A 52,665-nucleotide genomic window follows, 5' to 3' on the forward strand; every position below is an offset into this window, starting at 1 on the left:
CCCCGCACACGGCCTCCGGCCGTCCGTCGTGCGGGCGCAGGGGCGGGGCATGGCGCTGACGGCAAGGTAAGAATCTGACTAACGCTTTGCCGACGCCATGCAAGAGCCTGAAGGTGCAAACTGGTCTTATACCAGACAAGTCGGCCGGGTTTTTGCACAGAAGGGCAGGTTCACTCTCATGTGTGACACCTGGCACAGCATTCAGGTAAAGACCTCATCAAATAGTTTGTGATACGGTTCACGAGAACCCGGGACAGAGTCGAAGGACCGCAATGCGACGGTCCATTGGCGTGAGATGTCCGCTCGCCCCCGGGGTCTACGCTCGTCCATGACGACACCCTGCCCCCTTAGCAAGCGGAGTTGCCGCCATGCCCTCCAATGACGTCCGGACCCTCCTTCAGGCCGCCGTACCCACGGCAGCCGCCGGCGCGATCGCCGCTGTCATCAGCGGAGTGGTCGTCGGAGGTGAGGGGGCTCTCGGTGCCGTCGTGGCGGCGGTGATCACGATCCTCTTCATGGGAATCGGGCTCTACGTTCTGCAGCGCACCGCCAAATCGCTTCCTCATCTGTTCCAGATGATGGGCCTGATGCTCTACGCGGCACAGATTCTGCTGTTGTTCATCTTCCTGTCCGCGTTCAAGAACACCACGCTGTTCCACCCCAGGGCTTTCGCGTTCACGCTCGTCGCCACCACGCTCGTGTGGATCGCGGCACAGACGCGCGCGCATATGAAGGCCAAGATCCTCTATGTCGAACCCGATGCGTCCACGGGCAACAAGCCCGAAAAATCGGGGCACTCGTCGTGAGGAGTAGGGCCGGGATAAGGGCGTGTACGAACTCCTGCTATCGTCCGGTGCCAACTGCGGCATCGCGGGCGCGGGCATCTGAGCTGACGCCTGCTCAATCGCGAGGCTTGATGCCCCCCAGCCGCCCCCACATCCGTAACACCAGTCCAGTGCCGACCCGCGGCTGCGTGCCGCGCCGACACAACGAGGTTGCCGTACCCATGCGTCACGCCGAAGGAGCCCGTGGTGAGTGCTGACCAGACCCAGCTCGCCTTTGACTGGAGCTGTCGGATCATGTCCGACAACGGCTGTGGCTTCCCGGCTCCGGGCCTGCACTCGTTCCTCTTCAAGCCGATCGCCACGGTCGGCGGGTTCGAGTTCAACAAGGTGATGCTGCTCGCCCTCGTCACCACCCTCCTGGTGATCACCTTCTTCACCCTCGCCTTCGGCAAGGCGAAGGTGGTGCCGGGCAAGCTGCAGATGATCGGTGAGGCGGGCTACGACTTCGTACGCCGCGGCATCGTCTACGAGACGCTGGGCCGGAAGGAGGGCGAGAAGTACGTCCCGCTGATGGTCTCGCTGTTCTTCTTCATCTGGCTCATGAACATCTGGTCCGTGATTCCGCTGGCCCAGTTCCCGGTGTCGTCGATCATCGCCTACCCGATGGTCCTCGCCCTGATCGTCTACGTGGTCTGGGTCTCGCTGACCTTCAAGAAGCACGGCTTCGTCGGCTTCTTCAAGAACGTCACCGGCTACGACAAGTCGCTCGGCCCGGTCCTGCCCCTCGTGGTGGTCATCGAGTTCTTCTCGAACCTGCTGGTCCGACCGTTCACGCACGCGGTGCGACTGTTCGCCAACATGTTCGCCGGCCACCTGATGCTGGTCATGTTCACCGTCGCCTCCTGGTACCTGCTGAACAGCTGGATGATCCCGGCGGCCGGTGTCTCCTTCATCATGACCATCGTCATGATCCTCTTCGAACTCTTCGTGCAGGCAGTCCAGGCGTACGTCTTCGTGCTCCTCGCCTGCTCGTACATCCAGGGCGCGCTCGCCGAGCACCACTGAGCACCGCCGCCTTACAAGCCCCCAGAACGTCCGGTGGCCAACCCCCGCCGGTCCATGAAAGAGAAGGAAGAATCAGCATGGCTGCCATGGAGACCCTTGCCGCCCTCGAAGGCAACATCGGTGCTGTCGGCTACGGCCTCGCCGCCATCGGCCCCGGCGTCGGCGTCGGCATCATCTTCGGCAACGGCACCCAGGCCCTGGCCCGTCAGCCCGAGGCCGCCGGCCTGATCCGTGCCAACCAGATCCTCGGCTTCGCCTTCTGTGAGGCGCTCGCCCTCATCGGCATCGTCATGCCGTTCGTCTACGGATGATCGAGCCCTGACGAGCGAACCTTTCAACGAGAGGCACTGATGTGATCGCCAACCTGGTACAGCTGGCGGCCGGGGAAGAGCAGAACCCGCTCATCCCGCCCGGCCCCGAGCTGCTCGTGGGCGCCATCGCCTTCGCCATCGTGTTCTTCTTCTTCTGGAAGAAGGCGCTCCCGAACATCAACAAGGTTCTGGACGAGCGCCGCGACGCGATCGAGGGCGGTATCGAAGAGGCCGAGGCCATGAAGGTCGAAGCCCAGAGCGTGCTCGAGCAGTACAAGGCTCAGCTCGCCGAAGCCCGGCACGAGGCCGCGCGGCTGCGCCAGGAGGCGCAGGAGCAGGGCGCCACGCTCATCGCCGAGATGCGGGCCGAGGGCCAGCGTCAGCGCGAGGAGATCATCGCCGCCGGTCACTCGCAGCTGGAGGCCGACCGCAAGGCCGCCTCTTCGGCGCTGCGTCAGGACGTGGGCAAGCTCGCCACCGACCTGGCCGGCAAGCTCGTCGGCGAGTCCCTGGAGGACCACGCCCGGCAGAGCCGCGTCATCGACCGTTTCCTCGATGATCTCGAGGAGAAGGCCGAGGCCGCGCGATGAACGGAGCGAGCCGCGAGGCCCTGGCCGCCGCACGGACGCGTCTCGACGCGCTGACGGACTCCACGTCCGTCGACGCGGCGCGGCTCGCCGACGAGCTGGCCGCCGTCACCGCGCTGCTCGACCGTGAGGTCTCGCTGCGCCGGGTCCTCACCGACCCGGCGCAGGCGGGCGAGGCCAAGGCCGAGCTGGCCGGCCGCATCCTCGGCGGCCAGGTCGGCACGACCACGGCCGACCTGGTGTCCGGTCTGGTGCGTTCCCGCTGGTCGCAGCCCCGCGACCTGGTGGACGCGCTGGAGCAGCTGGCCTCCGTCGCCGACCTCACCGCCGCGCAGCAGTCCGGCTCGCTCGACGACGTCGAGGACGAGCTGTTCCGCTTCGGCCGGATCGTCGCCTCGAACACCGAGCTGCGGGCCGCGCTGACCGACCGGGCCGCCGGTGCCTCCGCCAAGGGCGAGCTGCTGCGCAGCCTGCTCGGCGGCCGCGCCAAGGCCACCACCGAGCGTCTGGTGACGCGACTCGTGGCAGCGCCGCGTGGACGTAGCCTGGAAGCGGGACTCGACTCCCTGTCCAAGCTCGCCGCCGGGCGCCGTGACCGCGTGGTCGCCGTCGTCACCTCGGCGGTCCCGCTGAGCGACACGCAGAAGCGACGCCTCGGCGCCGCCCTGGCGAAGCTCTACGGCCGTGCCATGCACCTCAACCTGGACGTGGACCCCGAGGTCCTCGGCGGGATCAGGGTCCTGGTCGGCGACGAGCTGATCAACGGCTCGATCGCGGACCGACTCGAGGACGCCGGCCGCCGCCTGGCGAGCTAGCACCAAACTTCATAGCAGTACGTACGTATGTCTGCGGCCCGGTTGGGCCGTGCAGAGGATTCACCTCTTTCAGGGGGGAGTCCCCATCCCCCCAAAGTGAAACTTCGGGCCCAACAAGGAGAGCAGGGAACCCAGATGGCGGAGCTCACGATCCGGCCGGAGGAGATCCGGGACGCGCTGGAGAACTTCGTCCAGTCGTACCAGCCGGACGCGGCCTCGCGCGAAGAGGTCGGTACGGTCACGCTTGCCGGCGACGGCATCGCGAAGGTCGAGGGTCTTCCCTCGGCCATGGCCAACGAACTGCTGAAGTTCGAGGACGGCACCCTCGGCCTCGCGCTCAACCTGGAAGAGCGCGAGATCGGCGCCATCGTCCTCGGTGAGTTCAGCGGCATCGAGGAGGGCCAGCCGGTCAGCCGTACCGGTGAGGTCCTGTCGGTCGCCGTGGGCGAGGGCTACCTCGGCCGCGTCGTCGACCCGCTCGGCAACCCGATCGACGGCCTCGGCGAGATCGAGACGTCCGGTCGCCGTGCCCTGGAGCTGCAGGCTCCCGGCGTCATGGCCCGTAAGTCGGTGCACGAGCCGATGGAGACCGGCTACAAGGCCGTCGACGCCATGACCCCGGTCGGCCGCGGCCAGCGTCAGCTGATCATCGGCGACCGCCAGACGGGCAAGACCGCCCTGGCCGTCGACACGATCATCAACCAGCGCGACAACTGGCGCTCCGGTGACGTGAACAAGCAGGTCCGCTGCGTCTACGTCGCCATCGGCCAGAAGGGCTCGACCATCGCCTCCGTGCGTGGCGCCCTGGAAGAGGCCGGCGCACTGGAGTACACGACCATCGTCGCCGCCCCGGCGTCCGACCCGGCCGGCTTCAAGTACCTGGCGCCGTACACCGGTTCGGCCATCGGTCAGCAGTGGATGTACGAGGGCAAGCACGTCCTCATCATCTTCGACGACCTCTCGAAGCAGGCCGACGCCTACCGCGCCGTGTCGCTGCTGCTGCGCCGCCCGCCGGGCCGCGAGGCCTACCCGGGTGACGTCTTCTACCTGCACTCCCGTCTGCTGGAGCGCTGCGCGAAGCTCTCCGACGACCTGGGCGCCGGCTCGATGACCGGTCTGCCGATCGTCGAGACGAAGGCCAACGACGTCTCGGCGTTCATCCCGACCAACGTCATCTCCATCACCGACGGCCAGTGCTTCCTGGAGTCGGACCTCTTCAACGCCGGTCAGCGCCCCGCGCTGAACGTCGGTATCTCCGTCTCCCGAGTCGGTGGTTCCGCGCAGCACAAGGCGATGAAGCAGGTCTCCGGCCGTCTGCGCCTCGACCTCGCCCAGTACCGCGAGCTGGAGGCGTTCGCCGCCTTCGGTTCCGACCTGGACGCCGCGTCGAAGTCGCAGCTGGAGCGCGGTCAGCGTCTGGTCGAGCTGCTGAAGCAGCCGCAGTACCAGCCGATGCCGACCGAGGACCAGGTCGTCTCCGTCTGGGCCGGTACCACCGGCAAGATGGACGACGTCCCCGTCTCCGACGTCCGCCGCTTCGAGAAGGAGCTGCTGGAGTACCTGCACCGCAAGGAGCAGGGCCTCATGACCTCCATCAAGGAGGGCGGCAAGATGTCGGACGACACCCTCACCGCTGTCGCCGACGCGATCGCCGAGTTCAAGAAGCAGTTCGAGACCTCGGACGGCAAGCTGCTCGGCGAGGACGCCCCGGCCGTCAACGTCTCCAAGTGACGTAAGGAAGGGACCTGACTCATGGGAGCCCAGCTCCGGGTCTACAAGCGTCGCATCCGATCCGTCACCGCGACCAAGAAGATCACCAAGGCGATGGAGATGATCGCCGCCTCGCGTGTCGTCAAGGCGCAGCGCAAGGTGGCGGCCTCCGCGCCGTACGCGGCCGAGCTCACCCGCGCGGTCACGGCGGTCGGTACCGGTTCGAACACCAAGCACCCGCTGACCACGGAGGCGGAGACGGCGACCCGTTCCGCGGTGCTGCTCCTCACGAGCGACCGCGGACTGGCCGGCGCCTTCAACTCCAACGCCATCAAGGTCGCCGAGCAGCTGACGGCGCGCCTCCAGGCGGAGGGCAAGGAGGTCGACACGTACATCGTCGGCCGCCGCGGTCTGGCCCACTACAACTTCCGCGAGCGCAAGGTCGTGGAGTCGTGGTCGGGCTTCACCGACGAGCCCACCTACGCGGACGCGAAGAAGGTCGCGGGTCCGCTCATCGAGGCCATCGAGAAGGACACGGCCGACGGCGGCGTGGACGAGCTCCACATCGTCTTCACCGAGTTCGTCTCGATGATGACGCAGTCGGCGCTCGACGCCCGGCTGCTGCCGCTCAGCCTCGACGAGGTGGCCGAGGAGTCGACGACGAAGGGCGAGATCCTTCCGCTGTACGACTTCGAGCCGTCGGCGGAGGACGTCCTCGACGCCCTGCTGCCGCGCTACGTCGAGAGCCGTATCTACAACGCGATGCTCCAGTCGGCCGCTTCCAAGCACGCCGCCACCCGCCGCGCGATGAAGTCGGCCACCGACAACGCGGGCGAGCTGATCAACACGCTCTCCCGCCTTGCCAACGCGGCCCGCCAGGCCGAAATCACCCAGGAAATCAGCGAGATCGTCGGTGGCTCCGCAGCCCTCGCCGACGCGAACGCGGGGAGTGACAGGTAATGACGACGACAGTTGAGACGGCCGCTGCCACGGGCCGCGTCGCCCGGGTCATCGGCCCGGTCGTCGACGTGGAATTCCCCGTCGACGCCATGCCGGAGATCTACAACGCCCTTCACGTCGAGGTGGCCGACCCGGCCCAGGACGGCGCGAAGAAGACGCTGACCCTGGAGGTCGCCCAGCACCTGGGTGACGGCCTGGTCCGCACCATCTCCATGCAGCCCACCGACGGTCTGGTCCGCCAGGCCCCGGTCACCGACACCGGCGCCTCCATCACGGTGCCGGTCGGCGACTTCACCAAGGGCAAGGTGTTCAACACCCTCGGTGAGGTGCTGAACGTCGACGAGCAGTACACGGGCGAGCGCTGGGGCATCCACCGCAAGGCCCCGAACTTCGACGAGCTCGAGTCGAAGACCGAGATGTTCGAGACCGGCGTCAAGGTCATCGACCTCCTCACCCCGTACGTCAAGGGTGGAAAGATCGGCCTGTTCGGCGGTGCCGGCGTCGGCAAGACGGTGCTCATCCAGGAGATGATCTACCGCGTCGCCAACAACCACGACGGTGTCTCCGTGTTCGCCGGTGTCGGTGAGCGCACCCGTGAGGGCAACGACCTCATCGAGGAGATGGCGGAGTCGGGCGTCATCGACAAGACCGCCCTGGTCTTCGGTCAGATGGACGAGCCCCCGGGCACCCGTCTGCGCGTGGCGCTGGCCGGTCTGACCATGGCGGAGTACTTCCGCGATGTGCAGAAGCAGGACGTGCTGTTCTTCATCGACAACATCTTCCGCTTCACCCAGGCCGGTTCCGAGGTGTCGACCCTGCTCGGCCGTATGCCCTCCGCGGTGGGCTACCAGCCGAACCTGGCCGACGAGATGGGCCTCCTCCAGGAGCGCATCACCTCGACCCGTGGTCACTCGATCACCTCGATGCAGGCGATCTACGTCCCCGCGGACGACCTGACCGACCCGGCCCCGGCCACCACCTTCGCCCACCTCGACGCGACGACGGTTCTCTCCCGTCCGATCTCCGAGAAGGGCATCTACCCGGCCGTGGACCCGCTGGACTCCACGTCCCGCATCCTGGACCCCCGCTACATCGCGGCGGACCACTACAACACCGCGATGCGCGTCAAGACGGTCCTGCAGAAGTACAAGGACCTCCAGGACATCATCGCGATCCTCGGTATCGACGAGCTCGGCGAGGAGGACAAGCTCACCGTCCACCGTGCCCGTCGTGTGGAGCGCTTCCTCTCCCAGAACACCCACGTCGCCAAGCAGTTCACCGGCGTCGACGGGTCGGACGTGCCGCTGGACGAGTCGATCACCGCGTTCAACGCGATCATCGACGGTGAGTACGACCACTTCCCGGAGCAGGCGTTCTTCCTCTGCGGTGGTATCGAGGACCTCAAGAAGAACGCGAAGGAGCTCGGCGTCAGCTGACGTCAGGCACTCGTGGCAGAGGGGGCGAGACCGTACCTCTTGGGGTGCTGTCCCGCCCTTCTCTGTACTCCCACTAGAATCGACCCAACACCCGGCGGAACTGCCGGGTGGTGACCCGAGGAGCCATCTTGGCTGCTGAGCTGCACGTCGCGCTGGTCGCGGCCGACCGAGAGGTCTGGTCGGGCCAGGCCACCCTGGTCGTCGCCCGTACCACGTCCGGCGACATCGGCGTCATGCCCGGTCACCAGCCGCTGCTCGGTGTGCTGGAATCGGGCCCGGTGACCATCCGTACGAGTGAGGGCGGCACCGTCGTCGCCGCCGTGCACGGCGGTTTCATCTCGTTCGCGGACAACAAGCTGTCCCTGCTGGCCGAGGTCGCCGAGCTGGCCGACGAGATCGACGTCCAGGGCGCGGAGCGGGAGCTGGAGCGGGCGAAGGCGGCCGGCGACGCCGCCGCCGAGCGCCGCGCGGATGTACGACTGCGCACGGCGGCGGCGCACTGAGCCCGCACGTCGTGTGATGCTGTACCTCAGCCGCGGCTGGGTCTGGATGACTTCATCCTGATCCGGCCGCGGCTGAGGCGAATGTGGGTGTTTTTTACGTTCCATTACCTAGCAGTGGCATTACCTAGAGACGAGGAGGTCGGTGTCGATGGTCCTCGCTCTGGCTGTGTGCGGGTCGGTGATCGCTCTCGTGGTGGTGGGGCTGTTCGTCTTCGGACTGCGCCGGCGCCTCATCCAGCGCTCCGGCGGCACCTTCGACTGCAGCCTGCGCTGGAACGCGCCCGAGAAACCCGGGGAAGGCGAGAACGGCAAGGGCTGGGGCTACGGGGTCGCCCGCTACAACGGCGACCGTATCGAGTGGTACCGCGTCTTCTCGTACTCCATCCGCCCCCGCCGCGTCCTGGAGCGTGCCGCGATCGAGGTGGCCGGGCGCCGCACCCCCGAGGGCGAGGAGGAGATGGCGCTCCTCTCCGACGCCGTGATCCTCGCGTGTCTGCACCGCGGGGCCCGGCTCGAACTGGCGATGAGCGAGGACGCGCTGACCGGGTTCCTCGCGTGGCTGGAGGCAGCTCCGCCCGGTCAGCGCGTCAATGTGGCCTAGCCGTTCCTAGTGGCTACTTGAGCCCGTTGCTGATCGCGCTCACCAGCTCTCCGTTGCCCGTGTCGCCGCTGAACTCCCAGAAGAACGCGCCGCCCAGGCCCTGGTTCTTGGCCCAGGTCATCTTGGATCCGATCGTGGCCGGGGTGTCGTAGGACCACCACTGGTTGCCGCAGTGCGCGTACGCCGTGCCGGCGATCGTCCCGTTGGCGGGGCAGGAGTTCTTCAGGACCTTGTAGTCCTCGATGCCGGCCTCGTACGTGCCGGGTGCCGCGCCGGTCGCCGTACCGCCGGGGGCGGACTGGGTGACACCGGTCCAGCCGCGTCCGTAGAAGCCGATGCCGAGCAGCAGCTTCGAGCCGGGGACGCCCTTCGACTTCAGCTTGGCGATCGCGTCGGCGGAGTTGAAGCCCGCCGCCGGGATGCCGGCGTAGGAGGTCAGCGGCGAGTGCGGGGCGGTCGGGCCGTCCGCGTCGAAGGCGCCGAAGTAGTCGTACGTCATCACGTTGTACCAGTTCAGATGGGTCGCGGCGCCGCCGTAGTCGGCCGCGTCGATCTTGCCGCCGGAGGAGCCGTCGGCGGTGATCGCGGCGGTGACCAGGTAGTTCGAGCCGAACTCGGTGCGCAGGGCCGACATCAGGTTCTTGAAGGCCGCCGGTCCGCTGGTGTCACACGTCAGACCGCAGGCGTTCGGGTACTCCCAGTCGATGTCGATGCCGTCGAAGACGTCGGCCCACCGCGGGTCCTCCACGACGGCCTTGCAGGACTTGGCGAAGGCGGCCGCATTCTGCGCGGCCTGGCCGAAGCCGCCGGAGTAGGTCCAGCCGCCGAAGGAGTACAGCACCTTGATGTGCGGGTACTTCGCCTTCAGCTGGCGGAGCTGGTTGAAGTTGCCGCGCAGCGGCTGGTCCCAGGTGTCGGCCGTGCCGCTGACGGACTGGTCGGCGGTGTAGGCCTTGTCGTAGGCGGCGTAGGTGTCGTCGACCGTGCACTGGCCGTTCTTGACGTTGCCGAAGGCGTAGTTGATGTGGGTGATCTTGGAGGCCGAGCCCGAGGTCACCAGGTTCTTCACGTGGTAGTTGCGGCCGTAGACGCCCCACTCGGTGAAGTAGCCGAGGTTGATCTTCGCGCCGGGGTTCGGGTTCGTGCCGCCCGTGGTCCGTACGGCCGCCGCGCCGCTGAGGGGACCGGTCTGGTCGGCGGTGTCGCGGGCCTGGACGGTGTAGGAGTAGTCGGTGCCCGCGGTCAGGCCGGTGTCGGTGTAGGTGGTGCCGGTGACGGTGGCGACCTTGGTGCCGCCCCGCAGGACGTCGTAGTTCTTGACGCCCTTGTCGTCGGTGGCTGCGCGCCAGCTGAGCTTCACCGAGGTGTTGGTGACGTCCGAGGCGGTCGGGGTGCCGGGGGCGGAGGGGGCCGCGTCACCGGGAATGGACGGGCCGCCGTCACAACTTCCGCCGTTCAGCTTGCAGTTCGAAGGGGAGCCTGAGCCGCTCCCGTTGAAACCGAAGGAGACGGAGGCGCCCGGGGCGAGGCTGCCGTTCCAGGACTTGTTCTTGGCGGTCCAGTGGGTGCCGGAGGAGGTGACGTCCGCGTCCCAGGCGGAGGTCACGGACGTACCGGAGGGGAAGTCCCACTCGACGGTCCAGGAACTGATCGTGGTCGTCCCGGTGTTCTTGACGGTCCACTTGCCTTCGAAGCCGGAGCCCCAGTCCTGGGGCTTGGCGTAGGTGGCGGTCGCTTCCGTGGCCGCCTGCGCGGGGGTGGCGAGGCCGACCAGTCCGGCGAGGGGGAGGAGAAGGGTGGCGAGACCCGCTATGGCTCGCTGCCTGAAGCGCATGTGCGCCTCCTTGTGGGGTGTCTTGAGCATGAGCTCATGAGCATGAGCATGACGTGGCGCAGTGGGGCGAGAATAGAAAGGTCTGGACCATAGGTCAATGGGTCTGGACCAGTGCCCTCCTGCGCGACACCCGGTGAGGTCAGATCCCCAACTCCTGCGCCAGCACCGCGGCCTGCACCCGGCTGCGCAGATCGAGTTTCCCCAGCAGACGGCTGACGTGCGTCTTCACCGTCGCCTCGGCCATGTCCAGCCGCCCGGCGATCTCCGCGTTCGACAGCCCCCCGCCCAGACAGGCCAGCACCTCCCGCTCGCGCCGGGTCAGCGCGTCCAGGACGGCCGGATCGACCGTGGGCTCCCGTACGGGCCTGGCGGCGAACTCGGCGATCAGCCGCCGGGTGACGGCCGGGGCGATCAGACCCTCGCCGCGCCCCACCGCGCGCACCGCCTCGATGAGGTCCCTCGCCTCGGTGTTCTTCAGCAGGAACCCGGCGGCACCGGCGCGCAGCGCCCCGAAGACGTACTCGTCGAGGTCGAACGTGGTGAGCACCAGCACGTCGGCCAGGCCCTCGGCGACGACCTGGCGGGTCGCCGACACCCCGTCCAGGCGGGGCATCTGCACGTCCATCAGCACCAGGTCCGGCCGCAGTTCCCGCGCGAGCGCCACCGCCCGCTCACCGTCCGCCGCCTCACCGACCACCTCGATGTCCGGGGCGCTGCGCAGGATGAGGACCAGCCCGGCCCGTACGGCGGACTGGTCCTCGGCAACGAGCACGCGGATCATGCGGGTTCTCCTTCGGTGACGGGGAGGGTGGCGCGGACGCTCCAGATCTTGCCGTGCGCCGCACTCTCGGGGCCCGCGTCGAACGTGCCGCCGAGCAGGGCGACCCGCTCCCGCATCCCCACCAGACCGGCGCCGGAGCCGGGGGCGCTCGGATGGACACGTGCGCCGTACGGGCTGGTCACGGCGATGCCGAGGGAGCCGTCCGCCCGGCGCAGCGCGACGGTGACCCGGCCGGGCGAGGCGTGCTTGAGGGCGTTGGTCAGCGCTTCCTGGACGATGCGGTACGCGGCCAGTTCGACGGGGGCGGGGAGGGTGCCGCCGTGGTCGGCGTCGAGGGTGACGTCGAGTCCGTTGGTGCGGGCGCCGTCGACGAGGGAGCCGAGCCCGTCGAGCGTGGGCGCGGCGGACGGCTCGGTGTCGCCACCCGCGTCCCGCAGGATGCCGATCAGCCTGCGCATCTCGGCCAGGCCCTCGACGCTGTTCTCGCGGATGACCCCGAGGGCCTGCTTGGAGGTGTCCGGGTCGTCGAGGGAGAGCGCGGCGGTGGAGTGGATGGCGATCGCCGAGAGATGGTTGGCGACCATGTCGTGCAACTCCCGTGCCATGCGCGCCCGTTCGGACACGATGGCCTGGGTGCGGTCCATCTCCGCCAGCAGGGCGGTCTGTTCGGCGCGGAGCCCGGCGGCCTCGGCGGCGTCGCGGTGGTTGCGGACGATCCAGCCGGTGGCGGCGGGCATGAGGGAGACCAGGCCGACCACCACCCCGATGAGCAGCGCGTCCGGCTTCCGGAAGACCGTGAGCGGGACCACGGTGAAGGCGACGGTCACCAGTCCGCAGATCGGGGGCACCCGGCGGGCCGTGGAGGCCGGGCCGTACAGCACGGCGGCGTACACCAGGTCGGTGAACATCAGCACCGTGATCAGGTTGCCCTGGGTGATGGTGTCCAGCGTCAGCGCGGCCCAGCCGACCAGCAGGGCCGTGCGCGGCAGGGTCCGGCGCAGCGCCTCGCAGCCGGCCATCACGGCGAGGGGTGGCAGGACCCACCCGTGGGCCTCCAGGATCACGATCCCGTCGTGCGGGGTGCGCACGTCGAGGCCCAGCCCCCACAGCAGCAGACCGCCGAGGAGTCCGCCGGTGGCGATGTACACGTCCGTGGGGTGCGGGCGGTGCGGTCGAACGGCCATGCCCCCATCCAACACGCGACGAGCCCCCGGCGCCTGATCCCCGCGAACGGTTCCGGACTGCATCTTTCGATGTACGGCGACTTCGTCACCGCAGACGACGCACGGAGGGCCGGCGGCCGGGAGCCTGGAAGGGTGACCGAGAGGAGCGAGTCGTGATCGTCGCGTTGATCATCGCCTGTGAGGTCGGCTTCTGGGTGCTGCTGGCGCTGGCCCTGGCCGTCCGCTACCTGCTGAAGAAGCGCAGGGCCAGCACCGTGCTGCTGCTCTGCGAGCCCGTGCTGGAACTGGTGCTGTTCGTCGTGACGGCGATCGACCTGAAGAACGGCGCCGAGCCCAGCTGGGAACACGGGGTCGCGGCCCTCTACATCGGCTTCACCGTGGGCTACGGCCACTACATGATCAGCCGACTGGACGCCTGGGCGGCGCACCGCCTGGGCGGCGGCCCCAAGCCGGTGGGACCCCCGAAGTACGGCCTGGCCCGTGCCCGGTACGAGGGGAAGCTGTGGGCGCGGACGGTGGTGGCGGCCGGGGTGGCGCTGGCACTGCTCCAGCTGGCCGTCTGGTACGTGGGCGACGACGGGAACGTCGATTCGCTGAGGTCGTTCCAGTGGATCGCGCTCCGGGTCGCGGGCATCCACGGTCTGATCGCCCTCACGTACACGATCTGGCCGAAGAAGGAGCCGAAGCCGAAGGGCGAGGACCGGGGCACCGTCGTGAAGGAGCGGGCCGGGCGATGAGGGGGACGGCGGGCGGGGCGAGGCGGAACCTGGGGCAGGCCGGCACCGTCGTGATCGGCCTGGTGCAGTGACCCGGGCCCATCCGTCCTGTGTACCCGCTGATGGACGCCCGGCGTCCCCTCACCGCTCCCCACCCGGCACCCACAGCACGTCCCCGGTCGCCTTGTTCGCCGTCCTCGCCAGGATGAACAGGAGGTCGGAGAGGCGGTTGAGGTAGGTCGCGGTGAGGGGGTTCATGTCCTCGCCGTGGGCCTCCAGCGCCGCCCACGTCGAGCGCTCGGCCCGCCGGACCACCGTGCACGCCTGGTGCAGCAGGGCCGCGCCGGGGGTGCCGCCGGGCAGGATGAAGGAGCGGAGCTTCTCCAGCCGTTCGTTGAACCGGTCGCAGTCCGCCTCCAGCCGGTCGACGTAGAACTGCTCGACGCGCAGCGGCGGGAACTCGGGGTTCTCGACGACGGGCGTGGAGAGGTCCGCGCCCACGTCGAAGAGGTCGTTCTGGACGCGGGTGAGGACCTTGACGATCTCCTCCTCCAGCCCGCCCAGCGCGATCGCCGTCCCGATCACCGCGTTGGCCTCGTTGGCGTCGGCGTACGCCGAGATCCGCGGATCGGTCTTGGGCACCCGGCTCATGTCGCCGAGGTGGGTGGTGCCCTTGTCGCCGGTCCTGGTGTAGATGCGCGTCAGATTGACCATGTGACCAGCGTAGTTAGGCACCGGCCGTCCGGAAGACCTGTGTGCCCACCGTCACGGCGAGCCCCGCGAGACCGACCGCGACCAGGACGCCGTGGAACATGGCCGGGGTGGCGTACGCCCCGACGTACGCGTCACGCATCGCGTCCACGAGATAGCGGAACGGCACGAAGTGGGACAGGGCGTCCAGCCAGCCCGGGGCCAGGGACATCGGCAGCATCAGGCCCGACAGGAGCATCGACGGCATGGTCAGCGCGTTGACCGCCGGGCCGAACTCGTGCTGGGAGCGGGCCTTCATGGCGAGCGCGTACGACAGCGAGGCGAGAGAGACCGTCAGCAGGGCCACGAAGACGAAGCCGCCGACGTCTCCGTGAACACGGTCTACAACTACTTCCCGGCCAAGGAGGACCTCTTCTTCGACCGCAGCGCGGGCATCGTCGAACGCCTCGCCCGCTGGGTGCGTGCCCGCGACCGGGGCGAGTCGGCCGTCGCCGCCGTCCTGCGCGAACTGCGCGCCGAGGTCGAGGCCGTCTCACCGCGCGTGGGCCTGATGGAGGGCTACGACGGCTTCATGCGGACCATCAACGAGGCACCCGCCCTGCGGTCCCGGCTGTGGAGCATCCAGCAGGAGGTCCAGGACAACCTCGAGGCGGCCCTGCGGGAGGAGACCGGCGCGGCCCCCGACGACTCGCTGCCCACCCTGATCGCGGGTCAGATCAACTGGGTCCACCAGACGGTGATGGCCGTCATCGGACGTGAGATGCTCGCCGGGCGCAATCCGGACGAAGTGTCCCGAGAGGTACTTCTTCTCCTGGACGGGATGGAGGGCCTGTTGAGCGAGAAGGTGCTCAACTACGCCGTACGACCCTCTCAGTGAGCGCTGCCGGTGTGATGTCCGCCCCTTGAGACGTGACTCGCGTTACTAAGCGGTCACACGGCCCCTCACGAGCGCTAGTGTCCGCCGGAGAGGTAACCCATCGACAGCGCGTACCAGGGGAGTCGCACAGTGGCACGGAAGCTCGCCGTCATCGGAGCCGGGCTCATGGGGTCCGGTATCGCCCAGGTGTCCGCGCAGGCGGGCTGGGACGTCGTTCTGCGCGACGTCACCGACGAGGCGCTGAACCGTGGCATCGGCGGCATCACGGCGTCGTTCGACAAGTTCGTGGGCAAGGGCAAGTTGGCTGCCGAGGACGCCGAGGCGGCGCTGGCGCGGATCACCGCCACCACGGACCTCGACGCGGCGGGCGACGCGGACATCGTCGTCGAGGCCGTCTTCGAGAAGCTCGAAGTCAAGCACGAGATCTTCCGGGCCCTGGACAAGATCGTCCGCGAGGACACCGTGCTCGCCTCGAACACCTCGGCCATTCCGATCACCAAGATCGCGGCCGCCACCGAGCGGCCCGAACGCGTCGTCGGCGTCCACTTCTTCTCGCCGGTGCCGATGATGCAGCTGTGCGAACTGGTGCGCGGCTACAAGACGAGCGACGCGACGCTCGCCGCCGCGCGGGAGTTCGCCGAGTCGGTCGGCAAGACCTGCATCGTCGTCAACCGTGACGTCGCCGGCTTCGTGACCACCCGTCTCATCTCCGCCCTCGTCGTCGAGGCCGCGAAGCTGTACGAGTCGGGCGTGGCCACGGCCGAGGACATCGACCTCGCCTGCAAGCTGGGCTTCGGCCACGCGATGGGTCCGCTGGCCACCGCCGACCTGACGGGCGTCGACATCCTGCTGCACGCCACGAGCAACATCTACACCGAGTCCCAGGACGAGAAGTTCGCTCCTCCGGAGCTGATGCGCCGGATGGTGGACGCCGGTGACATCGGACGCAAGAGCGGGCAGGGCTTCTACACCTACTGACGCCGGTCACGCGTCACGGGCGGCACTTCCCACGCATGTGAACGCATGAGCCTCTCCGGGCTCACCCCTTGAGGTGAATTCGGTATCGGTTCGCTCACAGACGGCAACCTGGCGGTGTCAAAAGCCGTCAGACGTTGCATCACCCACATCACGGAGTACGAGACGCACTCACGGGGAGCGCTTATGTACATCAGGGGCGACCACGCCGAGCTGGTCGTCGGGGGCCGCCTCGACGTACGCAGCGCGGCGGACGCCCGTACGGTCCTGCACTCGGCCGTCGACGACGGAGCCGGCGACCTGGTGCTCGACCTGTCAGAGCTGGACTCCTGGGACGCCACCGGACTCGGGGTGATCATGGGAGCCCACCGGCGGGCGGGACGGTGCGGACGGCGGCTGGTGCTGCGCGATGTGCCGCCGCAGATGCAGCGGCTGCTCGTGGCCACCCGGCTGCACCGCATCCTGGCCATCGAGGGCGGTATCGGTCTGGAATCGTTGCCCCGGGTCTGAACGCGTGTGCGGATCTCTACGTATGCCTTCGTGTGTGCGGGACACCCGGCGGGTGCACGCGCAATCCTCACGAGACTGTGATGTCTCGGACAGCGTGGCGCCCCGGGCTGTCGTAGATACTGTGCAAAGGTTTAGGGTTCGGCTGCCCGCTGCCAGTTTCCCTCGAGCGGGTTCCGGACCAGAAGCGACAGCGCGGTGTGCGACCAGGCCGGGAGGGGCTCCAGCACACGAGACGCTTTTGGGGGGCTTGAACCGATGGACCCGAACAGCCGGGGACCCGAAGAGTACGGCCACGACGACGCACAGCCGCAGAGCAGACGTCCGGCGCGTGACGCGCTGACGCAGGACTTCGACCGGCACGCTCCGGCCCTCGCCCGCACCGTCCAGCTCGTCTCGGGCGATCTCCTGCTCACCGTCAACCCCGTCGACGGCAGCGAGATCGAGAACTGCCCGCCGGGCGAACTGCCTGGTCGGCCCGCGAAACACGCGCCCGCCGAGCGCGCCGCCCTCGACCGTGCCGCCCTTCCGCCGGTGCCCCCGGGCCCCTCACTGCCCCGGCTCCCCCTGATCCAGCGCGACGAGGAGAGGGACCGGCTCGTACGGCTCCTCGCCCGCGGCCGCTCCGTCCGCCTCACCGGCGCTCCCGGCTCCGGCCGCACCACCCTCCTCGACGCGGTCGCCGAGGACTGCGCGGACCTGGCCCCCGACGGCGTCGTCCGGCTGAGCGGTTTCCGGCGCACGGTCGACGACCTGCTGTACGAACTGTTCGCAGCCGTTTACAGCACATCCGGCTTCCGGCCCGCCCGGGAGCAGGTCGCCGACGTCGTGCGGGACATCGGCGCGGTCGTCGTCCTGGACGACCTGGAGTTCGGCGGCGTCGCGCTCGACGAACTGCTCGACGCGACCCCCGAGTGCGCCTTCCTGATCGGCGCCACCCCCGGCATCCCCCTGCCGTCCAGCGACGCGCCCCTGGAGGAGATCGTCCTCGGGGGGCTCGACCGGGCCGGCAGCGAGCAGCTGCTGGAACGTGTCGTCGGACGGGCGCTCACCGAGGACGAGTCGAACTGGGCCGGCGACCTCTGGTTCGAGTCCGAGGGGCTGCCGCTGCGCTTCACCCAGGCCGGGGCGCTGCTCAGGCAGCGGGACCGGCAGCGGGCCGGCGAGGACGCCGTCGACGAGTTCGGGGTCTTCCAGGAGGCGCCGTCCGTCGACGCCCCCTACGACGCCTCGGACGAGTACGACGTCCCCCTGCCGTCGCTCGCCGAGGGAGCCGCCCCCGCCGCGCTGCTGGCGTCCCGGCTGGGCGCCTCGGCCCGGGAGACCCTCAGGTTCGCGGTCGCGCTCGGCGGCGAGATCCCCCACCAGGCGCACCTGCCCGCCCTCGTGGGCGACACCCACGCCGACGCGGCCCTCGGCGAGCTGGTCGGCTGCGCCCTGGTGACACCTGTAGGTGCCCGCTACCGGCTCGCCGCCGGGGTGCGTACCCAGCTGGAGGCCGCCGGGTACGCCGACGACGCCGGGACCCGCGCCGAGGCCGCCGCCCAGCACTACGCCTGGTGGGCCGGGCACCCCTCGGTCACCCCCGAGCGGGTCTCGGCCGAGGCGGACGCCGTCCTGGCCGCCCTCACCGCGCTCGCGCCGGCCACGACCCCGCCCGGCGAGGGCGAGGAGAGCGCCGCGGTGGTGCTGGCCCGGCAGGCCGCGCCCGCGTTCGCGGCGGGGCGGAGCTGGAGCGCCTGGGAGCGGGCGCTCAGGGCCGGTGCCGAGGCGGCCGCCCTCGCCGACGAGACCGCCGAGCTGGCCTACTTCCACCACGAGCTGGGCGTCCTCGCCCTCTGCTCCGGACAGCTGGAGCGGGCCCGGGCCGAGCTGGAGGCATCCATCGGGCTGCGCAACGTCCTCGCGGACAAGCGCGGCACCGTCGCCGGCCGCCGGGCCCTCGCCCTGGTCACCGACCGCTCCGGGGCGGCCCCGCCGGGCGGGCGTACGGCGGCGGGGGAAGAGGCGCCGGCCTCCCGGCACGAGGAGCCGGCCGCACCGTCCGGGGGCGTGCCGTCCGCCTACCCGCCGGTGGGCTTCGGCGTGGCCGGTCCGGGGGCGACGACGGGCGCGGCGGCGGCCACCGGCGGCGGTGGCTCGGCACCGCACCCGCCGGCCCACGACAGCACGCTCGTCACGCACCGGCCCGGCGGAGCCTCGCCCGCGGAGCGGTTCGCCGCCCTCAGGAGCCTCGTCGGCGCCGCCCGGCGCAATCTGATCGCCACGGGCTCGGGAGCGCTGCTCGTCGCCGTCCTGGGGACCGTGGTGACCCTGGGCGCGACCTCCGACCGCAAGGACGACACCCCTGCGGAGCGGGTCGGCGTCAACCCCTCCGCCAGCGCGGGCGTCGACGACGGCGGGCTCGTCGCGGACCGCCCCAAGACGGGTGGGGACCGCGACGCCCCGGGTGCCGTGTCCGAGCCGACCGACCCGGGCCTCGACGGCACGTACGGCACGTCGGACGACCCGACGCCCACGGACAGCGCGGGGCCGTCGGACGACCCGAGCGGTACGGACGGGCCGACGGGCAAGCCGACGCCGACCCCGACGAAGTCGTCCCCCAAGCCGACGCCGACGGAGTCCGAGGAGGAGTCCGGCTCGCCCACCCCGACTCCGACACCCACCCCGACGCCGACTCCCACGCCCACTCCGACGCCGACCGGCGGCAGTGAGGACCCGCCGCCGCCGGACGACACCAACAGTGCCGGTGCGCCGACCTCCGGACGGGCCGTGGAGTCGACCGCCGCCGCACCGGCACCCGGCGGTGGCTCACCCGGCGGGACGTCGGCCTGAGCCGCCGGTCCGCCCGTTCGACGCGGGAGGGCCGGGTCCGTTCCTCGGACCCGGCCCTCCCGGGGTCATGCGTCAGGCGGTGAACAAGCTCAGAACAGCCGCAGCTTGTCGTCCTCGATGCCGCGCAGGGCGTCGTAGTCGAGGACCGCGCAGCCGATGCCGCGGTCGGTGGCGAGGACGCGGGCCTGGGGCTTGATCTCCTGGGCGGCGAAGATGCCACGGACCGGCGCGAGATGCGGGTCGCGGTTCAACAGCTCCAGGTAGCGCGTGAGTTGCTCGACCCCGTCGATCTCGCCGCGCCGCTTGATCTCGACCGCGACGGTCGCGCCGTCGGCGTCCCGGCACAGGATGTCGACGGGGCCGATGGCCGTCATGTACTCGCGGCGGATGAGCGTGTAGCCCTCGCCGAGGGTCTCGATGCGGTCGGCGAGGAGTTCCTGGAGGTGTGCCTCGACGCCGTCCTTGATCAGGCCGGGGTCGACGCCCAGTTCGTGCGAGGAGTCGTGGAGGACCTCCTCCATCGTGATGATGAGCTTCTCGCCCGCCTTGTTGATGACGGTCCAGACGCCCTGTTCGTCCCCGGAACCCTCCTTCAGCGTGCAGGGCGGCGACATCCAGTTGAGGGGCTTGTAGGCCCGGTCGTCGGCGTGGATCGAGACGCTGCCGTCCGCCTTCACCAGGATCAGACGGGGGGCCGAGGGAAGATGGGCGGTGAGCCGGCCCGCGTAGTCGACGGAGCAGCGGGCAATGACGAGACGCATGGTCGGCAACGCTATCCGACGCCGACGGGTGCGCGCGATTCGACCGCCGTGCGTGCTCCGGCCCGAGGTCACCCCGGGGCCGGCGCCTCCGGCAGGGGGCCGTTCGACCCGCGGCCGGTCCCGCTCGGTCGCTGTCGCCCTCCGTCACCCTCGTCGTGCCCCTCACGTGGGCTTCCGTCGTCCCCCGGCATGTGCCTCTGTCAACTCCTGTTCGGCAATGGCTGATTGTGTGCGTCTCGCGCCGTGTCGGTGCGCGCAACCTCCTGGTGCGGCCCCGTTCGGTTCCTTACCGTAGAAACTGGAGGTCGTGGACCGTGCACTCTGCGTGTTCGGCATGCGCTCTCCGACCCTGTCCGTCAACCCCTGTTGTCGTGGGGGTGCGAGAGGAGAACCCATGTCGCTCGACGTCTCACCGGCCCTACTCGAACAGGCCGAGCGAGGCGAGGTCGACGAAGCCGCCTTCGTCGACTGCGTCCGGACCTCCCTGCCGTTTGCGTGGGAGATGATCAGCTCCTTGGTGGCCCAGCTGAAGGTCGACGGCGGCGAGTTCGCCGACAACCAGACGCCCCCGCCGGACGAGCAGGCACGCGGACAACTGCTGCGCGCGCTCGCCAGCGACGCGATTCGCGGCGCGCTGCAGCGGCACTTCGGTGTACGGCTGGCCTTCCAGAACTGCCACCGGGTGGCGGTGTTCCCGCTGGACCCGTCCGTGGACGACAGGCTGGCCCGCTTCACCTCGATCCGCGGCCAACTCCTCAACCAGTCCCCGGAACTCAGGGACTGCTGAGGTCGTGACGCAGCACGGCTTGCCGCTCCAACCGCGGGAGGTGCATCGGTAACCGGGGCGGCAAGCTCCCCGCAGTGGCTCAGCCGAGGTGAGGCAGCACCTCGGCACCGAGTCGTCGTACGTTCTCCTCCGTCGCCGCCAGGTCGCCGGAGCCCTCGACGAGCAGGGCGAAGCGGGAGATGCCCGTCCGCTCACTGGTGGCCGCGAGGCGGTCGGCGCACAGCCGGGGGGTCCCCACGGGGTGCAGCCCGCAGAGCAGTTCGGTGTACGCCAGCGGGTCCCGCATGGCGCGGGCCCGGCCGTCCACGGTCACATGGGCGTCGAGGCCCTGCTTCAGCCAGCCCGGCATCGCCTTGGTGAGCGCCTCCACGGCGTCGGTGCGCCGGTCGGCGATCTGGCAGACGCCGGCCGAGACGTGGGCCGCGCCGGAGATCTCCTCCGGCGAACGGCCCGCGGCGCGGGCGTGCCTGCGCCACAGAGCGACCATCTCGGCCTTCTCCTCGTCACCGACGTGCATGCCGAGGAGCATCGACAGCCCGCGCTCGGCGGCCAGCCGTACGCTCGACGGTGAGGTGCAGGCGACGACGACCTCCGGGCCGGGCGTCTCGTCCAGGTCCTCGGCGGGCCGCGGGACGACCGGGACCTCACGGAAGCTGAATCGTTCCCCCGACGCCGACACCGAGGGCTCGCGCAGCCAGCGCATGAGCAGATCGAGTGATTCCGGGAAACCCTTCTCGTACGCCTGGAGTCCGGCGCCGAACACCTCAAGGTCGACCCACGGGCCGCCGCGTCCGACTCCCAGCGAGAAACGTCCGCCGGACGTCACGTGCAGCAGGGCGGCCTGCTCGCCCAGGGCCACGGGATGGACGGTGGGCAGCACGCTGACCGCCGTGCCGACCCGGATCCGCCGGGTACGGCCCAGCAGTAACGCGGCGAGGGTGATCGCCGACGGACAGGTGCCGTACGGCACGAAATGGTGCTCGGCCAGCCAGACCGCGTCCAGCCCGGCCTCCTCGGCCACTTCCGCGGTCCGTACCGCCCGATGGAGCGCCTCCCCCTGGCCCTGGCCGGGGAACTGGGCGCCCAGTACAAATGTTCCTACGTGCATCGCTCTTCCTGCTTCCTCGGCTCCGACTCGGGAGCTCCCCCACCGGCATAACCGTGTGACACGTGACGAGGACACGGCCTGGCGACGAGATTTGCGGATTGTCTGCAGAATGGGCCGAGCGGAGGGCGATCTGGGGGGTTTGGTGACGTACGCATACCCCCACCGGGCCCGCGTAGGCTGGACACCGATCCTGCCCCCTGTAGAGCCCGTGAGGTGTCCCGTGTCCCCGCGTCGCAACCGCCCCAAGGACCAGGCTTCGTCGGGTCTGTCGGGTCCGTCAGGCCGCAGCGCGGAGGAGGACCGGTCCGACCGGTACGGCGGCTGGCAGACCAGTGAGCCGTGGCAGGGCGAGGAGTGGAGCGTGCGTCATGTGGCGGGCGCGAGCGCGGCGGGCAAGACCTATCGCTGCCCCGGCTGCGACCAGATGATCGCCTCGGGGGTCCCGCACGTCGTCGCCTGGCCCGAGCACTCGGGCGTCGACGAGCGCCGGCACTGGCACAAGGCCTGCTGGAACGCGAAGGACCGCCGCACCTCGCGGGTGCAGCGGTCCCGTAACGCGCCGAGGTTCTGACGCCCCCTCGGCCCGGAGGTCACACGTCCCGCTGCTCCAGCAGCGCGTACGCGCCGACGAACGCCGCACCCGTCAGTGCCAGCATGATCCACAGGGGTTCCCAGCCGGACGGGCCGGACTGGCTGATCTCCGCGCCGTAGAAGACGCTGAGCTGGCTCGGGATCGAGTACTCCAGCAGGAACTCCTGGACGTCCTTCAGCGACTCCGAGAACATGAAGATCGCGATGACCAGCGGGGCGAGAAAGACGCCGAGCATCAGGGTGATCGCGCCGGCGGAGTGCCGGATCAGCGAGCCCATCAGCAGCGCCAGCAGCCCGAACAGCGCGAGGAAGAGGCTCACGCCGACCGTGGCCTTGAACCACTCCTCACCGTCGGGGCTCGCGGCGCCGGAGCTCTCCAGGATCGCCACCTGGGTGAAGCCGACGAACGCGGTGGTGACCACCGTGACCGTGAAGGTGAGGGCGAAGAACACGATCGCCTTCGCGGCCAGGACCCGGCCGCGGCTCGGGCACGCCGTCATCGTGGTCCGGATCATCCCCGTGCCGTACTCGGAGGCGGTGGTCAGCACTCCGAGCGTGAGGATGCAGACACTGCCGATCATCAGGCCGAACAGACCGAGACCCAGCGGGGACTCGCCCTCCAGGTTCATGTCCGTGGAGGCGGCGATCAGGGCGAAGAGCAGACCGAGGCCGATCACCAGGACGACGAAGACGCCGAGCGTCCAGATCGTCGAGCGGACCGACTTGATCTTCGTCCACTCGGAGGCGATCGCGTTCCCGAGGTGCGTGCGCACCACCGGGATCGGCGAGGTGTACGACGTGCCCGGCGCGCCCTGCCACTGGGGGGCGGGCGGCTGCTGTGTGAGGGGCGGCTGGGGCGTGCTCATCGGGCGTCCTCGGACTTCGTCAGGTCGGCGGCGGGCGCGGCGGAGGCGGCCGGGGCCGGCGCGGCGGCGGGCTGCGCCGGGGCCTGGGGCGCCGCCTGGGCGTACGGGTTCGGCTGGGGCTGCCCGGGGGCCGGAGCCGGGGCGGCGGGCGCCGGAGCCCCGTAGGGACCGGCCGGCGCATAGGGCTGACCGGCCTGCGGCGCCGGCGGGGCGTACCAGCCCGTCTGGCCCTGCCCGGGCACCGGCATCGGCGGCTGCGCGCCCGGCGGCAGGGGCTGCTGGAGCCCGGCCTTCTGGTCGGTCGTCGAGCGGTAGTCGACGGCGCCCTGCGTCATCCGCATGTACGCCTCCTCCAGCGAGGCCTGGTGCGGCGACAGCTCCCACAGCCGGACGTCGGCGCCGTGCGCGAGATCGCTGATGCGGGGGAGCGGCAGCCCCATGACCCGCAGGGCCCCGTCCTGCTCGGGCAGCACCTGGCCGCCCGCCTCGGTCAGTGCCGCCGTCAGCTTCTCGCGCTGCTGCGGCTCGCTGTCCGGCGTGCGGACGCGCGCGAAGTCGGCGGAGTTCGCCGAGATGAAGTCCTTGATGCTCATGTCGGAGAGCAGCTGCCCGCGCCCGATCACGATGAGGTGGTCGGCGGTCAGGGCCATCTCGCTCATCAGGTGCGAGGAGACGAAGACCGTACGGCCCTCGGCGGCGAGCGCCTTCATCAGGTTGCGGACCCAGAGGATGCCCTCGGGGTCGAGACCGTTGACCGGCTCGTCGAAGAGGAGCACCTGCGGGTCGCCGAGCAGCGCGGCGGCGATGCCGAGCCGCTGGCCCATGCCGAGGGAGAAGCCCTTGGAGCGCTTCTTGGCCACGTCCTGGAGGCCGACGACACCGAGTACCTCGTCCACCCGGCGGGCCGGGATGCCGGACAGCTGGGCCAGGGACAGCAGGTGGTTGCGGGCGTGCCGGCCGCCGTGCACCGCCTTGGCGTCGAGGAGCGCGCCGACCTGCCGGGCCGCGTTCGGCAGCTTGCGGTACGGATAGCCGCCGATCGTCACCTGCCCCGACGTGGGGTTGTCCAGGCCGAGGATCATGCGCATCGTCGTCGACTTCCCGGAGCCGTTGGGCCCCAGGAAGCCGGTGACGGCCCCCGGCCGCACCTGGAAGGAAAGGTTGTACACGGCCGTCTTGGCGCCGTAGCGCTTCGTCAGGCCGACTGCCTCGATCATGCTCCGCACCCATCGAACGGTTCAGGACGTCTCAGGACGTCGGGGCGCACGCCCCCGTAAGGATTAGGAGCTTATCGGTGCGCTGACGGTTCCACCCAAGAGGAGGTAAAACCTCGCAGGTCACGAGCACGTTGTCTTGGCATGTACGTAACCGCTGGTCAGGCTCCCGCTCAAGCGTCGCGCCGCTTCAGCATCAGGTACCCGCCGAGCAGGGCCGCCGCCACCCACAGCGCCATGACGGCCAGGCCGCCCCAGGGCCCGTACGGGGTGTCGTCGTCCACGGGGGTCACCACCTGCATGATCCTGCTGCCGGCCTGGTCGGGCAGGTACCGGCCGGCCTTCTCGGTGGCACCGACGTTGCCCAGGATGTTGGAGATGAGGAAGAAGAACGGCATCAGGATGCCGAGCGACAGCATCGGGCTGCGCAGCATCGCCGCGACCCCCATGGAGAACATGGCGATGAGGGTCATGTAGAGCCCGCCGCCGAGGACCGCGCGCAGGACACCCGGATCACCGATCTCGGCGCGGTACGGACCGAGCATCGCCTGCCCCAGGAAGAACGTCACGAAGCTGGTCACGAGCCCCACCGCGAAGGCGAGGGCGGTGGCCACCGCGATCTTGCCGAAGAGGAAGGTGCCGCGCTGCGGCACGGCGGCCAGCGAGGTCCGGATCATGCCGGTGCTGTACTCGTTCGACACGACCAGCACCCCGAACACGATCATCGCCAGCTGTCCGAGGGTCATCCCCGCGAAGCTGATGAACGTCGGGTCGAACGACAGCCGGTCCCGGCGGCTGAGATTGTCGAACTCGTTCCTCGACAGCAGTGAGATCAGCACGCCGAGCGCGATCGTGACGACCCCGGCCAGCGACAGCGTCCACACCGTGGACGCGACCGACCGGATCTTGGTCCACTCCGAGCGGACCACCTGGGCGGCGGCCATCGTCAGCCCTCCCGCTTCCAGGAGCCGCCCCAGCCGGGGACGGGAGCCGGACGCACCGCCGGGGTCGCGTCGTGCGCGTGGTACTCCACCGACTCTGCCGTCAGCTGCATGAACGCCTCCTCCAGCGAAGCCTGTTGGGGACTGAGTTCGTGCAGTACGAGCTGGTGCTGGGCGGCCAGCTCACCGATCTCCTCCGGTTTCCGGCCGTCCACCTCCAGCGCCCCGTCGCCCGTCTCCACGACCGTCACGCCGACCGCGTGCAGCACGTCGAGCAGCCGCTCCCACTGCGGTGTGCGAATGCGTACGTACGAGCGGGAGTTCTGCCGGATGAACTCCGCCATGGAGGTGTCGGCGAGCAGCCGCCCCTGCCCGATGACGACGAGATGGTCGGCGGTCAGCGCCATCTCGCTCATCAGATGCGACGACACGAACACGGTCCGCCCCTGGGCCGCGAGGGACTTCATCAGGTTGCGGATCCAGTGGATGCCCTCGGGGTCGAGGCCGTTGACCGGCTCGTCGAACATCAGGATCCGGGGGTCGCCGAGCAGCGCGCCGGCGATCCCGAGGCGCTGCCCCATGCCGAGCGAGAACCCCTTGGCCTTCTTCCGGGCGACCGTGGTGAGCCCGACCGTGTCCAGCACCTCGTGCACCCGGGCCCGGGGGATCCCGTTGCTCTGCGCGAGGCACAGCAGATGGTTGAAGGCGCTGCGGCCGCCGTGCACGGCCTTGGCGTCCAGGAGCGCGCCGATGTACGTCAGCGGGTCCCTCAGGCGGTCGTAGTGCGTGCCGTCGATCCGGACGTCTCCGGCCGTCGGGCGGTCCAGCCCCAGGATCATGCGCATGGTCGTCGACTTCCCGGCCCCGTTCGGTCCCAGGAAGCCGGTCACCATCCCGGGCCGCACGGCGAAGGTCAGGTTGTTCACCGCGACCTTCTCGCCGTACCGCTTGGTCAGCCCGTCGAGCTCGATCATGCGGCCACGCTAGAACGGGGGTCGGGGGCCTGCCACCGGAGTACCGGTGACCGCGGTTCGGCCGATCAGGGGCGCGGGGAACTGTGCGAACAACCCCACACGGCCGGCAGCCACGCCACCAGGGGAGCCCCCGAGCCATAGGCACTGCCACCACGGCTGGGCGGGGCCCGTCGCCACCCCCGAACACCGAGGGCCCGCGCCCCCCGGAGGGGAGACGCGGGCCCTCAGGTGCCTCTTCCGGCCGTGGCCGTCAGGCGACCGTGTTACCGGGACTGCTGAGCCGGAACCCCGCGGGAGATCGGCTCGTCGTCGGCGACCGGCGTGCCGGCCGCGGCGACGGCCGCACCCGTGAGGGTCGCCAGCATCTCGCGCACGTTCGTCAGCTGGGCGTTGATCGAGTCGCGGCGGTTGGTGAGAGCCGCCAGCTCGCGCTCGGATTCCGACCGGATCCGGTCGGCCTTGGCGTTCGCGTCCGCGACGATGTCCTCGGCCTGACGCTGCGCGGTCTCCACCGTCTGGCGGGCGCGGCGCTCGGCGTCGGTGCGCAGCTTCTCGGCCTCCAGGCGGAGCTGCTCCGCGCGGTGCTCGATCTCGGCGAGACGCTTCTCCGCCTTCTGCTGACGCGACGCCAGGTCCCGCTCGGACTGCTCGCGGCGCTTGGCGAGGTTGGTCTCGAAGTCGGCGGCGGCCTGCGCGGCCTTGGCGCGGGTCTCCTCGAAGAGGGCGTCCGCCTCCTCACGCTTGGACTGCGCGTCCTTCTGCGCCTCGGCACGCAGCTGCGACGCGTCGCTCTTGGCCTTCTCGACGATCCGGACGCCCTCGTCCTCGGCCTTGGCCTTGCGCTCCGCGGAGAAGGACTCCGCGTCGTTGCGCACCTGCTGGGCCGCCGACTCGGCGAGCTCGCGGTGCTGCTCGGCGGCGCGGCGGGCCTCCTCGCGCAGGTCCTTCGCCTCCTCCTCGGCGAGGCGGAGGATCTTCTCGACGCGCGCGCCGAGACCGGCGTAGGACGGCTCGGCGTCGGTCACCGCGGCCTGGGCGTTCTGCGTCTCGAGGTGGAGCTCCTCGATGCGCTTCTCCAGAGCGGTGATGCGGGCGAGCGCGGAGTCACGGTCGGAGACGAGCTTGGAGATACGTTCGTCCACCTGAGCGCGGTCGTATCCACGCCGCACAAGCTCGAAGCCGTAGGGGGAAGTGTCGCTCATGGGGTTCCTGTCGAATGAGACCGGTGAGGTGATAGGTGGAATCCTAGGGGGCGAAGCGGCGTGTCATCGAGCAGATGCACGTTTGATCTGGAGAATGACACCCCTTTTGGGTGGCCGACCATCGGAATACTTGCCAGAAACTTTGCGTAAAGGCCCTGAAAGCACAGACGGCACAGATGGCAAGCACAGAACGAGCACAAAATGGTGTCTGTAGCACCGAAGGCGGAGCGGGAAGATACCCGCAACGCCCCCGCACCGCTAGCCGTCTGACGACTTGCCACCCGAACGAGTCGCACCCGCCGCGGCACCCGTCTTGACTCCACCGTCCTTGCCGCCCGACGGGGCCTCAAAAGACTCCAACGCCACCAGGACGTCCTGGACACGGGAGATCTCCGCATTGATGTCCTCGCGGCGCCGGACCAGCACCTCCAGCTCGCGCTTGCCCTCCTCGACCGTGCGGCGCGCCTCGCGGATCGCCTCGGCCTTCAGCTCCTCGGCCTCGCGGATGAGCGTGGACTTCTTCTGCTCGGCCTCCTTCAGGAGGCCCTCGGCCTTCTTCACCGCGGCGATACGGACCTTGCCGGCTTCGGAGTTGGCCTCGGAAACGATCTCCTTGGCCTTCGACGTCGCCTTCTCCAACTGCTCCTCGGCGGCTTTGATCAACGCGTCACAACGATCACCGGTCGACTTCATCGTCTCGGCGGCCTCGCGGCGGGCCCGTGTGTGCAGCGCCTCGATCTCGGCGGTGATGCGGTCCCGCAGCTCCTCGGCCCGCTCCCTTATGGCGGTCGCGTCCCGGCGCGCCCCGATCAGCAGCTCGTCGGCGTCCGTACGGGCCTTCTCCACCGTGGAGTTTCCCTCGACGGTCGCCTCGGCGACCAGCCGGTCGGCCTCCTTGCGGGCCGCCCCGACCATGGAGTCGGCCTGCCCCTCGGCGTCCGCGGTGGTCTTCAGCGCCTGCGACTGCGCCTCGGCGAGCAGCTTGTCGGCCTCGGCCGCCGTCTCCGTGATGAGCGTGTCGACCTGCTCGGCAGCCTCGGAGCGCCGCTTGTTGGCGTCCTTGCGGGCCGCGTCGAGCGTGTTGTCGGCCTCCTCGCGGGCGTGAGCCATGAGCCGGTCGGCCTCCGCCGCCGCCTCGGCCCGCGCGCGCTCGGCCTCGACCCGTACCCGCTCGGCGTGCGCCTGCGCGGAGCCCACCGTCTCGGCGGCCTCGGCCCGCAGCCGCTCGGCCTCGTCGGTGGCCTCGCCGATCAGCCGGTCGGCCTGGGCCACGGACTCGGCCCGTACGCGCTCGGCCTCCTCGTTGGTCTCCCGCGTCAGCCGCTCCGCCTCGGCCGTCACCTCGGTGATGAGGGTGTCGGCCTGCGTGGCCGCGTCCGACCGCATGCGGTTGGCGTCGTCACGGGCCTCCGCACGGGTGCGCGAGGCGTCTTGGTCGGCCCGCGCGATGGCGTCCGACGCCTCCGTACGCACCCGCTGGGCGTGCTCGGACGCCTCCGAACGGATGCGCTCCGCCTCGCCGATGGCCTCCGCGACCGTCCGCTCGGCGAGCGCCTTCGCTGCGTCCGTCTCGTCCCGCGCCTCACGGCGGACCCGGCCCGCGTCCTCGGCGGCCCGCTCCCGCTCGGCGTAGGCGTCGGCGCGGACCCGGTCCGACTCCTCCTCCGCCTCCCTGCGCATCCGGTCCACGACGTGCTCGGCCGTGTTGCGCAGCCCGGCGATCTCCTCCTGGGCCTGCTCGTGCAGCCCGGCGACGGACTCCCGGACCTGCTGGGCGTGCGTCTCGGCCGCTGACACCATCTCGCCGGCGCGCCGCTCGGCCTCCTCGACCAGCCGTACGGCCTCGGTCTGGGCCTCCTCCACGCGGGTGCGCGCCGAGGCCAGCAGCTCCTCGCTCTGCTCGCGGGCCCGACGGCGTTCCTGGTCGGCCTCCTGCCGGGCCGAGCCGAGCAGTTCCTCGGCCTCGCGGCGGCGCCGGGCGGCCTCTTCCTGCGCGGCGGCCAGGGTCTCCGAGGCCTCCGTGGCGAGCCGCTCGGCCGCGGCCTGCGCCTCCGCCCGTACCCGGTCGGCGGTGTCCTTCGCCTCGGACTTCAGCCGCTCGGCCTCGGCCGCGGCCTCGGACCGCAGCCGTACGGCGACGGACTCGCCCTCGGCGCGGGACGCGGACGCGTCGGCCGCCGCCTCGTCGCGCAGCCGCTCGGCCTCTGCCTCGGCCTGCGCCTGGAGCGTACGGATGCGCTCGGCGGCCTCGGAGCGCAGCCGGTCGCTCTCCTCGCCGGCCTCACGGCGGATCCGCTCGGCCTCCGTGCGGGCGTCGGCGAGCGCCTCCTCGGCGGAGGCCAGCCGGCCCTCGGCCTCGGTGTGCAGCCGGGTCAGCTCCTCGGCGGCCTCGGCCTTGCGGGCCTCGACGCCCCGCTCGGTCTCCTCGCGCAGTTCGGCGGCGGCCCGCTCGGCCTCGGCCTTCAGCTCCTCGGTCTGCTCGGCGGCCTCGGCGCGATAGCGCTCGGCCTCCTTGCGGGTGCGCTCCAGGGTCTCCTCGGCCTGGCGGCGCAGCGTGGACGCGCGTTCGATGGCCTCGGTGCGGACCTTCTCGCTGTCCGCGGTGGCCGTCTGCCGCAGCTCGTCGGCGTCCGTGCGGGCCTTGGCGAGCAGCTCCTCGGCGGTCTTGGCCGCCTCCTCGATCTGCTGGACGGCCTCGCGCCGGGCCTCGGAGCGGATCCGTTCGCCCTCGGCGACCGCGTCGGAGCGCAGCTGCTCGGCCTCGCCGCGCAGCCGGCGCGCCTCCTCCTGCAGTTCGACCGTCTTGGCGCGGTACTCCTCGGTGTCGTCCTTCGCCGTGCCCTTGAGCTGTTCGGCGAGGTCGTGCGCCTCGGCGCGCAGCCGGTCCGCCTCGGCCTCGGCCTCGGCGCGGATGCGCTCGGCCTCCTCTGTGGCGGCCTTGGTGGTGCTACGGGCCTCCTCGGACGCCTTGTTCAGCACGTCCTCGGCGGTCTTGGCGGTCTTGGCGAGAGCAGAGGCGGACTCCTCCGCGGTGATCGAGCGGGCCTTCTCGGAGGCCTCGGCGACGATCTTCTCGGCCTGGGCCTTGGCGTCGGCGACGACCTCCTCGGCGGACGCCTTGGTGGCCTCGGCCTCCTTCGTGGCCTCCTCGACCAGCCGGGCGACCTGCTCCTTGGCCGTACGCGTGCGCTGCTCGTTGGTCGACTCGGCGCCGGCGACGGCCTTGGCCGCGCTCTCCTTGGCCTCCGTGACCAGCTTCTCGGCCTCGGCGCGGGCCTCGCGCAGCGCCGTCTCGGCCTCCGACATGCGCTGCTCGGCGGTCCGGCTCAGCTCGGAGGCCTGGCGGCGCGCGGAGTCCGACTCGGTGGCGGTGGAGGTGCGCAGCTGCTCGGCGTGCTCGGTGGCCTCCTGCGCCTGGGTGGAGGCCGCGTTCAGCAGCCGCTCCGCCTCGGCGCGGGCCCGGCGCAGGATCTGGTCGGCCTCGCCGCGGGCGGCCTCGGCGTCGCTCTGGAGCCGCTGGCGGGCCTCGGTGGCGAGCCGCTCGGCCTCGGCGCGGGCGGCGGCCAGCGCCTGCTCGGCCTCCGCGCGGGACTCGTCGACGAGGCGTCGGGCCTGGGCCTCGCTGCGGGCGCGCAGCTGTTCGGCCCACGCCACGTTCTCGTTGACGTGCGACTCGACTGTCTGGCGGCGCTCGGACAGCTCCTGGTCGAGCTGCTGGCGCCGGGTGACGGCCTCCTGGTGCAGCTCCGCCTGGAGGCGGGCGGCCTGCTCGGCGTGCTCCTGGAGGATCCGCTGGGTCTGCGCCCGGGCCTGGCTCAGCTCGCGCTCGGCGTCCGTGCGCAGCTGGTCGGCCTGCATCTGGGCCTGGCGGAGCATCTGCTCGGCCTGGTAGCCGAGGTCGCCCCCGGTGTCGTAGGCGGGCCGGGACATGAGGGTGCGGCGCGCCTCGTGCAGCTTGGCGCGCAGCACCTCGACCTGGTAGCCGAGGTCCTCGGCGTGCTGGATCGCCTTTTCCCGCTCGGTCTTCAGCCGCTCCATCTCGGCCTCGAACCGAGAGAGGTGGTCGACGTCAGCCGCCGGCTCTCGCTCCTGGCGTTCGTAGCCCCGCACTGCGCGGTCCCATCCGTCCCCTGGTCGCAACCTCTGACAAACGAGCTCCGTCCAACCGCCGAACGGGGCCCCCGGGGAATGGTGTCAGATCAACGGCGGAGCACGGGCTGCCGCCCTCACCCTCGTCCCCCGAAACCTGGACCCCGGCCCTCGGACAGCCGCTGGTGGATCGCCGCGGTGCCCTTGGATCCCGCTCGTCGGAAGGCGGCGGGACCCGGGCCGTCCCCCTCGAAGGCGACGGCCGACCCCAACCCTACCGGCCCATATGTACGGGGGTCAGTGCTCAGGTGACTCAACTGGCGCCGAAGTGACCAGTTCTGTCAGTACGCCATGGCAATCCTTGGGGTGCAGAAACGTGATCCGTGACCCCATGGAACCGACTCGCGGCTCCTCGTACAGGACGCGTACGCCCTTGTCCTTGATCGCGGCTGCCTCGCCGTCGACATCCGCCGTACCGAAAGCGATGTGGTGGACGCCCTCGCCGTTCTTGGCCAGCCACTTCGCGACGGTGGAGTCCTCGCGGGTGGGCTCCAGGAGCTGCAGGTAGGAGGCACCGCCGTCGTCCGTGCTGTTGATCCTGAGCATGGCCTCGCGCACGCCCTGCTCCTCGTTGACCTCGGAGTGGTACACCTCGAAGCCGTAGGTGGCCCGGTAGAACTCGACGGTGGCGTCGAGGTCGAAACAGGCGATTCCGATGTGGTCGATTCGCGTCAGCATGGTGTCAGTGCAACGCGCCGACGGCGGTTACGCAACGTGCGCGCGATCACACCGACGGCCCGGTGACGGCACGGAGTGCCACTCAGTACATTCGAAGTAAACCCTCGTTCACTCACTTCTCGGCCGTGCAGGCTGGAAGGGGATCGCACCTCATGACTGGAACGAACGGCAGGACCTCGGTGATCGTCGCGGGCGCCCGGACGCCCATGGGACGACTGCTCGGCTCGCTGAAGTCCTTCTCCGGAGCCGACCTCGGCGGATTCGCGATCAAGGCCGCCCTGGACCGCGCGGGCATCGGCGGCGACCAGGTGCAGTACGTGATCATGGGCCAGGTGCTCCAGGCCGGGGCGGGGCAGATCCCGGCCCGACAGGCCGCCGTCAAGGCGGGCGTCCCGATGAACGTGCCCGCACTGACGATCAACAAGGTCTGTCTCTCGGGCCTCGACGCCATCGCCCTGGCCGACCAGCTGATCCGCGCCGGCGAGTTCGACGTGATCGTGGCGGGCGGCCAGGAGTCCATGACGAACGCCCCCCACCTGCTCCCGAAGTCCCGTGAGGGCTACAAGTACGGGGCGATCCAGATGCTCGACGCGATGGCGCACGACGGGCTCACGGACTCCTTCGAGAACATCGCCATGGGCGAGTCCACCGAGAAGCACAACACGCGCCTCGGCATCCTGCGCCCCGAACAGGACGAGATCGCCGCCCAGTCGCACCAGCGGGCCGCCGCCGCCCAGAAGAACGGCCTCTTCGAGGCGGAGATCACGCCGGTCGAGATCCCGCAGCGCAAGGGCGAGCCGGTCGTCTTCAGCCAGGACGAGGGCATTCGCGGCGAGACGACCGCCGAGTCCCTGGGCAAGCTGCGGCCGGCCTTCGCCAGGGACGGCACGATCACGGCCGGGTCCGCCTCGCAGATCTCCGACGGCGCGGCGGCCGTGGTCGTCATGAGCAAGGAGAAGGCGCAGGAGCTGGGCCTGACCTGGCTGGCCGAGATCGGCGCGCACGGCAACGTGGCGGGCCCGGACAACTCACTGCAGTCGCAGCCCTCGAACGCGATCCTGCACGCCCTGAAGAAGGAGGGCCTGGGCGTCGCCGATCTCGACCTGATCGAGATCAACGAGGCCTTCGCCGCGGTCGCCGTGCAGTCAATGAAGGACCTCGGCGTTTCCCCGGAAAAGGTGAACGTCAACGGTGGCGCGATCGCCCTCGGGCACCCCATCGGCATGTCCGGCGCCCGTCTCGTCCTGCACCTGGCCCTGGAGCTGAAGCGGCGCGGCGGCGGTGTCGGCGCGGCTGCGCTGTGCGGTGGCGGCGGGCAGGGTGACGCGCTGGTCGTGCGGGTGCCCAAGGCCTGAGTCGTCCCCGGCGGGGCCCTCTTCGTGAACGGAGCTGTGATGCAGGACGTCCCCACCCTGGTGGCCCAGGCCAGGGAAGGCAGGCCGCGGGCCGTGGCCCGGCTGATCTCCCTGGTGGAGGGGGCGTCCCCGCAGCTCCGGGAGGTCATGGCGGAGCTGGCCCCGCTCACGGGCGGCGCGTACGTCGTCGGCCTCACCGGCTCGCCGGGCGTGGGCAAGTCCACGTCCACGTCGGCGCTGGTGACCGCGTACCGGCGGGCCGGCAAGAGGGTGGGCGTGCTCGCCGTGGACCCCTCGTCGCCCTTCTCGGGAGGCGCCCTCCTCGGCGACCGCGTCCGGATGTCGGAGCACGCCTCCGACCCCGGTGTGTACATCCGTTCGATGGCGACCCGCGGCCATCTGGGCGGTCTGGCCTGGTCGGCCCCGCAGGCCGTCCGGGTGCTGGACGCGGCCGGGTGCGAGGTGATCCTGGTCGAGACGGTCGGCGTGGGCCAGTCCGAGGTGGAGATCGCCTCGCAGGCGGACACGTCCGTCGTGCTGCTGGCCCCCGGCATGGGGGACGGCATCCAGGCGGCCAAGGCCGGAATCCTGGAGATCGGAGACGTCTACGTCGTCAACAAGGCGGACCGGGACGGCGCCGACGCGACCGCGCGCGAGCTGAACCACATGCTGGGCCTCGGCGAGTCCCGTGACCCCGGGGACTGGCGGCCGCCGATCGTCAAGACGGTCGCCTCGCGGGGGGAGGGCATGAACGAGGTCGTGGAGGCGCTGGAGAAGCACCGGGCCTGGATGGATGAACGGGGGGTGCTCGCGGACCGCCGGCGGGCCCGGGCGGCGCGCGAGGTGGAGACCATCGCGGTGACCGCGCTCCGGGAGCGGATCGGCGACCTGCACGGCGACCGCCGCCTGTCGGCCCTCGCCGATCGGATCATGGCGGGCGAGCTGGACCCCTACCGGGCGGCGGACGAACTGGTGGCGGGCCTGACGCAGGGCTGACCCCGGCGGCCGCGCGCCCCTGGCCCGGATCTTCGCCGCGCTGTCCGCCGGGAGTGCGGTGGGCGGGCTGGTGCACGGCGCGGTCGAGGGGTGTTCCGGTGCCCGCACGCGGCCGGCGCGGCTGACGGCGGGCCTCGGCCTCGCCCTCCGGGCTCGCCCCGGACCTGACCGTCCTCACCGGAGCCGTCGTCTGCGCCGGTGCCTTCGTCGCCCCGGCCTGACCACGGCGTACCTCGTAGCCGACGCCTCCGCCCCGTCCGCCGCGCGGACCCGCCCGGCGCCCGGGTCGACCCGGCCGTGAACGCCGGCCTCGCGACGGGCACGGCCGCCTCGGGCCTCCCGGTGGCTCACTTCTCCCCGGCCCTCGGCTTCGCCCTCGCGGGCGGTGCGGCCCCGCCGGCGGCGGCCGCCGGTCCTGGGCTCTCCATGAGGGACGACATCGCCCGAAACGCCGGCAGAGGCACCCGGTGCCATTGCGCCGGATGCCTCTGCGTGTGGGGGGAGAGTGAAGTCTCGTGATCCGCGGGGGAGCGGGAGGTCAGTCCTCCGTGCGGTCGGCGGTGACCTTGCCGGAGTCGAGGGCGACCCTCCAGTCGCTGCCGGTGCCGTCGGCGGCGGTGGTGTCGACCTCCCAGGCCCGGTCCGTGCTCTCCTCGTCGAGGTCGACGGAGGTCACCGTGCCCTTGGCGGCGGCGGCCTCGGCGGCCTCGGCGGCGGTCACCGAGCCGCCCTTCAGCGCGGCGCGGATCTGCCGGGTCTCGGCGGCGTCGTCCCCGTCGTCGTCCCGGTCGGCGTGCGAGCCGAGCACCTTGCCGGTGCGGGGGTCGACCTGGACGCTGAACCACTTGTCGCCGCCGGTCAGGACGTCGACGTCCCACACCAGGTTCGTGCCCTCGTCGTCGAGGTCGGCGGAGACCGCCGTACCGGCCTTGTGCTTCAGGGCCGTCGTGATCGCGTCGGCAGCCGTGACCTGGCCGGCCTTCGCCTCGGCGGCGTTCTCGGCCTTGTCCTCGGCGTCCTGGTCGGTGTCGCGGGCGTCCTGGTCCTCGGCCCGGTCCTCGGCCCGCTCCTGGGCGGTGTCGTCGCTGTTGCTGGCGTCGTCGCGGTCGTTGTCACGGTCGTCGTTCGACACCGACACGGTCTTCTTGGCCGGCGCCTCGTCGTCACCCGCGACCGCGATGGCGGTCGCGGTGCCGCCGCCGATCAGGGCGACGGCCGTGATGGTGGCGATGACGATGTTGCGCTTCATGGGGTTCCTCCAGGATGCGACTGGCTGCAACCAGTAACGGATGATGTCGCCGGTTGCAGGGGGCTTGTCCGGCTCGTCGGCCTCGTCTGCTTTCGACGGGAACCAATCTGGCCGACCGACGCTGAAGCGAACCTGAAGCCCCCTGAAGACCGCTTCAGGTTCGGTTTGCCAAGCTGAACGCATGCGCCTGTTGATCGTGGAAGATGAGAAGCGGCTCGCGGTGTCGCTGGCCAAGGGGCTGACGGCCGAGGGGTACGCCGTGGACGTCGTCCACGACGGTGTCGAGGGCCTGCACCGGGCGAGCGAGGGGGCGTACGACCTCGTGATCCTCGACATCATGCTGCCCGGCATGAACGGCTACCGCGTGTGCGCCGCCCTGCGCGCCGCCGGCCACGACGTGCCGATCCTCATGCTCACCGCGAAGGACGGCGAGTACGACGAGGCGGAGGGCCTGGACACGGGCGCCGACGACTATCTGACCAAGCCGTTCTCCTATGTCGTCCTCGTGGCCCGGGTGAAGGCGCTGCTGCGGCGGCGCAACGCCTCGGGCGGGGCCTCGCCCGTGCACGAGGTCGGCGAGCTGAGAGTCGACACCGCCGCGCGGCGCGTGTTCCTCGCCGAGGACGAGATCTCCCTGACCACCAAGGAGTTCTCCGTCCTGGAGCAGCTCGTGCTGCGGGCCGGTGAGGTCGTCTCCAAGGCCGACATCCTGGAGCACGTCTGGGACTTCGCCTACGACGGCGACCCGAACATCGTCGAGGTCTACATCAGCACCCTGCGCCGCAAGCTCGGCCCCGCGCTCATCAAGACCGTGCGGGGAGCCGGATACAGACTGGAGGCCCGCCCGTGAAACGCCAGCTGGGCTCGGTGCGGGCCCGCGCCACCCTCGCCGCGACCGTCGTCGTCGCCGTCGCCCTGGTCGCGGCGGGCGCCGCCGTCCTGCTCTCGTTGCGCTTCTCCCTCACCGACAAGGCGGACACGGAGGCCGACTCCGTGGCCCGCAACGCCGCCTCGGCGCTGGCGAACGGCTTCGCCTACGACGAGCTGAGGCTGCCCGACGGCGACGAGAACCCCGTCGAGGTCCTGGACCGCGCGGAGAAGCCCGTCGCGGTCGGCGAGGACGTCGAGGCCATGAACGTGACCGCGGTCGCCTCGGACCGGCTGAACTCCGAGACCAACGACGACGCCGACGACCGCGCGGAGGGCGACAAGGACGCCGAGGACGACGGCACGCTCGGCCCCCGAGAGGTCGCCGACGAGACCTGGTACGGCGAGGGCACCGCGACCGTGGAGGGGGTGACGGCGCACTACCGCTTCGCCGCCGTCGACGTGATCACGCCCGCCGGCGTCCCGCTCACCGTCTACGCGGGCGCCCCGCTCGCCACCGAGGAGGACGCCGTCGGCACCGCGCTGACGACCATGCTCATCGGGCTGCCGCTGCTGCTGTTGACGGTCGGCGCGGTGACGTACGTCGTCACCCGGCGGGCGCTGCGCCCCGTCGAGGACATCCGGTCGGAGATGGCCGCCATCACCGCCTCCGAGGATCTCTCCCGGCGCGTCCCCGAGCCGGACACGCACGACGAGATCGCCCGGCTGGCACGCACGACGAACCAGACGCTGGCCGCGCTGGAGACCTCCGTGGAGCGGCAGCGGGCGTTCGTGGCGGACGCCTCGCACGAGCTGCGCAGCCCGATCGCCTCGCTGCGCACCCAGCTCGAAGTGGGCGCGGCCCACCCGGAGCTGCTGGACCTGGAGGGGGCGGTCGAGGACACCGTACGGCTGCAGAGTCTCGCCGCCGACCTGCTGCTGCTGGCCCGGCTGGACGCGGGGGAGAAGCCGCCGCCGGAGGCGCGGTTCGACCTGGCGGAGGTCGTACGGGAGGAGGTGGCGTCCCGGGACGGTGTGAGCCTGGACGGCGACGACTCCGTGGAACTGCGCGGCTCGCGCAACCAGATCTGCCGCGTGCTCGGCAACCTTCTGGACAACGCCCGCCGTCACGCCCGCGACCGGGTCGCCGTCACCCTGCGCACCACCCCGGGCTGGGCCGTCCTCCAGGTCACGGACGACGGCGCGGGCGTTCCCGAGGCCGACCGCGAGCGGGTCTTCGAGCGGTTCGTCCGGCTGGACGACTCCCGGGCGCGGGACGACGGCGGCGCGGGCCTCGGTCTGGCCATCGCCCGGGACATCGCCGTGCGCCACTCGGGCACCCTGACGGTCGGGGACGCGCCCGGCGGGGGAGCGTTGTTCGAACTGCGGCTGCCCCTGGAGACGCCGGGGCGGGGGACCGTGACACCGGAGGCTCCGCCGCGGGGGCGTCACCAGCCGCGCCGGACCCGCGGCCGCGGCTGATCCCCGCTGCCCCGGCCGGTCCCGGTCACCGGGTCACGGCCTGCCGCGGTGGCTCCGGAGGTGATCCGCGATCGGTGTCAGCGACTTGTGCAGTTCCTCCAGCGACTCCTCCGGCAGCAGGTCGATGAAGTGGCGCCGCACGGAAGCGACATGATGCGGCGCCACCCGCCGCATCGTCTCCAGGCCGTGCTCCGTCAGCACGGCGAACAGCCCGCGCCGGTCGGACTCGCAGTTCTCCCGGCGCACCAGGTCCGCGTTCTCCATGCGGGTGATCTGGTGCGAGAGGCGGCTCTTGGACTGGAGGGTGGCGGCGGCGAGGTCGCTCATCCGCATCCGGCGGCCCTCCGACTCGGAGAGGTTCACCAGGATCTCGTAGTCGTTCATCGTCAGGCCGAACGGCTGCAGATCCCTTTCCAGCTGGTGGGTCAGCAGCCTGTTGACGTCCAGATGGGTGCGCCAGGCGCACTGCTCCGCATCGGTCAGCCAGCGCGTGGCCGTTTCGGTCTCCATGAATGAAGTCTACCTAAAATGTTGAAAGGCGAACTAGTGAGGGTGGGGTGGTTCTTGTCGTGCGGACGGGTCGGGTCGTACGGGTGTGGAGCATGACAACGTGCACACGTTCGATGTCACACTCCGCAGACTACCGCTCACAGCCCGAAGCGACGCTGGAGGTCGCCCAGCTGTCCGGGAAGGCGCGGTGCCCCCGCCGGCTGTCCGTGGTGACCGGGCACCCCGCCGCCACCGGGTACGCCCGGCTCGTGCGGGACCACGCCCGTGGCCTGCTCGGCCATGAGGGTCTCGGAGGACTGGAGCAGTACAGTGCCCGCCCCGACGAACTCGAACTGGTGCTCCTCTCCGGAAGCGCCGCCCAGGCCCGTCATCGCACGTAGGCCGCCCATCAGGCCCGCCATGTAGCCGTGGTCGTAGTGGTGGCACGGCGAGGGGCAGTCGGCCCACCCGACCAGGGCCTGCGGGTCCACCCGGATGGGGGGTTCCATGAACACCACCGGGCCGTTGGAGGCCGCCACGAACTTGCCCGTCCCGATGAGGGTCAGGAAGCCCGGAACGATCGACTGCTTCAGCGCGAGACTTGGCTGAAAAGCAAGGAGGTTGCCCGAGCGAATGGTCAGGTTGCCCTCCTCCAAGTCATACGAATTGACGTCGAAGGCCCGGTCGGCGAGGAGCATCTTGCCGGATCCCTCGGCCACGACCCAGTCACTCGCGTGCAGAGGCGAATGGAACGACGTGCGGACGAGACCGCCGAGACGGCCGTGCCCGATGCCGTTGAACTCCATCTGGCCGTAGTAGGCGATCATCTTGCCCTTCTGCAGGAACCACTGGCTCCCCTTGAGCTCCACGCAGAAGGTGTAGTTGTTGACGTTGTCGTCGGACGGCAGCGTCATCGGGTCGAAGACGGCCGGTCCGGCGACCGGGGCCCCGTACATGCTCACAGTTTCTCCTCCGAGGCCTGGACGTACACCGCACCACTGCCGCTCAGCTCCAGCTGGAACGCCTCGCCGGAGCCCCGGCCCACCATGTCGCGCCAGCCGAGCGCGGTGGAGAGCTTGTTGCGTACGTCGCCGTGGTGCGCCACGTACGCCTGCGGGTCCACGTGGACCGGGCGCTGGGGGGTGATCGGGACCTCGATGACCCCGCCGTGCGCCATGACCGCGACCGCGCCGTGCCCCTTCAGGGTGGTGGTGAACAGGCCCTGGCCCGTCACCTGGCCCCGGACCATGCCCATGACGCCGCCCTGGGAGCCCATGAACATCGTGCCCTGCTGGAGGGTGCCGTCGAAGGCCAGCAGGCGGTCGGCCTCCACGTACAGGGTCTCGCCCGTCAGATTGATCACCTGGATGTGGTGGCCGCCGTGCCCGAACAGCACCGTGCCGCTGCCCTCGACGGTCATCAGCGGGGTCGCCTCACCCGCCACCCGGCGGCCGATCATCGAGGCGATACCGCCCTGACCGCCCTGCGTGTTGGGGGTGAAGGAAACCTCGCCCTTGTAGGCGAGCATCGCGCCGCGCTGGCTGAACAGCCGCTGGCCCGGCAGCACGGTCGCCTCGATCATCTTCGAGTTGATCTCACGGAAGGCCATGTCAGACGTCCCCCGCCACCGTGTTGCGCTCGCTGGGCTGGACGTAGACCAGTCCGTCGCCCTCGAAGCGGATCTGGAAGGCCTCGCCGCCGCCCTCGCCCATGAGGGTGCGGAACGTCACACCGGACTGGAAGGACTGCTGGAGGTTGCCCTGGTGCGCGATGTACGCACCCGGGTCGACCGTCAGCGGGTACTGGTGACTGACCCGCAGCACCACCGCCGGGCCGTCGGACATGATCGCCGCCTGGCCGTGGCCCTCGATGGTCGTGGTGAACAGGCCGTTGCCCTGTGAGGCGCCGCGCAGCCCCGTGAAGCTCGTGCCCGTACGCAGCCCGGAGTCCGTCGCGAGCAGATTGCTCGACTCCACGTACAGCTTGTCCCCCTGAAGACTCACCAGGTTGATCTCGGACGCCCGGTCCGCGAACCAACAGGTTCCCTGCCCGGTCACCTCCATCAACGTCATCTGTTCACCCGTGAGGCGGCGCGTCACCATCCCGCGCAGGCCCTCACCGCCGCCGCTCAGTTTCTTGAACGACATCTGACCGTCGTAGGCGACCATCGAGCCGTTCTTCGCCTTCACGGCGTCACCGGTCATGTCGACGGCCAGCACTTTGCTGCCTTGAAGTCGGAACATTGCCACGGGAGGACGGTAACCGGCAGATGCCCGGACAGGACAGGTCCTTGAGGAGGATCTCGACCCCGAAGGGACCCCTGGGGTCACCGGGAGGTTGACGGATGCCAGAATGGAGTCGCTTGTGCTTCCTTTCACAAGGGCAGCCGGGCACCGCGACTACTCGCCCCGCCGACCTCACCGAAGGTGACCCGTGGACCTACAGACCGCCTCCGCCCTGCGCCGCCTGCGCCTCGTCTCCGCCCCCGAGGCGGTCTCCTTCCTGCTGCTGCTCGTCTGCTCGGTGCTCAAGCGCACCACCGAGTTCAACGCGGTGCCGGTGATGGGCTGGGTCCACGCCATCCTGTTCCTGCTGTACCTGCTGTTCTGGGCCGACGCCTGGAACCGCACCAAGTGGCCGCTGCGGACCGCCGCGCTCTACTTCGCCCTCTCCGTCCTGCCCACCGGCGGTTTCTTCGCCGACCGCAAGCTCCGCCGGGAGGCCGAGAGCGCGGTCGGCGCGGCGTTCGCGGCACGCGCGCACGGCGAGGGCGAGGGGGCCGTGAAAGCGTGATCGTCGCCTTCTCCGTGACCCCGCTGGGTGTCGGCGAGGACGTGGGCGAGTACGTCGCCGACGCCGTCCGGGTCGTCCGTGAATCCGGGCTGCCGAACCGGACCGACGCCATGTTCACCTCGATCGAGGGCGAGTGGGACGAGGTGATGGACGTCGTACGGCGTGCCGTCGCCGCCGTCGAGGAACACGCGCCCCGTGTCTCGCTCGTCCTCAAGGCCGACATCCGCCCCGGCGTCACCGACGGCCTCACGTCGAAGATGGAGACGGTGGAGCGCCACCTGTCCGCCGAGCGGTAGCGCCGGCCGCCCGCCGCAGCCGCCGGCACCGCCGCCCCCCGGCCGCCACCGAGCCCCGGTCCTGCGGGACCGGGGTTTTCGCGTGTCCACTGTTTGAGCGGTCGCTCAAAACGCTGTACGGTCCTGTCCATCGAATTGAGCAGTCGCTCAAAAATGTCGCCGACCTGGGGGAAAGCGAATGGGGCTCTACGTAGAGGCACGTGTCCGGGCCGATCTGGACGACCTGTGGGCACACAGCCAGGACACGGCCCTCCATGAGCGCTGGGACCTGCGCTTCACCGAGATCCGCCCCCTCCCGTGCGCGGAGGGCGAGCCCCGGCGCTTCCGGTACGCCACCCGGCTCCTGCCGGGGCTGACGGTCGGGGGGACCGGGGTCTCGGCCGGTGAGCGGGAGCGGCCGGACGGCACCAGGACCTCCGCGCTGCGGTTCTCCTCCCCGCACCCCCTCTCCCTGATCGCCGAGGGCAGCGGCTACTGGCGCTACGTGCCCGACGGCGAGGGCATCCGCTTCCTCACCGGCTACGACTACCGCCCCCGCTGGGGCCGCCCCGGTGCCCTCGCCGACCGGCTGCTGTTCCGCCCGCTCATGGGCTGGGCCACCGCCTGGTCCTTCGACCGCCTGCGCCTCTGGCTGGAGCGGGACATCGCCCCCGAGCGGGCCCTGCGCCGCTGGCTCGCCGAGGCGGCCGTACGCGCGCTGACGATCGTGGCCGCCTGCGCCGGGATGGCGTACGGGGCGCTGGTGGACCCGGCGGGCCCCCTCGCCCCGCTGACACTGTTCGCGACGCCCGTGCTGGCCGTGTCGGCGGTCCTGGCCGCCCTGATCGTGCCGCCGCTGCCCGGCACCCCGTCCGCCCGCCGCTGTCTGCGGACCCCTCCCCCGCGCGCGCGTGCTCCGCGCCTGCTCGCGACCCTGAAGGGATAGCCGCCATGCACGGAACGGTTCCTCCGTCCTCGATCTTCCGGACGGTCATGGGAGCGGACTTCGACCGGCTCCATCCCGAACTGCGCAGGCGTTTCTCGGTGGGGCTGGCGAGCGGTGAGGCCTGCACCGGCCGGGGCACGATGGAACGGATCTGGCACGGCCGGGGCCTGGTGAAGCCGTTCCTCGCGCTCGGCGGCACCCGCAACATCCTTGTCCCGCGCGAAGGCCGCAACGTCCCCTTCACCATCGAGAACGTGCCGTACACCGACCGGTTCGGCCGTGAGACGGTGACCTTCGTGCGTACCTTCGACCTGCCCGGCCGGCCCCGCCGGTTCGACGCCCAGATGGTGCTGGGCCCCGAGGGCGACCGTGTCCTCGACTACCTCGGCACCCACCAGCACCTCGCCACCGACCTCTACTTCGGCGCCGAGCCCGACGGGTCGCTGCTGATCCGCTCCGGCGAACACCGCTTCCGGGAGGGGCCGGTCGACGTGCGCGTCCCGGAACTCGTCGGCGGCGAGGCGGAGGTGCGGGAGCGGTTCGACGAGCGGACGGGGCGATTCCGGATCCGGGTGCGGGTGGTGAACCGGCACTTCGGGCCGCTGTTCGGTTACGAGGGCTCGTTCGCGGCGACGTACGAGGACGTGCGGGTGTGCGGGGTCCGGGCGGGGCTGCGGCCGGTCCGCGAGGAGGTGCGCGCGTGAGCGAAGCGACCCGGGTGAAGCTGCTGGAGGGCGCGCTGCGGACGCTCGTCGAGCAGGGGATCGCCAAGACGTCCGCCCGCTCGATCGCCGCGACCGCCGGGGTGAACCAGGCGCTCGTCTTCTACCACTTCGGGTCCGTGGACGAACTCCTCGCGGCGGCCTGCCGGTACGGGGCCGAGCAGCGGGTCGCCCGCCACCGGGACCGGCTGGCGGCGATCGGCTCGCTGTCCGAACTGCTGGCCTTCGGGCGGGAGATGCACGCGGAGGAGCGTGCGCAGGGGCACGTGGCCGTTCTGGGGCAGCTCCTCGCGGGCGCGCAGACCCAGCCGCGGCTGGCGCCGGCCACGGCGGCGGGGCTGGAGCTGTGGATCACGGAGGTGGAGGGGGTGCTGCGGCGGGTCCTGGCGGGTTCGCCGCTCGGGGAGTTCGCGGACGCGGGCGGGCTGGCGCGGGCCGTGGCGGCGTCGTTCGTGGGACTGGAGCTGTACGAGGGGGTCGATCCACAGGGGGCGGAGGCGGCGCTCGGCGCGCTGGAACAGCTCGCGGTGCTCGCGGCCGCGCTCGACGGTCTCGGCCCTGTGGCCCAGCGGGCGGTCCGTCACCACCTCCGGAAGACCGCGGGGCGCTGACCCTCGCCGGCATGGGTGGCGCGCCCTGTGGACAAGGGGGCTCCGGCCGAGAGGGGTGCTGCGGGGGCCGGGGTGCGTACCGAAAAGCGAGACGGGGCTGACCAGCATGTGACCGGCCGGTAAGGTCGATGCCGTGCCGAAGCCGCTCAGCCTCTCCTTCGATCCCATCTCGCGCGCCGACGAGCACTGGAAGCAGCGCTGGGGAAACGTCCCGTCCATGGCCGCGATCACCTCGATCATGCGCGCCCAGCAGATCCTGCTGGCGGAGGTCGACGCGGTGGTCAAGCCGTACGGGCTGACGTTCGCGCGCTACGAGGCCCTCGTGCTGCTCACCTTCTCCCAGAAGGGCGAGCTGCCGATGTCCAAGATCGGCGAGCGGCTGATGGTGCACCCCACGTCCGTGACGAACACCGTCGACCGTCTGGTGAAGTCCGGCCTCGTCGACAAACGCCCCAACCCCAACGACGGCCGCGGCACCCTCGCCTCCATCACCGACAAGGGCCGCGAGGTCTGCGACGCCGCCACCCGCGACCTCATGTCCATGGACTTCGGCCTGGGCACCTACGACGCCGAGGAATGCGCGGAGATCTTCGCGATGCTCCGCCCGCTGCGGGTGGCGGCGGGGGACTTCGAGGAGAACTGAGGGCGGGCGCCGAGGGGCGCTCGAAGATCGCTCGCAACCGGTGGCTACGCTCGGGTGCATGAAAAAGAGCGTGCTGACCCGCTACCGCGTCCTGGCCTACGTCACCGGTGTGCTGCTGGTTCTGCTGACCCTCGGTGTGATCGCCAAGTACCTGCTCGAACTGGACGGCGCCGACAGCTTCACGCAGGTCGTCGGAATCGCGCACGGCTGGCTGTACGTGCTGTACCTGATCTTCGCCTTCGACCTCGGTTCCAAGGCGAAGTGGCCGGTGCGCAAGCAGTTGTGGGTGCTCCTCGCGGGCACGATTCCCACGGCCGCCTTCTTCGTGGAGCGCCAGATCTCCCGTGAGGTCGAGGACAAGATCACGGACGGCTCTCCAGTGATCGCCAAGGCGTGAGCGTCCGGCCGCCGCAGGCTGACCCCCGCGGTCAGGCCGCGCCAGCCTGACTCCTGCCGCCGTACGGGTGCGCCTACGGCGGCTTGTCACCGACTCTTACTAGGACATCCTAGTAAATTGGGGACATGGACGCTGACGCCATCGAAGAGGGACGCCGACGCTGGCAGGCACGTTACGACTGCGCTCGGAAGCGGGAGGGGGATTTCACGAGCCTCTCCGGGGAGCGGGTGGAGCCTGTGTACGGGCCCCGGGCCGGGGATGTGTACGAGGGGTTCGAGCGGATCGGGTGGCCGGGGGAGTTTCCGTTCACGCGGGGGCTGTATCCGACGGGGTACCGGGGGCGGACCTGGACGATCCGGCAGTTCGCGGGGTTCGGGAACGCGGAGCAGACGAACGAGCGGTACCGCACGATCCTCGCCAACGGAGGTGGGGGGCTGTCCGTCGCGTTCGACATGCCGACGCTCATGGGGCGGGACTCGGACGATCCACGGTCGCTCGGAGAGGTCGGGCACTGCGGTGTGGCCATCGACTCCGCCGCCGACATGGAGGTGCTGTTCCGGGAGATCCCGCTCGGGGACGTCACCACGTCGATGACGATCAGCGGGCCCGCCGTCCCGGTCTTCTGCATGTACGTCGTCGCCGCCGAGCGCCAGGGTGTCGACCCGGCCGTCCTCAACGGCACGCTGCAGACCGACATCTTCAAGGAGTACATCGCCCAGAAGGAGTGGATCTTCCGGCCCGAGCCGCATCTGCGCCTCATCGGCGACCTCATGGAGTACTGCGCGGCCGGCGTCCCCGCCTACAAGCCGTTGTCCGTCTCCGGCTACCACATCCGCGAGGCCGGGGCCACGGCGGCGCAGGAGCTGGCGTATACGCTGGCGGACGGGTTCGGGTACGTGGAGCTGGGGCTCAGCCGTGGGCTGGACGTGGACGTGTTCGCGCCGGGGCTGTCCTTCTTCTTCGACGCGCACCTCGACTTCTTCGAGGAGATCGCCAAGTTCCGCGCGGCCAGGCGGATCTGGGCGCGGTGGATGCGGGACGTCTACGGGGCACGGACCGACAAGGCGCAGTGGCTGCGGTTCCACACCCAGACCGCCGGGGTCTCGCTGACCGCGCAGCAGCCGTACAACAACGTGGTGCGCACGGCGGTGGAGGCGCTGTCCGCGGTGCTCGGCGGGACCAACTCGCTGCACACCAACGCCCTCGACGAGACGCTGGCGCTGCCGAGCGAGCAGGCGGCGGAGATCGCGCTCAGGACGCAGCAGGTGCTGATGGAGGAGACCGGGGTCGCGGGCGTGGCCGATCCGCTGGGTGGTTCGTGGTACGTCGAGCAGCTGACGGACCGCATCGATGCCGATGCGGAGAAGATCTTCGACCGGATCAGGGAGCGGGGGCTGCGGGCGCATCCCGACGGGGTGCATCCGGTCGGGCCGATGACATCCGGGATCCTGCGGGGGATCGAGGACGGGTGGTTCACCGGGGAGATCGCGGAGTCCGCGTTCCGGTACCAGCAGGCGCTGGAGAAGGGGGAGAAGCGGGTGGTCGGGGTCAATGTCCACCAGGGGTCGGTGACCGGGGACCTGGAGATCCTTCGGGTGGGGCACGAGGTGGAGCGGGAGCAGGTCCGGGCGCTGGGTGAGCGGAGGGCGCGGCGGGACGGTGTGGCCGTGCGGGTGGGGCTCGATGCGATGGCCGCCGCCGCCCGGGAGGGGGGCGACATGATCGGGCCGATGCTTGATGCGGTCCGCGCCGAGGCGACGTTGGGGGAGATCTGCGGGGTGCTGCGGGAGGAGTGGGGGGTGTATACGGAGCCGCCGGGCTTCTAGAGGGGTGGGGGCGCCCTGCGGGATCTCGTCCCCTGCGCCTCTCCCGCTCCCGTCCCGTCTCGTCCCAGGGGCCCTGCGCGCCCCTTCGACCCCCGTCACGGGCTCGGGGCTCCGCCCGGGAACCCCGTTCGCGCGGTTCCCGCTCCCCTAGGGAGTCCGGTTCGGTGCTGTGCCGTTCAGGCCCTGGAGCAGGAGCTTCGTGAAATCCCTTACCCATTGTTCGTCCGCCGGGCCCGCGCTGATCAGGGTGCGGTGGACGACCGCGCCCGCCACGACGTCGAAGATGAGGTCGACGGTGCGGGAGGCGGTGGTGGGGTCGGGTTCGGGGGGGAGTTCGCCGCGGGTCTGGGCGCGGGCGCGGCCCTCCAGGACCAGGCGTTTCTGGCGGTCGACGATGGACGCGCGGATGCGTTCGCGCAGGGCGTCGTCGCGGGTGGACTCCGCGATGACCGCCATCAGGCCGCTCCTGGCCTCGGGCCGGGCCAGGATCGCCGCGAACTGGAGCACGACGCCCTCGATGTCGGCCGCCAGGCTGCCCCGGTCGGGGAGGCGGAGTTCGTCGAAGAGTTCCGCGACCGCGTCCACGACGAGTTCGTTCTTTCCGGCCCAGCGGCGGTAGAGCGTCGTCTTCGCGACGCCGGCCCGGGTGGCCACGTCGCCCAGCGTCAGCTTGGACCAGCCCAGGTCGACCAGTGCCTCCCGGGTCGCCGCCAGGATCGCGGCGTCCGCGGCGGCGCTGCGCGGGCGGCCGCCCGTGGCGCGGGAGGCGGGGGTGCTGCTCTGCATCCGCCGACCATATCCGGCCGTTGTCGAAATCCTGGGCGGCAGAGTGAGGCAGATCACTGCGGAGTGGGTAGTGAGGGGTACAGAGAGCCGTCGGGCGCAGTTACGCTACGAGTCGTAGCGAAAGGCTGGGCCGGGCACCTGACTCTCGGGACGCTTTTCACCCGCGTGCTCGGAAGGGGGAGGATGTACTCATGCAGCCACGGAACATGTCCATGAGCGGAGTCGTCGACCTCGCCGCGGTGAAGGCGGCCCAGGAGGCCAAGGCGAAGGCGGAGCAGGCGCGCGCCGAAGCGGCACGGCAGGGCGGGGGAGGGGCGGTCTCGCCGGCCGACCTGGTCATCGACGTCGATGAGGCCGGGTTCGAGAGCGAGGTTCTGCAGCGGTCCACCGAAGTGCCCGTCGTCATCGACTTCTGGGCCGAGTGGTGCCAGCCCTGCAAGCAGCTCAGCCCGGTGCTGGAGCGGCTGGCCGTCGAGTACGCCGGCAAGTTCGTCCTCGCCAAGATCGACGTCGACGCCAACCAGATGTTGATGCAGCAGTTCGGGATCCAGGGGATCCCGGCGGTGTTCGCCGTAGTCGCCGGGCAGGCGCTGCCCCTCTTCCAGGGGGCCGCCCCCGAGCAGCAGATCCGCGAGACCCTCGAGCAGCTCGTCCAGGTCGCCGAGCAGCGCTTCGGGCTCACCGGCCTCGTGGTGGACCCCGACGCCGAGGCCGGCGCCCCCGCCCAGGCGGCCCCGCAGATCCCGGCCGGCCCCTACGACCATCTGCTCGAAGCCGCCGTACGCGCCCTGGACGCGGGCGACTTCGGCGGTGCGGTGCAGGCGTACAAGAACGTGTTGAGCGACGACCCGGGCAACACGGAGGCCAAACTGGGCCTCGCGCAGGCCGAGTTGCTGCAGCGTGTGCAGGGGGCCGATCCGCAGGACGTGCGCAAGGCGGCCGCCGAGAACCCGGGTGACGCGCAGGCGCAGATTGCCGCGGCGGACCTCGACCTCGTCGGCGGGCACGTGGAGGACGCGTTCGGTCGACTCATCGACACCGTGCGGGTCACCGCGGGTGACGAGCGGGACGCCGTACGGACGCGGCTGGTCGAGCTGTTCGAGGTGGTCGGCGGCGACGATCCGCGGGTGGCCGCGGCGCGACGCGCGCTGGCGCGGGCGCTGTTCTGACCCGCTGATGACCCCTTGTCCCGGCTGTGCGCCGACTGTGCCGGGCGGGGGGTCTGGGGAGTGGGGGCCTTCGGCACCGGAGTGCCGGGACGTGTGTTGCGCGAGTGAGCGATTTGGCGACACAGCGACACCGCGGCCGCGTTTTGCCAAATCTTGGTAAACGCGGCCGCTGTTACTGGCAGTAAGACAATCTCGTCGATCTGTCGGACTCTGTCCGTCTGTCAACCATTGTGTCGCCTCACTCGGCGCCACCCAGGGTCGCTGGCCGATGCCGATGGGTCGTTGTTCGGTTATCCGTCCGTTACTAGCCAGTAACGACCCCCCTTGCGGGGGCGGCGAGAATGCACCACGATCGGCGACGCTCGGTCCTTCCCCGTACCCCGCCAACCAGTCGGGTCAACGGGTTTTCTGGGTCCCCACCGAGCAGAGCGGGCGACAGTGGCGCCTGTTCTTGGACAGGGGGGTCTCCGCTCAAGGGTGGAGCCTGTCCAGCAGGTTGTGCGTGATGCGTGTCAGGCGCGACCAGTGGTTGTCGCTCGGGGGTGATCGCCGGTGAGTTCGGGCGCTTTTCGCGCAGCCGAGCGCGGGCGCTCTCCTTCCCGAGGACGTAGCACTTCTCCCATCCCTGCCCGGTCGAGCCGCCGCCTGTGGGGGCGAGCCGGTGTCAGGAGATGTACGTCCGAGAAGGAGGAAATATGGAGTCCCAGGTGCGTGGCGGGACCAGATGGAAGCGGTTCGCTGTGGTCATGGTGCCCAGCGTCGCCGCCACGGCAGCGATAGGTGTCGCCCTCGCGCAGGGTGCTCTTGCAGCGTCGTTCAGTGTGTCGGGCCAGTCGTTCAAGGTGACGGCTGACCAGCTCGACGGTACGGGCTTCTCGCAGTACGGAGCGCTCGACGAGGGCTACACCCTCAAGGGCGAGAAGACGGTTCACCCCGTCGCCGTTTCGGCGTTCAAGTCCGCGTCGATCACCAACATGTGCCAGTCGGTCGTGACCCCGGGCGTCCCGTTCCTCGGTAGCGTCAGCCTCAAGCTGACCGCCGGTACGGGTGGCAAGAAGGTCGAGGCCCAGAACCTCTACATCGACGTCGAGGACCTCTCGGCCGATGCCGTCTTCCGCGGCATCGACATCGGTGTGGCGGCCAAGGACGCCAACAAGGGTCCGGGCATGAAGGGTGGCTCGGAGCAGGCCAACCCCTACGGGTTCGCCCAGCAGGCCGACTCGGCCACGCTGACCGACGTGAAGCAGACGGCGTGGGCCACCACTGCCGGAACCTTCAAGCTGAGCAACCTCAAGATGTCGCTCCACAAGGGCACGGTGGAGTGCTACTAGGCACTCCCTGGGCGGGTGAGGGGGCCTCTCGCTTCTTCGCCCGCCCGTCCCTCTCGCCGTGCGCTCCGCCGCGCACGCGCATTCGTACGTGAATTCCGTACGCGCGCTTCGGCGTACGTGAACTTGTCACAGCAACACTGTTCCAGGGAGCTGTTGTCCATGAGCGCCGAGTCAACGGGGCAGAACGAAGACTATCTCCGCGTCCTCCGGCGGCGCTTCCGGGACTGGAGGGGCAGTCGTCCCTTCTGGGCCGGCCTGCTGGTACTGCTCAGCGGCTTCCCGATCATGTACTTCCCGTACGCGAACATCCAGCTCGGCCACCTCACGCTCGCCATGGCGACGACGGGCGGCTCGGGTTCGCTCATCATCGGCGTGCTGCTGGTGGTGCTCGGCGTCAGCCTCTGGTTCCAGCGGCACGTCCGCACCTTCGCCGGTACGGCGGCGATCCTCCTGGCGCTCGTGTCCATCCCCGTCTCCAACCTCGGAGGCTTCGGCTTCGGCTTCCTGCTCGCCCTGATCGGCGGTGCGCTGGCCATCGCCTGGGGGCCCGGTCACGACGAGGCGTCGGTGCCGTCCACCTACCGGACCCCGGCCCAGTCCGCGGCTCCCCAGGACACGACGGCCCAGAACACGGCACAGCAAGGTGCGGTCCCCCTGCACAAGGGCGACGCCCCGGAGCCCGCGACCGCGGGTTCGGTGAGCGGGGCGCCGAACGGCGAGGGCGACGACCTGTCAGGTACCACCCCCACGAACGGGACGAACGGGAGGCACAGTGCCGGCTGACGAGGTGACCCACGGGACTTCGGTGGGAGAGTCCCGTGCGAGAACCGGACCGCGGCACGCGGCACCCAAGAAGCCCCTTCTCACCCGGCTGAACATGCCGGCGGGCAAAGCGATAGCCCTGGCGGCCATGCCCACGGCGGTCCTCATGGGCATGGGCTTCACTCCCACGCTGGCCCTCGCCGAGGACCCCGCGTCCAAGAGCCTGACGGCCGACGAGTACAAGGACTGTGTGACGGCCCTGGAGGCCGCCGAGGAGGACAAGGACAGCTCCGCCTCCCCGACCCCCACGCCGTCCGCCTCCGCCACGAAGGACGCCGACTCCTCGGACGACGCGAAGGACGACGAGCCGAAGGAGGAGCCCAAGGACGAGCCGAAGGGCGGGGACAAGCCCGCGGGCGGCGACTCCTCGGGCGGCTCCGCCTCCGACGACACGTCCTCGGACGAGCCCTCTTCGCCGGATTCAGGTTCCGACGACAAGGACACGACGGGTGGCTCCGCGTCGGCCGACACCTCCGACGAGGCGGCCGCGGACACGCCGTCCGACTCCGTCTCGGAGAAGGACAGCGGCGGCAATGTCCTGGAGGACATCGGCAGCGCGCTGGAGGACCTGTTCACGCCGGACGACAAGGAGACGGGGAGCGACACCCCGTCCGCGTCCACCAGCCCGTCCCCCTCGCCCTCGGCGGCGGAGAACGGCACGGACGACGGCAAGGACTCGGGCAAGGACGGCAAGGGCTCCGTCGACGTCACCGACAAGGTCGAGGACTCAGCCAAGGACGTCACCGGCAGCGCCGGCGACAAGACCGACAAGGCCGACGACAAGGCCGACGACGCCGAGGACGCGGCGAAGGACACCGCCGCCGACGCCGAGGCGACGCCGAGCCCGTCCCCGAGCGAGAGCACGGACCTCGACGACTGCTTCGTCGCCACGGACGACGAGAGCGGCGTGGAGAAGGGCATCCCCGCGCTGCCCTCCGAGCCCTGGTACCTGAACGCCAGCTCGCTGACGCTGAAGGGCGCCGACTACCAGGGCGTCGTCAAGGTGAGGACGGCCGACGGCAAGGTCAAGGAGGTGCTGAAGTACGTCGTCTCCGGCGGCACCGACATCGGCGACCTCCACCAGACCGTCGACGACAAGCAGGCCGGCGTGACCTACCACGTGCAGGCCGGCAAGGGCACGACGTCCACGATCCGCGACGGCAAGACGGTCATGTACACCGAGAGCATCTCCGGCAACCTGCTCGGTCTGATCCCGGTGACCTTCGACCCCAAGCACCCGCCGCCGCTGAACATCCCGCTGATCTACTTCACCAAGGTGAAGGTCGTCCAGGCGGGCCAGTTCGGCGGAACGCTCACCGTGCCGGGGCTGCACCAGTTCACCACCGAGTGAGCAGCATCCACACGGCCGACTGAGCGCCGTACAGGACCTGTTCGGGAGCCGCAGAAAGGGCCGTGTCCCGGTCCCCGACGTGACGTCGGGG

The 52,665-nt window shown here is 70.5% G+C and carries 51 protein-coding genes and 2 pseudogenes; 33 read left to right on the forward strand and 20 right to left on the reverse strand.

The window, feature by feature from the left end:
- The first annotated feature begins 368 nt into the window (after positions 1-368).
- From ACFU5F_RS30895 to ACFU5F_RS30940, 10 genes are all read left to right on the forward strand, one after another.
- Entirely contained in the window at positions 369-806 is a 438-nt protein-coding gene (locus ACFU5F_RS30895; protein WP_383894289.1) for a hypothetical protein, read from the forward strand.
- Positions 807-1,079: 273 nt separating this feature from the next.
- Positions 1,080-1,850 (forward strand): F0F1 ATP synthase subunit A, encoded by a 771-nt coding sequence (atpB, locus tag ACFU5F_RS30900; protein ID WP_319235925.1) that lies wholly within the window; start codon positions 1,080-1,082, stop codon positions 1,848-1,850.
- Positions 1,851-1,927: 77 nt separating this feature from the next.
- Positions 1,928-2,161, forward strand: coding sequence for an ATP synthase F0 subunit C (gene atpE / locus ACFU5F_RS30905; protein ID WP_037695385.1), 234 nt, complete (start codon positions 1,928-1,930; stop codon positions 2,159-2,161).
- A gap of 41 nt (positions 2,162-2,202) precedes the next feature.
- A complete protein-coding gene (locus tag ACFU5F_RS30910) occupies positions 2,203-2,751 on the forward strand; it encodes a F0F1 ATP synthase subunit B (protein WP_383894293.1) in 549 nt (182 codons plus the stop codon).
- Complete coding sequence (locus tag ACFU5F_RS30915) at positions 2,748-3,563, forward strand: F0F1 ATP synthase subunit delta (RefSeq protein WP_383894296.1); 816 nt, start codon at positions 2,748-2,750, stop codon at positions 3,561-3,563. The genes ACFU5F_RS30910 and ACFU5F_RS30915 overlap by 4 nt, the downstream gene beginning before the upstream one ends.
- A 135-nt stretch (positions 3,564-3,698) precedes the next feature.
- Positions 3,699-5,294 carry a F0F1 ATP synthase subunit alpha gene (atpA, locus tag ACFU5F_RS30920; RefSeq protein WP_383894299.1) on the forward strand — a complete coding sequence of 532 codons (1,596 nt, stop codon included), beginning with the start codon at positions 3,699-3,701 and terminating at the stop codon, positions 5,292-5,294.
- A gap of 21 nt (positions 5,295-5,315) precedes the next feature.
- On the forward strand, positions 5,316-6,233 hold the full coding sequence (locus ACFU5F_RS30925; RefSeq protein WP_383894302.1) for a F0F1 ATP synthase subunit gamma: 918 nt from the start codon (positions 5,316-5,318) through the stop codon (positions 6,231-6,233).
- On the forward strand, positions 6,233-7,669 hold the full coding sequence (gene atpD / locus ACFU5F_RS30930) for a F0F1 ATP synthase subunit beta (RefSeq protein ID WP_383894305.1): 1,437 nt from the start codon (positions 6,233-6,235) through the stop codon (positions 7,667-7,669). The genes ACFU5F_RS30925 and atpD overlap by 1 nt, the downstream gene beginning before the upstream one ends.
- Before the next feature lie 128 nt (positions 7,670-7,797).
- Complete coding sequence (locus tag ACFU5F_RS30935) at positions 7,798-8,172, forward strand: F0F1 ATP synthase subunit epsilon (RefSeq protein ID WP_383894307.1); 375 nt, start codon at positions 7,798-7,800, stop codon at positions 8,170-8,172.
- Positions 8,173-8,320: 148 nt separating this feature from the next.
- Positions 8,321-8,773: a DUF2550 domain-containing protein gene (locus ACFU5F_RS30940; protein ID WP_383894310.1), complete on the forward strand. Its 453-nt coding sequence runs from the start codon at positions 8,321-8,323 to the stop codon at positions 8,771-8,773.
- Positions 8,774-8,786: 13 nt separating this feature from the next.
- Here the strand turns inward: ACFU5F_RS30940 and ACFU5F_RS30945 are convergent, their stop codons facing one another.
- The 3 genes from ACFU5F_RS30945 to ACFU5F_RS30955 all read right to left on the reverse strand — a co-directional run bounded on the left by ACFU5F_RS30945 (position 8,787) and on the right by ACFU5F_RS30955 (position 12,572).
- Positions 8,787-10,607 carry a glycosyl hydrolase family 18 protein gene (locus ACFU5F_RS30945; protein ID WP_383894312.1) on the reverse strand — a complete coding sequence of 607 codons (1,821 nt, stop codon included), beginning with the start codon at positions 10,605-10,607 and terminating at the stop codon, positions 8,787-8,789.
- Positions 10,608-10,746: 139 nt separating this feature from the next.
- On the reverse strand, positions 10,747-11,388 hold the full coding sequence (locus ACFU5F_RS30950) for a response regulator (protein ID WP_383894315.1): 642 nt from the start codon (positions 11,386-11,388) through the stop codon (positions 10,747-10,749).
- Positions 11,385-12,572 (reverse strand): sensor histidine kinase, encoded by a 1,188-nt coding sequence (locus ACFU5F_RS30955; protein ID WP_383894318.1) that lies wholly within the window; start codon positions 12,570-12,572, stop codon positions 11,385-11,387. Before ACFU5F_RS30955 ends, ACFU5F_RS30950 begins: the two co-directional genes overlap by 4 nt.
- 152 nt (positions 12,573-12,724) lie before the next feature.
- Between ACFU5F_RS30955 and ACFU5F_RS30960 the strand changes: the two genes are divergently transcribed.
- Positions 12,725-13,309, forward strand: a complete 585-nt coding sequence (locus ACFU5F_RS30960; RefSeq protein ID WP_383894320.1) for a hypothetical protein — start codon at positions 12,725-12,727, stop codon at positions 13,307-13,309.
- A gap of 120 nt (positions 13,310-13,429) precedes the next feature.
- Here the strand turns inward: ACFU5F_RS30960 and ACFU5F_RS30965 are convergent, their stop codons facing one another.
- Both ACFU5F_RS30965 and ACFU5F_RS30970 read right to left on the reverse strand, forming a co-directional pair.
- On the reverse strand, positions 13,430-14,002 hold the full coding sequence (locus ACFU5F_RS30965; RefSeq protein ID WP_383894323.1) for a cob(I)yrinic acid a,c-diamide adenosyltransferase: 573 nt from the start codon (positions 14,000-14,002) through the stop codon (positions 13,430-13,432).
- Positions 14,003-14,015: 13 nt separating this feature from the next.
- Positions 14,016-14,363: pseudogene (locus tag ACFU5F_RS30970) on the reverse strand (ABC transporter permease); the annotation flags it as partial.
- Here ACFU5F_RS30970 and ACFU5F_RS30975 point away from each other — a divergent pair.
- The 4 genes and pseudogenes from ACFU5F_RS30975 to ACFU5F_RS30990 all read left to right on the forward strand — a co-directional run.
- Positions 14,352-14,876, forward strand: a pseudogene (locus ACFU5F_RS30975) (TetR/AcrR family transcriptional regulator); the annotation flags it as partial. The pseudogenes ACFU5F_RS30970 and ACFU5F_RS30975 sit on opposite strands and share 12 nt — an antisense overlap.
- 129 nt (positions 14,877-15,005) lie before the next feature.
- A complete protein-coding gene (locus ACFU5F_RS30980; protein WP_383894326.1) occupies positions 15,006-15,854 on the forward strand; it encodes a 3-hydroxyacyl-CoA dehydrogenase family protein in 849 nt (282 codons plus the stop codon).
- Positions 15,855-16,037: 183 nt separating this feature from the next.
- Complete coding sequence (locus ACFU5F_RS30985) at positions 16,038-16,361, forward strand: STAS domain-containing protein (RefSeq protein WP_033526497.1); 324 nt, start codon at positions 16,038-16,040, stop codon at positions 16,359-16,361.
- A gap of 255 nt (positions 16,362-16,616) precedes the next feature.
- The gene (locus ACFU5F_RS30990) at positions 16,617-19,193 is read left to right on the forward strand and encodes an ATP-binding protein (protein WP_383894329.1); all 2,577 of its coding nucleotides are present in this window, start codon (positions 16,617-16,619) and stop codon (positions 19,191-19,193) included.
- An 89-nt stretch (positions 19,194-19,282) separates the two neighbouring features.
- On the opposite strand, the gene nucS is transcribed toward ACFU5F_RS30990, so the two are convergent.
- Positions 19,283-19,954 (reverse strand): endonuclease NucS, encoded by a 672-nt coding sequence (gene nucS, locus ACFU5F_RS30995; RefSeq protein ID WP_184899481.1) that lies wholly within the window; start codon positions 19,952-19,954, stop codon positions 19,283-19,285.
- A 394-nt stretch (positions 19,955-20,348) separates the two neighbouring features.
- Here nucS and ACFU5F_RS31000 point away from each other — a divergent pair, with 394 nt between their 5' ends.
- Positions 20,349-20,741 carry an SCO5389 family protein gene (locus tag ACFU5F_RS31000; RefSeq protein WP_086760468.1) on the forward strand — a complete coding sequence of 131 codons (393 nt, stop codon included), beginning with the start codon at positions 20,349-20,351 and terminating at the stop codon, positions 20,739-20,741.
- A 79-nt stretch (positions 20,742-20,820) separates the two neighbouring features.
- Here ACFU5F_RS31000 and ACFU5F_RS31005 read toward each other — a convergent pair whose 3' ends face one another.
- Positions 20,821-21,849 carry an LLM class flavin-dependent oxidoreductase gene (locus ACFU5F_RS31005; protein WP_383894333.1) on the reverse strand — a complete coding sequence of 343 codons (1,029 nt, stop codon included), beginning with the start codon at positions 21,847-21,849 and terminating at the stop codon, positions 20,821-20,823.
- A 220-nt stretch (positions 21,850-22,069) separates the two neighbouring features.
- Here ACFU5F_RS31005 and ACFU5F_RS31010 point away from each other — a divergent pair, with 220 nt between their 5' ends.
- On the forward strand, positions 22,070-22,420 hold the full coding sequence (locus tag ACFU5F_RS31010) for an ATP/GTP-binding protein (RefSeq protein ID WP_383894336.1): 351 nt from the start codon (positions 22,070-22,072) through the stop codon (positions 22,418-22,420).
- Positions 22,421-22,439: 19 nt separating this feature from the next.
- Here the strand turns inward: ACFU5F_RS31010 and ACFU5F_RS31015 are convergent, their stop codons facing one another.
- The 7 genes from ACFU5F_RS31015 to mce all read right to left on the reverse strand — a co-directional run bounded on the left by ACFU5F_RS31015 (position 22,440) and on the right by mce (position 32,464).
- Positions 22,440-23,306 carry an ABC transporter permease subunit gene (locus ACFU5F_RS31015; RefSeq protein ID WP_383894339.1) on the reverse strand — a complete coding sequence of 289 codons (867 nt, stop codon included), beginning with the start codon at positions 23,304-23,306 and terminating at the stop codon, positions 22,440-22,442.
- Positions 23,303-24,523 carry an ABC transporter ATP-binding protein gene (locus ACFU5F_RS31020; protein WP_383894340.1) on the reverse strand — a complete coding sequence of 407 codons (1,221 nt, stop codon included), beginning with the start codon at positions 24,521-24,523 and terminating at the stop codon, positions 23,303-23,305. The genes ACFU5F_RS31015 and ACFU5F_RS31020 overlap by 4 nt, the downstream gene beginning before the upstream one ends.
- A 170-nt stretch (positions 24,524-24,693) precedes the next feature.
- Positions 24,694-25,464, reverse strand: coding sequence for an ABC transporter permease (locus ACFU5F_RS31025; RefSeq protein ID WP_383894343.1), 771 nt, complete (start codon positions 25,462-25,464; stop codon positions 24,694-24,696).
- 2 nt (positions 25,465-25,466) lie between these two features.
- On the reverse strand, positions 25,467-26,435 hold the full coding sequence (locus ACFU5F_RS31030) for an ABC transporter ATP-binding protein (RefSeq protein ID WP_383894345.1): 969 nt from the start codon (positions 26,433-26,435) through the stop codon (positions 25,467-25,469).
- Positions 26,436-26,698: 263 nt separating this feature from the next.
- On the reverse strand, positions 26,699-27,637 hold the full coding sequence (locus ACFU5F_RS31035) for a cellulose-binding protein (protein ID WP_200303866.1): 939 nt from the start codon (positions 27,635-27,637) through the stop codon (positions 26,699-26,701).
- Positions 27,638-27,895: 258 nt separating this feature from the next.
- Positions 27,896-31,747: a polarized growth protein Scy gene (scy, locus tag ACFU5F_RS31040; RefSeq protein ID WP_383894348.1), complete on the reverse strand. Its 3,852-nt coding sequence runs from the start codon at positions 31,745-31,747 to the stop codon at positions 27,896-27,898.
- Between the two features lie 276 nt (positions 31,748-32,023).
- Positions 32,024-32,464: a methylmalonyl-CoA epimerase gene (gene mce, locus ACFU5F_RS31045; protein ID WP_319769907.1), complete on the reverse strand. Its 441-nt coding sequence runs from the start codon at positions 32,462-32,464 to the stop codon at positions 32,024-32,026.
- Positions 32,465-32,616: 152 nt separating this feature from the next.
- On the opposite strand from mce, the gene ACFU5F_RS31050 reads away from it, so the two are divergent.
- Positions 32,617-33,819, forward strand: coding sequence for an acetyl-CoA C-acetyltransferase (locus ACFU5F_RS31050; protein WP_383894352.1), 1,203 nt, complete (start codon positions 32,617-32,619; stop codon positions 33,817-33,819).
- Between the two features lie 39 nt (positions 33,820-33,858).
- Positions 33,859-34,815, forward strand: coding sequence for a methylmalonyl Co-A mutase-associated GTPase MeaB (gene meaB / locus ACFU5F_RS31055; protein ID WP_383894354.1), 957 nt, complete (start codon positions 33,859-33,861; stop codon positions 34,813-34,815).
- Between the two features lie 538 nt (positions 34,816-35,353).
- Here the strand turns inward: meaB and ACFU5F_RS31060 are convergent.
- The gene (locus tag ACFU5F_RS31060; protein WP_383894356.1) at positions 35,354-36,064 is read right to left on the reverse strand and encodes a PepSY domain-containing protein; all 711 of its coding nucleotides are present in this window, start codon (positions 36,062-36,064) and stop codon (positions 35,354-35,356) included.
- 181 nt (positions 36,065-36,245) lie between these two features.
- On the opposite strand from ACFU5F_RS31060, the gene ACFU5F_RS31065 reads away from it, so the two are divergent.
- Both ACFU5F_RS31065 and ACFU5F_RS31070 read left to right on the forward strand, forming a co-directional pair.
- A complete protein-coding gene (locus ACFU5F_RS31065; protein ID WP_383894358.1) occupies positions 36,246-36,914 on the forward strand; it encodes a response regulator transcription factor in 669 nt (222 codons plus the stop codon).
- Positions 36,911-38,413 (forward strand): ATP-binding protein, encoded by a 1,503-nt coding sequence (locus ACFU5F_RS31070; RefSeq protein WP_383894361.1) that lies wholly within the window; start codon positions 36,911-36,913, stop codon positions 38,411-38,413. The genes ACFU5F_RS31065 and ACFU5F_RS31070 overlap by 4 nt, the downstream gene beginning before the upstream one ends.
- Before the next feature lie 33 nt (positions 38,414-38,446).
- Here the strand turns inward: ACFU5F_RS31070 and ACFU5F_RS31075 are convergent, their stop codons facing one another.
- The 4 genes from ACFU5F_RS31075 to ACFU5F_RS31090 form a co-directional block, all read right to left on the reverse strand.
- On the reverse strand, positions 38,447-38,923 hold the full coding sequence (locus ACFU5F_RS31075) for a MarR family winged helix-turn-helix transcriptional regulator (RefSeq protein WP_383894363.1): 477 nt from the start codon (positions 38,921-38,923) through the stop codon (positions 38,447-38,449).
- A 137-nt stretch (positions 38,924-39,060) separates the two neighbouring features.
- Positions 39,061-39,858, reverse strand: coding sequence for an AIM24 family protein (locus ACFU5F_RS31080; protein WP_383894403.1), 798 nt, complete (start codon positions 39,856-39,858; stop codon positions 39,061-39,063).
- A gap of 2 nt (positions 39,859-39,860) precedes the next feature.
- Positions 39,861-40,511, reverse strand: a complete 651-nt coding sequence (locus ACFU5F_RS31085) for an AIM24 family protein (protein ID WP_383894366.1) — start codon at positions 40,509-40,511, stop codon at positions 39,861-39,863.
- Between the two features lies 1 nt (position 40,512).
- On the reverse strand, positions 40,513-41,145 hold the full coding sequence (locus ACFU5F_RS31090; RefSeq protein WP_383894406.1) for an AIM24 family protein: 633 nt from the start codon (positions 41,143-41,145) through the stop codon (positions 40,513-40,515).
- A 190-nt stretch (positions 41,146-41,335) separates the two neighbouring features.
- Between ACFU5F_RS31090 and ACFU5F_RS31095 the strand changes: the two genes are divergently transcribed.
- The 8 genes from ACFU5F_RS31095 to ACFU5F_RS31130 all read left to right on the forward strand — a co-directional run bounded on the left by ACFU5F_RS31095 (position 41,336) and on the right by ACFU5F_RS31130 (position 47,115).
- Positions 41,336-41,695 carry a DUF3817 domain-containing protein gene (locus tag ACFU5F_RS31095; RefSeq protein WP_383894368.1) on the forward strand — a complete coding sequence of 120 codons (360 nt, stop codon included), beginning with the start codon at positions 41,336-41,338 and terminating at the stop codon, positions 41,693-41,695.
- The gene (locus ACFU5F_RS31100; protein WP_383894370.1) at positions 41,692-41,991 is read left to right on the forward strand and encodes an MTH1187 family thiamine-binding protein; all 300 of its coding nucleotides are present in this window, start codon (positions 41,692-41,694) and stop codon (positions 41,989-41,991) included. Before ACFU5F_RS31095 ends, ACFU5F_RS31100 begins: the two co-directional genes overlap by 4 nt.
- A 178-nt stretch (positions 41,992-42,169) precedes the next feature.
- A complete protein-coding gene (locus tag ACFU5F_RS31105; RefSeq protein ID WP_383894373.1) occupies positions 42,170-42,916 on the forward strand; it encodes a hypothetical protein in 747 nt (248 codons plus the stop codon).
- Between the two features lie 5 nt (positions 42,917-42,921).
- A complete protein-coding gene (locus tag ACFU5F_RS31110; protein ID WP_383894377.1) occupies positions 42,922-43,620 on the forward strand; it encodes a DUF4166 domain-containing protein in 699 nt (232 codons plus the stop codon).
- Positions 43,617-44,249, forward strand: a complete 633-nt coding sequence (locus ACFU5F_RS31115) for a TetR/AcrR family transcriptional regulator (protein WP_383894379.1) — start codon at positions 43,617-43,619, stop codon at positions 44,247-44,249. The genes ACFU5F_RS31110 and ACFU5F_RS31115 overlap by 4 nt, the downstream gene beginning before the upstream one ends.
- Positions 44,250-44,382: 133 nt before the next feature.
- The gene (locus ACFU5F_RS31120) at positions 44,383-44,892 is read left to right on the forward strand and encodes a MarR family winged helix-turn-helix transcriptional regulator (RefSeq protein WP_383894382.1); all 510 of its coding nucleotides are present in this window, start codon (positions 44,383-44,385) and stop codon (positions 44,890-44,892) included.
- 58 nt (positions 44,893-44,950) lie between these two features.
- Positions 44,951-45,289, forward strand: a complete 339-nt coding sequence (locus tag ACFU5F_RS31125) for a DUF3817 domain-containing protein (RefSeq protein WP_383894385.1) — start codon at positions 44,951-44,953, stop codon at positions 45,287-45,289.
- 125 nt (positions 45,290-45,414) lie between these two features.
- Positions 45,415-47,115: a methylmalonyl-CoA mutase gene (locus tag ACFU5F_RS31130; protein ID WP_383894387.1), complete on the forward strand. Its 1,701-nt coding sequence runs from the start codon at positions 45,415-45,417 to the stop codon at positions 47,113-47,115.
- A 147-nt stretch (positions 47,116-47,262) separates the two neighbouring features.
- On the opposite strand, the gene ACFU5F_RS31135 is transcribed toward ACFU5F_RS31130, so the two are convergent.
- A complete protein-coding gene (locus ACFU5F_RS31135) occupies positions 47,263-47,901 on the reverse strand; it encodes a TetR/AcrR family transcriptional regulator (RefSeq protein WP_383894390.1) in 639 nt (212 codons plus the stop codon).
- A gap of 191 nt (positions 47,902-48,092) precedes the next feature.
- Between ACFU5F_RS31135 and ACFU5F_RS31140 the strand changes: the two genes are divergently transcribed.
- The 4 genes from ACFU5F_RS31140 (at position 48,093) to ACFU5F_RS31155 (ending at position 52,574) form a co-directional block, all read left to right on the forward strand.
- Positions 48,093-49,070 carry a tetratricopeptide repeat protein gene (locus ACFU5F_RS31140; protein ID WP_383894392.1) on the forward strand — a complete coding sequence of 326 codons (978 nt, stop codon included), beginning with the start codon at positions 48,093-48,095 and terminating at the stop codon, positions 49,068-49,070.
- Positions 49,071-49,765: 695 nt separating this feature from the next.
- The gene (locus ACFU5F_RS31145; RefSeq protein ID WP_086752838.1) at positions 49,766-50,401 is read left to right on the forward strand and encodes a DUF6230 family protein; all 636 of its coding nucleotides are present in this window, start codon (positions 49,766-49,768) and stop codon (positions 50,399-50,401) included.
- Positions 50,402-50,560: 159 nt separating this feature from the next.
- Positions 50,561-51,184, forward strand: coding sequence for a DUF6114 domain-containing protein (locus ACFU5F_RS31150; protein WP_383894396.1), 624 nt, complete (start codon positions 50,561-50,563; stop codon positions 51,182-51,184).
- A gap of 94 nt (positions 51,185-51,278) precedes the next feature.
- Complete coding sequence (locus ACFU5F_RS31155; RefSeq protein WP_383894399.1) at positions 51,279-52,574, forward strand: hypothetical protein; 1,296 nt, start codon at positions 51,279-51,281, stop codon at positions 52,572-52,574.
- Positions 52,575-52,665: the final 91 nt, after the last annotated feature.

This window comes from Streptomyces sp. NPDC057438 (assembly GCF_042802995.1).
GTDB lineage: Bacteria > Actinomycetota > Actinomycetes > Streptomycetales > Streptomycetaceae > Streptomyces.

Coding starts and splice junctions, on each gene's coding strand:
- ACFU5F_RS30895 (WP_383894289.1), top strand. CDS start 369: ATGCCCTCCAATGACGTCCGGACCCTCCTTCAGGCCGCCGTACCCACG.
- atpB (WP_319235925.1), top strand. CDS start 1,080: ATGTCCGACAACGGCTGTGGCTTCCCGGCTCCGGGCCTGCACTCGTTC.
- atpE (WP_037695385.1), top strand. CDS start 1,928: ATGGCTGCCATGGAGACCCTTGCCGCCCTCGAAGGCAACATCGGTGCT.
- ACFU5F_RS30915 (WP_383894296.1), top strand. CDS start 2,748: ATGAACGGAGCGAGCCGCGAGGCCCTGGCCGCCGCACGGACGCGTCTC.
- atpA (WP_383894299.1), top strand. CDS start 3,699: ATGGCGGAGCTCACGATCCGGCCGGAGGAGATCCGGGACGCGCTGGAG.
- ACFU5F_RS30925 (WP_383894302.1), top strand. CDS start 5,316: ATGGGAGCCCAGCTCCGGGTCTACAAGCGTCGCATCCGATCCGTCACC.
- atpD (WP_383894305.1), top strand. CDS start 6,233: ATGACGACGACAGTTGAGACGGCCGCTGCCACGGGCCGCGTCGCCCGG.
- ACFU5F_RS30940 (WP_383894310.1), top strand. CDS start 8,321: ATGGTCCTCGCTCTGGCTGTGTGCGGGTCGGTGATCGCTCTCGTGGTG.
- ACFU5F_RS30945 (WP_383894312.1), bottom strand. CDS start 10,607: ATGCGCTTCAGGCAGCGAGCCATAGCGGGTCTCGCCACCCTTCTCCTC.
- ACFU5F_RS30950 (WP_383894315.1), bottom strand. CDS start 11,388: ATGATCCGCGTGCTCGTTGCCGAGGACCAGTCCGCCGTACGGGCCGGG.
- ACFU5F_RS30955 (WP_383894318.1), bottom strand. CDS start 12,572: ATGGCCGTTCGACCGCACCGCCCGCACCCCACGGACGTGTACATCGCC.
- ACFU5F_RS30965 (WP_383894323.1), bottom strand. CDS start 14,002: ATGGTCAATCTGACGCGCATCTACACCAGGACCGGCGACAAGGGCACC.
- ACFU5F_RS30985 (WP_033526497.1), top strand. CDS start 16,038: ATGTACATCAGGGGCGACCACGCCGAGCTGGTCGTCGGGGGCCGCCTC.
- ACFU5F_RS30990 (WP_383894329.1), top strand. CDS start 16,617: ATGGACCCGAACAGCCGGGGACCCGAAGAGTACGGCCACGACGACGCA.
- nucS (WP_184899481.1), bottom strand. CDS start 19,954: ATGCGTCTCGTCATTGCCCGCTGCTCCGTCGACTACGCGGGCCGGCTC.
- ACFU5F_RS31000 (WP_086760468.1), top strand. CDS start 20,349: ATGTCGCTCGACGTCTCACCGGCCCTACTCGAACAGGCCGAGCGAGGC.
- ACFU5F_RS31005 (WP_383894333.1), bottom strand. CDS start 21,849: ATGCACGTAGGAACATTTGTACTGGGCGCCCAGTTCCCCGGCCAGGGC.
- ACFU5F_RS31015 (WP_383894339.1), bottom strand. CDS start 23,306: ATGAGCACGCCCCAGCCGCCCCTCACACAGCAGCCGCCCGCCCCCCAG.
- ACFU5F_RS31020 (WP_383894340.1), bottom strand. CDS start 24,523: ATGATCGAGGCAGTCGGCCTGACGAAGCGCTACGGCGCCAAGACGGCC.
- ACFU5F_RS31025 (WP_383894343.1), bottom strand. CDS start 25,464: ATGGCCGCCGCCCAGGTGGTCCGCTCGGAGTGGACCAAGATCCGGTCG.
- ACFU5F_RS31030 (WP_383894345.1), bottom strand. CDS start 26,435: ATGATCGAGCTCGACGGGCTGACCAAGCGGTACGGCGAGAAGGTCGCG.
- ACFU5F_RS31035 (WP_200303866.1), bottom strand. CDS start 27,637: ATGAGCGACACTTCCCCCTACGGCTTCGAGCTTGTGCGGCGTGGATAC.
- mce (WP_319769907.1), bottom strand. CDS start 32,464: ATGCTGACGCGAATCGACCACATCGGAATCGCCTGTTTCGACCTCGAC.
- ACFU5F_RS31050 (WP_383894352.1), top strand. CDS start 32,617: ATGACTGGAACGAACGGCAGGACCTCGGTGATCGTCGCGGGCGCCCGG.
- meaB (WP_383894354.1), top strand. CDS start 33,859: ATGCAGGACGTCCCCACCCTGGTGGCCCAGGCCAGGGAAGGCAGGCCG.
- ACFU5F_RS31060 (WP_383894356.1), bottom strand. CDS start 36,064: ATGAAGCGCAACATCGTCATCGCCACCATCACGGCCGTCGCCCTGATC.
- ACFU5F_RS31065 (WP_383894358.1), top strand. CDS start 36,246: ATGCGCCTGTTGATCGTGGAAGATGAGAAGCGGCTCGCGGTGTCGCTG.
- ACFU5F_RS31075 (WP_383894363.1), bottom strand. CDS start 38,923: ATGGAGACCGAAACGGCCACGCGCTGGCTGACCGATGCGGAGCAGTGC.
- ACFU5F_RS31080 (WP_383894403.1), bottom strand. CDS start 39,858: ATGTACGGGGCCCCGGTCGCCGGACCGGCCGTCTTCGACCCGATGACG.
- ACFU5F_RS31085 (WP_383894366.1), bottom strand. CDS start 40,511: ATGGCCTTCCGTGAGATCAACTCGAAGATGATCGAGGCGACCGTGCTG.
- ACFU5F_RS31090 (WP_383894406.1), bottom strand. CDS start 41,145: ATGTTCCGACTTCAAGGCAGCAAAGTGCTGGCCGTCGACATGACCGGT.
- ACFU5F_RS31105 (WP_383894373.1), top strand. CDS start 42,170: ATGGGGCTCTACGTAGAGGCACGTGTCCGGGCCGATCTGGACGACCTG.
- ACFU5F_RS31110 (WP_383894377.1), top strand. CDS start 42,922: ATGCACGGAACGGTTCCTCCGTCCTCGATCTTCCGGACGGTCATGGGA.
- ACFU5F_RS31125 (WP_383894385.1), top strand. CDS start 44,951: ATGAAAAAGAGCGTGCTGACCCGCTACCGCGTCCTGGCCTACGTCACC.
- ACFU5F_RS31130 (WP_383894387.1), top strand. CDS start 45,415: ATGGACGCTGACGCCATCGAAGAGGGACGCCGACGCTGGCAGGCACGT.
- ACFU5F_RS31135 (WP_383894390.1), bottom strand. CDS start 47,901: ATGCAGAGCAGCACCCCCGCCTCCCGCGCCACGGGCGGCCGCCCGCGC.
- ACFU5F_RS31140 (WP_383894392.1), top strand. CDS start 48,093: ATGCAGCCACGGAACATGTCCATGAGCGGAGTCGTCGACCTCGCCGCG.
- ACFU5F_RS31145 (WP_086752838.1), top strand. CDS start 49,766: ATGGAGTCCCAGGTGCGTGGCGGGACCAGATGGAAGCGGTTCGCTGTG.
- ACFU5F_RS31150 (WP_383894396.1), top strand. CDS start 50,561: ATGAGCGCCGAGTCAACGGGGCAGAACGAAGACTATCTCCGCGTCCTC.
- ACFU5F_RS31155 (WP_383894399.1), top strand. CDS start 51,279: ATGCCGGCGGGCAAAGCGATAGCCCTGGCGGCCATGCCCACGGCGGTC.